Origin of the sequence: Kitasatospora sp. NPDC049258 (assembly GCF_040678895.1) — a bacterium.
Taxonomy (GTDB): domain Bacteria; phylum Actinomycetota; class Actinomycetes; order Streptomycetales; family Streptomycetaceae; genus Kitasatospora.
Genome location: NZ_JBFAQT010000034.1, coordinates 1 through 57,671, shown reverse-complemented (window position 1 = coordinate 57,671; position 57,671 = coordinate 1). Strand labels below are relative to the sequence as shown.

The window sequence follows — 57,671 nt, the reverse complement described above, 5'->3', positions numbered from 1 at the left end:
GTGCCGGAGCCCAAGTACTGGCACCTGCGGACGGTGCTGGTCCGCACCATCGACGCCGAGTTCTCCACCGGCCAGATCCTGCCCAACGAGCGCGAGCTCGCCGCCCGCTTCGGCGTGGCCCGGGCCACCCTGCGCCAGGCGCTCGACCAGCTGGAGCTGGAGGGCCGGCTGGTCCGCCGCCGCGGCATCGGCACGCTGATCGCCGCGCCGCGGGTCGGCGTGCCGGTCAACAGCAGCGAGGAGGGCTGGCCGGGCACCGCCCGCAGCCAGGCCTGGCGGGTGATCGACTGCGTCAGCGCCGCCGCGCCCACCCAGCTGGCCGCGGCGCTCGGCATCGCCGAGGGCGCCACCGTGCACACCGTCCGCCGGGTGCGGATGCTGCACGGGGTGGCGGTCGCCACCGAGTCGCTGCACGTCCCGGACTCCGCGGTGCCCCGGCTGCCCGCCCTGCCGCACCTGGTCGGCGCCTCCGGCGAGGCCGACCGCGCCCGTACGGTGCTGCGCCAGCTGGAGCGGCTCGGCGTCGACGGGGAGTCCCGCTCGGTCGAGCTGGGGGTCGCCGAGGCCGAGCAGGCCTCCCAGCTGGAGCGCCCGCCGGGCACCCCGGTGCTGGTGGTCACCACCCAGTACGCCGCGGCCGGCCGCCTGGTCGCGCTCGCCGTCTCCACCTACCGGGCCGACACCTGCAAGCTCACCTTCGGCGAGACCGGCCTGGTCGAGGTCACCCCGGTGCAGGCCGGCGCACTGGCCCGCTCCGCCTCCTGAGCACAGGGCCCGACCGAACGACGAGGTCCCCCACGCAGCCGCGTGGGGGACCTCGTCGTACGGATCCGGCCGCTCAGCGGCCGCCGCCCGCCGGCGGGTCGACCGCGAACAGCTGCTCCTCCACCTGGTCCAGCGCCACCCGCAGCGCCCCCATCGCCACCACCTCCGAGCCGAGCGCCGCCGGCGCCACCTCGGGCGCCCGCAGGGTGAACAGCGCCAGCCGCTCGCGCAGCGGCTCCAGCACCCCGTCCAGCCCGGCCGCCCACCCGCCGACCACCACCAGCTGCGGGTCCAGCGCCAGCACCAGCGCCGCCACGTCGTGCACCAGCCGCCGCAGGAAGCGGTCGGTGGCGACCTGCGCCACCTCGTCGCCCTCCCGGGCCAGCCGGAGCACCCGGGCGACCGCGGCCTCGTCCAGCGGGTCGAGCGGCTTGCCGGTGGTCGACAGCAGCCGCTCCGGGGTGGCCTCCTGCCCGAGCAGGTGCAGCGCGCCGATCTCGCCGGCCGCGCCGCCGAAGCCGCGGTGCAGCCGGCCGTTGATCAGCGAACCGGCGCCCGGGCTGAGCCCGGCCATCACGAAGACCACATCGCCCTTGCCGACCGCAGCGCCCTTCCAGTGCTCGGCGATGGCCGCCAGGTTGGCGTCGTTCTCGATCACCACCGGGCAGCGGAACGAACGGCGCAGCCGCGCGCCGATGTCCAGCCCCGTCCAGCCGGGCATCGCCGTGCCGAGCTGGACGGTGCCCTCGCGGTCCACGATGCCGGGGGTGCCGACGGCCACCGCCCACAGGCTGTCCCGGGAGATCCCGGCCTTGCGCAGCACGTCCGCGACCATCGACCGGACCAGCCCGAGCCGCTCCTCGGCCTCCAGGGTCTCGTCCACCGGCCGGGCGTGCGTGCCGACCACCTCGCCGGCCAGGTCGGCCAGCACGATCCGGATGTCGTGGACCCCGATCTCCAGCCCCAGCACGTGCCCGGCCTCGGCCCGGAACCGGAACCAGCGGGCCGGGCGGCCGCGCTGACGGCCGCTCTCCTGGGTGTGCTCGACCTCGGCGACCAGACCGGATTCGAGCAGCCCCTCGATCACGCCCTCCACCGTCGGCCGGGACAGGCCCGTGTCGCCGACCAGCTGGGTGAGCGTGACCGACTGCCCGTCACGCAACGCCCGCAGGGTGACCGCCGCGTTGATCCGACGCAGCAGCGAGGAGTCTCCTCCGATGAGCCGATCCGCCAAGTCGCTGCCCTTCCGCTTCGCGCGACAGCTCTGGCGCGCGGTGCCGAGTACGCGGCCGCCCCGGTGGCGAGCGTGTCGCTGCCGGAGGTGCCGCGGGAGTCCGCCCGCCGGTTCGCTCGGCACGGGGGCACGGCGCGCCCGGAGGCTCCCCGGAGCCTACTCGGCGAACGCCCGCTCCGGCGAGCATTTCCGCAGCTCATAACGGCTTCGGTATCGAACCGGTAGGTATCCCGTGATCGCGCTGTGAGGTCCGCCGGGCCGCCCGGCCGCGCGCACCGTGAACTCAGGTCAGCTGCCAGACCACCGAGGTTTTCACCGCGCTGTCCTCCAGGTCGGCGATCACCGGCACCTGGTACGAGGCGACCTCGGTGAACCGCTCCCTCGGCAGGTAGGCCCGCCCCGGGTCGCCGACCAGCACCAGGGCGCCCCGGTCCCGGGCCCGCTGAAGGAACGGCAGCACCCGCTGCGCCATGCCCCGTTCGTAGAACACGTCCCCGGCGAGCACCACCTCGGCGGGTGCGCCGTCGCCGTCCAGCAGGTCCGCGAGGCGGGCGTCGACGGTGACGCCGTTGGCCGCCGCGTTGAGCGCGATGGCGGCGACGGCGTAGTCGTCGATCTCGGCGGCGGTGACCGAGGCGGCGCCGGACAGCGCGGCGGCGACCGCCACCAACCCCGATCCGGCGGCCAGGTCCAGCACCCGGCGGCCGGCGACGGTGGCCGGCCGGTCGAGCAGGTGGCGCGCGACGGCCTGGCCACCTGCCCACGCGAACGCCCAGAACGGCGGCGGGAGCCCGATCTCGCCCTTCCGGGACTCGGTGCGCTCCCACAGGGCGATCGCCTCGTCGGCCAGGTGCAGCCGCACCTCGGGGACGAACGGAACGGCGGCGAGCCGGGTCTGGGCCTCGATGAACTCCGTGACCGATGCGGTGGTGGTGGACACGGTGCTCCTCCTCGGGACGTCCGGCACGGGCCGGTCGGCAGACTCTATGCGACCTGACGACCCGTCAGTGACCCGCTCGCCCCGCGGGCCCGTCCCGGCAGCCGAAATTCACGGAGCGCGGGTCGCCGCCGGTGGTAGACAGTGCGCCATGTCAGACATCGAGATCCGCACCGCCGTCCCCGACGAGATCCCCGCGCTGCTGGACTTCTGGGCCAGGGCGGCCGAGGGCACCAGTATCACCGACGACGCGGCCGGGGTGACCGCGCTGATCGCCCGCGACCCGGACGCGCTGCTGGTCGCCGAGCGCGACGGTGCGGTGGCCGGCACCGTGATAGCCGGGTTCGACGGCTGGCGCTGCCACCTGTACCGCCTCGCGGTCGATCCGCAGCAGCGCCGCCGGGGGGTGGCGGCGGCCCTGCTGGCGGCCGCCGAGGCCCGGTTCGAGGCGCTCGGCGGGCGCCGGGCCGACGCCATGGTGCTCGACCGCAACGAGCTCGGCAGGCAGTTCTGGCAGGGCGCCGGGTATCACCCCCAGGAGCAGTGGACCCGCTGGGCCAAGCCGCTCGACTGAGGCCCGGCGGGTCTGCCCGGGCCCGGCCCGCTCGTCACTGGACGATCAGGGTGCCGTGCATGTTGGGGTGGATGGTGCAGACGTACGGGTAGCTGCCCGGCTGGCTCGGCGCCGTGATGGAGTTGGACTGGCCGGGCGACAGGTCCCCGGTGTCGAAGCCGCCGCCGCCGGTGGCGGTCAGGGTGTGGGTGGTGGAGTCCTGGTTGGTCACCGTGATCCGGGCGCCGGGGCCGACGGTGAGCGGGGTGGGGCTGAAGGCGAAGTCCTTGATGGTGATGGTCGCCGAACCGACCGCCCCCGAGGCGCTCTCACTCGTACCGGCACTCGCGCTCCCACTCGCGCTCCCACTCGCACTGCCACTCGCACTGCCGCCGCCGGACGGGGTGGACGGGGTGGACGCGGCCGGGGTCGGGCTGCCGGAGCCGCTCGGCGAGCTGCTCTTGCTGCTGGAGCAGGCGGCCAGCAGCAGGGCGGCCGCCGCGCCGCCGGCCCCCAGCAGCAGCTGCCGCCGGGTGTGGGTACGGTCCTCGTTCATCGGGCCCTCGTCTCGGTCCGTGCGGCCGCCCGACCGGTACGGACAGCAGAGACCGCCAGCGTCGGGCAGTCGACGCGCACCCGGCGGCCGTACACACCCACCACCCCGGCCGACCACCCGAACGGCGCACCCTGCGCAGCCCCCCGCGAGGCCGCGACCGGCTACGGCAGCGGCGGGACGAAGCGGGCGGTGAAGTCGAGCACGTCCCACTCGCCGCCAAGGGCCGGGGCCAGCGAGGCGCGGGCCAGCCGGTGGAAGGCCTCGCCGCCCTCGGCCGCCGCGCCCTGCGGCACCGCCCCGAGCAGCGGGGCCCCGGCCACGGCGGGCAGGTCCCCGAGGTTGCAGCGCGATGCCAGGTCCGGCACGGCCGGCCAGGAGCCGACCACCACGCCGCGGACGGACAGGCCGCGGGCCCGCAGCGCCTCGGCGGTGAGCGCGGTGGTGTTGAGGGTGCCGAGCCCGGCGGCCGCGACCACCAGCACCTCGACCGCCAGGCCGAGCGCGGCGGTGGCGAGCGCCATGTCGGCGAGCGTGTGGCCGTCCTCGTCGTAGCGCACCAGCAGCCCGCCCGCGCCCTCGACCAGCACCGGGTGGTGCCCGGCGGCCAGCGCCCCGACGGCCTCGGCCACCTGGCCGGGCGCCAGCGGCGGCAGGCCGGCCCGGCGGGCCGCGATGTCGGGGGCCAACGGCTCGGGGTAGCGGGCCAGTTCACGGGTGGTCACGGCGGGGCCGGCCAGCCGGAGCACCTCGGCCGCGTCCCCCGGCTCCCCGGGGGCGACCCCGGTCTGGCCGGGCTTGAGGACGGCGACCCCGGGGCCGGCCAGGGCGGCGACGGCGGCGGTCACCACGGTCTTGCCGACCTCGGTGCCGGTGCCGGTGATGAACAGGACGCTCATCCGGCCACCGCCGCGGCCGTCACGGCGGCGGTGATCCGGGCCAGGTCGGCGTCGTCGGTGACGTACGGCGGCATGGTGTAGATCAGGTCGCGGAACGGCCGCAGCCAGACCCCCGCGCGGGCGGCGGCCGCGGTGGCGGCCGCCATGTCCACCGGGTGGTCCAGCTGGACCACGCCGATCGCGCCCAGCACCCGGACCTCGCGCACGCCCGGCAGCTCGGCGGCGCCGGCCAGGCCGTCCCGCAGGCCGGTCCCGATCCGCTTGACCTCCACCCGCCAGTCCTGGCCGAGCAGCAGCTCGATCGAGGCGTTGGCGACGGCCGCGGCCAGCGGGTTGCCCATGAAGGTCGGGCCGTGCGCCAGCACCGGCATCTCGCCCTGGCTGATCCCGTCCGCGACCCGGCCGGTGCACAGCGCGGCGGCCATGGTCAGGTAGCCGCCGGTGAGCGCCTTGCCCAGGCACAGCACGTCCGGGGAGACCTGCGCGTGGTCGGCGGCGAACAGCTCGCCGGTCCGGCCGAAGCCGGTGGCGATCTCGTCGAAGACTAGCAACACGCCGTGCCGGTCGCAGAGTTCGCGCAGCAGGCGGAGGTACCCGGGGGAGTGGAAGCGCATCCCGCCCGCGCCCTGCACCACCGGCTCGACGATCACGGCCGCGAGTTCGTCGGCGTGCCGCTCGATCAGATCGGCCAGCTCCGCGGCGTACGCCGGGTCGACGGGGGCGTCGAACCCGGCCGGCGGCTCGGCCGCGAACAGCTGGCCGGGCAGCACCCCGCCCCACAGGTGGTGCATCCCGCCCTCGGGGTCGCAGACCGACATCGGGTGGAAGGTGTCGCCGTGGTAGCCGCCGCGCCAGGTCAGCAGCCGGCGCTTGGCCGGCCGGCCGAGCGACTGCCAGTACTGCAGGCACATCTTCATGGCGACCTCGACCGCCACCGAGCCGGAGTCGGCGAGGAAGACGTGCCGCAGCGGCTCCGGGGTGATCTCCACCAGCTTGGCGGCCAGCCGCACGGCGGGCTCGTGGGTGAGCCCGCCGAACATCACGTGGCTCATCCGGCCGAGCTGGTCGCGCACCGCCTCGTCCAGCACCGGGTGCCGGTAGCCGTGGACGGCCGCCCACCAGGACGACATCCCGTCGACCAGCTCCCGGTGCCCGTGCGCCTCCTCGGCCAGCCGCAGCCGGACGCCGGAGGCCGACTCCACCAGGTACGGGGTGCTGGTGCCCGGCATCGGCCCGTACGGGTGCCAGACGTGCGCCCGGTCCAGGCCGAGCAGGTGCTGGGTGTCTGTCATGGCGCGGACCTCAGGCGTTCGGGGCCAGCTCGGTGCCGGCGCCGCGACGGCGGACCTTCACCAGGTCGCTGCGCAGCTCGTCACCCTCGCCGGCCGGCGCGGCGGCCGCCGGGACCGCCGGCTCGCCGTGCGCGTGGCCGCCGCACGGGCCGCAGCCGGCGCCGGAGCCGCAGGAGTCGGCGGCGCCCGCCGCGTCCGCGTCCGCGTCCGCGCCCGAGCCGCAGCCCCCGGCGGCCGGGCCGCAGCCGCCGGCGGCGACGGCGTGCGCGCGGTGCTGAGGCAGCGTCACCTCGTCGGAGCCCTCGACCGTGAAGCCGGCGTCCTTGATCATTTCCAGGTCGGCCTGGCCGGCCTGTCCCTCGCTGGTCAGGTAGTCGCCCAGGAAGATGGAGTTGGCGATGTGCAGGCCGAGCGGCTGCATCGAGCGCAGGTGGACCTCGCGGCCGCCGGCGATCCGCACCTCGATGTCGGGGCAGACGAACCGGACCATCGCCAGGATCCGCAGGCAGCGCTGCGGGGTGAGGTGCCACTCCTTGGCCAGCGGGGTGCCCTCGAACGGGATCAGGAAGTTGACCGGCACCGAGTCCGGGTCCAGCTCGCGCAGCGCGTAGACCACGTCGACCAGGTCCTCGTCGCTCTCGCCCATGCCCGCGATCAGGCCGGAGCAGGCGGACAGGCCCGCGCCGTGCGCCTTGGTGACGGTGTCCACCCGGTCCGCGTAGGTGTGGGTGGTGGTGATGTCGCCGTAGGTGCCCTCGGAGGTGTTCAGGTTGTGGTTGTAGGCGTCGGCGCCGGCCGCGCGCAGCCGTTCGGCCTGGTTGTCGGAGAGCAGGCCGAGGCAGGCGCAGATCTCGACGTTCTCGTGGGCGTCCTTGATGGCCGAGATGGTGTCGGCGACCCGGTCGATGTCACGGTCCGTCGGGCCGCGGCCGCTGGCCACCAGGCAGACCCGCTTGGCGCCGCCGGCCAGGCCGGCCGCCGCCGCCTCGGCGGCCTGGTCCGGCTTCAGCCAGGTGTACTTGAGGATCTCCGCCTTGGAGCCGAGCCGCTGCGAGCAGTAGGAGCAGTCCTCGGGGCACAGGCCGCTCTTGAGGTTCACCAGGTAGTTGAGCTTGACCCGGCGGCCGAACCACTGCCGGCGGACCTTCCCCGCGGCCGCGACCACGTCCAGCAGCTCGTCGTCGGTGGTGGCGAGGACGGCCAGGGCTTCCTCTCGGGTGGGGAGTTCCCGGCGCAGGCCCTTGGCGGTGAGGGTGTCGAGCAGATCCATGCGCCTGATCCTGCCTGGGGGACCTCGCGTTTCGCCAGAGGGAACCCGCCAGAAGATCCGTCCGGGGGTGTGCGAGTTGTCACAGTGCGGACGCCGCGTGTAGTGGTGGGAGTCACGGCGAACGGCGCGCGAGGTGCGCGGAGGGCGCGCGTGCGGTGCGTGCATGCGGTGCGCGCGGTAGGTCCGGACCCATGATCCGAACAGTCATACGGGTCTGCTTAGAATCTCGGCCATGACCACCCAGGGGGAGCAGTTCCCGCCACCGCCCGGCCTCCAGCCGCACGCTGCACCCGCCCACAGCCGCGGCCCGCGGGTGACCAGGCAGCGGGTGCTGCTCTGGGTCGCACTGGCCGCCCTCGCCGCGGCCGGCAGCTGGGCGGTCACCCGGCCCAATCCCGGTGACCTGCTCCCCGGCCTCGGCCCGACCAGCACCAAGCCGGCGGCCGGCACCCCGGCGCCGGGCGCCGCGCCCGCGCAGCCGCTGACGGAGGCCCAGGCCTTCGCCGCGGACTGGTACTTCCCCGCCCAGCGCGGCATCGAGCAGGACGGCTACAAGGGGCGCCGGGCCAACGCGGGCCAGGGCGCGGACTGCGCCGACGCGGTCCAGGACAAGGCCCACGACCCGCTGCGCGACACCGGCTGCCAGGGATACCTGGCGGTCTCTTTCGTCCGCCTCGACCAGCAGGTCAACAGCAGCGTGACGGTGCTGCGCTTCGCCGACGAGGCGAGCGCCCGCAAGGCCGAGGCGGCGCTGCGCGAGTCCACCGCCGCGCTGCTCCTGCTCCAGCCGGAGGGCGCCCCCGCGGCGCCGGGCCCGCAGGCCGGCAAGCAGCCGCTGACCAGCCGTCGGGTGGCGGCCGTGGGTCACTACGTCACGGTGACGGTCTCCCGCTTCGCCGACCAGCGCACCAGCGCCGCCGAGACCGACCACTCCCTGGACGAGGCCACCCGGGCCGTCGGCTACGCGGCCGGGCTGCCCTTCGCCTGGATGTGACCGGAGAGGCGGGCTCTGCGGGCGGGGCCCGGACTCCGGTCCGGGCCCCGCCACGTGCTGCCGGCCGTCAGCCGTCCAGCCGGTTCACCCCGGTGACCCGCAGCACGGCCCGGCCCTCCTCGTCCGACCCGTACAGGTCGACCTCGGCGCTGATGCCCCAGTCCATGTGCCCCTCCGGGTCGTGGAAGATCTGCCGGACCCGCCAGGAGCCCTCCTCCGGGTCCTCCTCGATCAGCAGCATCTTCGGGCCGCGCGCGTCCGGACCGGTGCCCAGGTCGTCGTACTCCTCCCAGTACCCGTCCATCGCGTCCGCCCAGCGGTCGGCGTCCCAGCCGTACTCGCCGTCCAGCTCGCCGAGCTCCCGGTAGTTCTCCAGCGCGGCCAGCTCCACCCGGCGGAACATCTCGTTGCGCACCAGCACCCGGAAGGCGCGGGCGTTGGCGGTGACCGGTGCCGGCTTGTCGTCCAGCCGGACCTCGGGGGCCAGCGGGTCGGTCGGGTTGGCCAGCTGCTCCCACTCGTCCAGCAGGCTGGAGTCGACCTGGCGGACCAGCTCGCCGAGCCAGGCGATGACGTCCTTGAGGTCGTCGGTCTTGATGTCCTCCGGGACGGTCTGCTCCAGCGCCTTGAACGCGCCGGCCAGGTAGCGCAGCACGATGCCCTCGGTGCGGGCCAGGTCGTAGTGGCCGACGTAGTCGGTGAAGGTCATCGCCCGCTCGTACAGGTCGCGCACCACCGACTTCGGCTGCAGCGGGTGGTCGCCGATCCACGGGTGCGCGCGCCGGTAGACGTCGTACGCGTGGGTGAGCAGCTCCTCCTGCGGCTTCGGGTAGGTGATCTCCTGGAGCCGCTCCATCCGCTCCTCGTACTCGACGCCGTCCCGCTTCATCTCGCCGATCGCCTCGCCGCGGGCCTTGTTCTGCTGCGAGGCGAGGATCTGCCGGGGGTCGTCCAGGGTGGCCTCGACCACCGAGACCACGTCCATCGCGTACGAGGGCGAGGTCGGGTCGAGCAGCTCGAAGGCGGCCAGCGCGAAGGTGGACAGCGCCTGGTTGAGCGCGAAGTTCTCCTGCAGGTCCATGGTGAGGCGCACGATCCGGCCCTCGGCGTCCGGCTCCGGCAGCCGCTCGACCACGCCGCCGTCGAGCAGCGAGCGGTAGATGGCGATGGCGTTGCGGATGTGCCGGCGCTGGGCGGAGCGGTCCTCGTGGTTGTCGGTGAGCAGCTTGCGCATCGCCTCGAAGGCGTTGCCCGGGCGGCCGATCACCGAGAGCAGCATCGCGTGGCTGACCTTGAAGCGGGAGACCAGCGGCTCCGGGTCGGCGGCGATCAGCTTCTCGAAGCCCTCCTCGGTCCAGCCGACGAAACCTTCCGGCGCCTTCTTGCGGACCACCTTGCGCTTCTTCTTCGGGTCGTCACCGGCCTTGGCGACGGCCTTCTCGTTCTCGATCACGTGCTCGGGCGCCTGCGCGACCACCTGGCCGACGGTGTCGAACCCGGCCCGGCCGGCCCGGCCGGCGATCTGGTGGAACTCCCGCGCCCGCAGGGTGCGCACCCGGATGCCGTCGTACTTGGAGAGCGCGGTGAACAGCACCGTGCGGATCGGCACGTTGACGCCGACGCCCAGGGTGTCCGTCCCGCAGATCACCTTCAGCAGACCGGCCTGCGCGAGGCGCTCGACCAGCCGGCGGTACTTGGGCAGCATGCCGGCGTGGTGCACGCCGATGCCGTGCCGGACGTACCGGGAGAGGTTGCGGCCGAACTTGGTGGTGAAGCGGAACCCGCCGATCAGATCCGCGATGGCGTCCTTCTCGGCCTTCGAGCACATGTTGATGCTCATCAGCGACTGGGCCCGCTCGACGGCCTCCTTCTGGGTGAAGTGCACCACGTAGACCGGTGCCTGACCGGTCTTCAGCAGCTCCTCCAGGGTGTCGTGCATGGTGGTGCGGCGGTACTCGTAGAACAGCGGCACCGGGCGGGTGGCCGAGCGGACCACCGTGGTGGGGCGGCCGGTGCGCCGGGTCAGGTCCTCCTCGAAGCGGCGGACGTCGCCGAGGGTGGCCGACATCAGCAGGAACTGCACGTGCGGCAGCTCCAGGATCGGGATCTGCCAGGCCCAGCCGCGGTCCGGTTCGGCGTAGAAGTGGAACTCGTCCATCACCACCTGGCCGACGTCGGCCCGGTCGCCGTCGCGCAGCGCGATGTTGGCCAGCACCTCGGCCGTGCAGCAGATGATCGGCGCGGTCGGGTTGACGCTGGCGTCGCCCGTCATCATGCCGACCTGGTCGGTGCCGAAGATCTTGCAGAGGTCGAAGAACTTCTCCGAGACCAGTGCCTTGATCGGCGCGGTGTAGAAGGTCCGCTTGCCCTCGGCCAGTGCGGCGAAGTGCGCGCCGGCGGCCACCAGGCTCTTCCCCGAGCCGGTCGGGGTCGCCAGGATGACGTTGTTCCCGGAGACCAGCTCGATCAGCGCCTCCTCCTGGGCCGGGTACAGCGTGATACCGCGCTCGGCCGTCCATTCGGCGAAGGTCTCGTAGAGGGCGTCGGGCGTGGCGGGCTTCGGCATCAGGTCCAGGAGGGTCACCGGCCTATCTTGCCTGCTCGGGATCACCCCGGGCAAAGGCGTACGGATCCGGCCCCGGCCCGCCGGCCCCGACGCACCGGACCCGATCACCCCCGGCCCGCCGTTCCCGCCGCCCGGGCCCCGTGCCAGCACTAGGGTGTGTGCCGCCCCCGCACGCCGTCCAGGCGCGGTGGCCCGCCCGATCGAGGAGGCCGTCCTGAACGAGCAGTGGAGCGGGCCCGCCGCGGACGGCGGCAATCCGGGCGTCCGGCGGCTGCTCGAGGGCGCGGCGGCGGTGCCCGACGGAGCGCCCTGCCCGCTGTGCGACCGCCCGGTGGACCCGTCCGGCGCGGCGGTGGTCGACGGGGCGGTGGTCGACGGGGTAAGGATCGACGGGCCGGGCAGCGACCTGCACACCGCGGTGCGGGCCCACAGCGGGTGCGGCCCGTCCCGGGTGTGGGCGCCGGCCCAGATCGCCGCGGCCCGGGTGCGCCTCGGCCTGCCGGAGGCCGCGGCCTGGCGGCCGGACGACCGGCCGCGCGGCGCGGACCGGCTGGAGCCCGGGATGTCGGGCCGGCCGGGCGAGGAGCTGCCGTCGCTGCTCTTCCACCCGGGAGCGCCCTACCCGGGCGGTCTGCTCGGGCACCTCGCGGACCGCTACACCGAGGGCCTGGCGCCGCTGGACCTGACCGGGGTGGTCCCGGCGCAGCACCTGCCCGGCTGGACGGTGCACGCGGTGGCCGGGCGGATCACCGCGATCGGCTGCCCGGCGGGGCCGTGGTGGGCCAACCCCGGCGGGCACCCGACCACGCTGCCCTGGCGGCGAGCGGGTCAGGCCGAACGCCGGATCCTGCTGGCCGTGCTCCCGCCCGAGGAACCGGTGCCCGCCCCGGGCGACCTGGCGGCGCTCGGCCGGGCGATCCGGGCGGGGCTGGTCCTGGGCGGGGTGGCGGCCCTGAGCGGGACGTTCTTCTGATCTGTCCGATCATCGGGCGGTCGGCATTTCGCCGCGCAACGAATTGACCCGCGTGGCGTTACAGCGTGGCACTGCCCTCGGCGCCCCGGAACTTCTACGCTCGACGGTCTACAGCGCCTTCGTCGAAGGAGAAGACCGATGAGTCGAGTGGTGCGGGCCGCCCTGTTCCAGACCGCGTGGACGGGCGACAAGGAGACGATGATCGCGGCCCACGAGCGGGCGGCCCGGGCGGCCGCCGCCGACGGCGCGCAGATCATCGGGTTCCAGGAGGTCTTCAACGCCCCGTACTTCTGCCAGGTGCAGGAGCCGGAGCACTACGCCTGGGCCGAGCCGGTGCCGGACGGCCCCACGGTGCAGCGGATGAAGCGCCTGGCCGAGGAACTGGGCATGGTGATCGTCGTACCGGTGTACGAGGTCGAGCAGTCCGGTTTCTACTACAACACCGCCGCCGTGATCGACGCCGACGGCACCTACCTCGGCAAGTACCGCAAGCACCACATCCCGCAGGTGAAGGGATTCTGGGAGAAGTACTACTTCAAGCCCGGCAACCTCGGCTGGCCGGTCTTCGACACCGCCGTCGGCAAGGTGGGCGTCTACATCTGCTACGACCGGCACTTCCCCGAGGGCTGGCGGGCGCTCGGCCTGGCCGGGGCCGAGATCGTCTACAACCCCTCCGCCACCAGCCGGGGCCTGTCCGCCTACCTGTGGCAGCTGGAACAGCCCGCCGCCGCCGTGGCCAACGAGTACTACATCGCCGCGATCAACCGGGTCGGCGTCGAGGAGTACGGCGACAACGACTTCTACGGCACCTCCTACTTCGTCGACCCGCGCGGGCAGTTCGTCGGCGAGCCGGCCTCCGACAAGGACGAGGAACTGGTCGTCCGCGACCTCGACCTCGACCGGATCGAGGAGGTCCGCCAGCAGTGGGCCTTCTACCGGGACCGCCGCCCCGACGCCTACCAGCCGCTCACCGAGGCCTGAGGGGACGGACGATGACCCGCACCGTGATCCAGGGCGGCCTGGTGGTCACCGCCGCCGAGGAACTGCGCGCCGACGTGCTGATCGAGAACGAGCAGGTGGTGGCCCTCGCCGCCACCGGCAGCTCGGTCGCCGACGGCTGGAGCGCCGACCGCGCCATCGACGCCACCGGGATGTACGTCATCCCGGGCGGCGTGGACGCGCACACCCACATGGAGCTGCCGTTCGGCGGCACCGCCGCCTCCGACACCTTCGAGACCGGCACCCGGGCCGCCGCCTGGGGCGGCACCACCACCATCGTGGACTTCGCCGTCCAGTCGGTCGGCGCCGGCCTGCGGGCCGGGCTGGACGCCTGGCACGCCAAGGCCGAGGCGCGGTGCTCGATCGACTACGCCTTCCACATGATCATGTCCGACGTCAACGAGTCCACCCTCAAGGAGATGGACCTGCTGGTCGAGGAGGGCATCACCTCCTTCAAGCTGTTCATGGCCTACCCGGGCGTCTTCTACAGCGACGACGGCCGGATCCTGCGCGCCATGCAGCGCAGCGCCGACAACGGCGGCCTGATCATGATGCACGCCGAGAACGGCATCGCCATCGACGTCCTGGTCGAGCAGGCGCTGGCCGCCGGCCGGACCGACCCCCGCTACCACGGCGAGGTGCGGCGCGAACTGCTGGAGGCGGAGGCCACCCACCGGGCGATCAAGCTGGCCCAGGTCGCCGGCTCACCGCTCTACGTGGTGCACGTCTCCGCCGCCTCGGCCGTCGCCGAGCTCTCCGCCGCCCGCCGCGAGGGCCTGCCGGTCTTCGGCGAGACCTGCCCGCAGTACCTCTTCCTGTCGACCGACAACCTCGCCGAGCCGGACTTCGAGGGCGCCAAGTACGTCTGCTCCACCCCGCTGCGCCCGCGCGAGCACCAGGCCGCGCTCTGGCGGGGCCTGCGCACCAACGACCTCCAGGTGGTCTCCACCGACCACTGCCCGTTCTGCTTCGTCGGGCAGAAGGAGCTCGGCCGCGGCGACTTCTCGAAGATCCCCAACGGCCTGCCCGGCGTCGAGAACCGGATGGACCTGCTGCACCAGGCGGTGGTCGACGGGCACCTCACCCGGCGCCGCTGGATCGAGATCGCCTGCGCCGCCCCCGCCCGGATGTTCGGCCTCTACCCGCGCAAGGGCACCATCGCCCCCGGCGCCGACGCCGACATCGTCGTCTACGACCCCACCGCCCGGCAGACCATCTCCGCGGCCACCCACCACATGAACGTGGACTACTCGGCCTACGAGGGCCGCGAGATCACCGGCAAGGTCCGTACCGTGCTCTCCCGGGGCACGGTCGTGCTGGACGGCGACGCCTGGCTCGGCCGGGCCGGCCACGGGCGCTTCCAGCCCCGGGCCACCTGTCAGTACCTCAGCTGATCACCTAGGAGAGCAGTGGACATCGGCCTCGTCCTCCAGACCGACCCGCCCGCACGGTTGCTGATCGACCGGATGAAGCGCGCCGAGGCGGCCGGCTTCACGCACGGCTGGACCTTCGACTCGGCGGTGCTCTGGCAGGAGCCCTTCGTCATCTACAGCCGCATCCTCGCCGAGACCGAGCGGCTCACCGTCGGCCCGATGGTGACCAACCCCTCGACCCGCACCTGGGAGGTCACCGCCTCCCTCTTCGCCACCCTCAACGACATGTACGGCAACCGCACCGTCTGCGGCATCGGGCGCGGCGACTCCGCGATGCGGGTGGCCGGCCGCAGCCCCGCCACGCTGGCCCGGCTCGGCGCGGCGATGCACGCCATCAAGGAGCTCGCCGAGGGCCGCACCGTGGAGGTCGACGGCACCGAGATGCACCTGCCCTGGGTCCGGCCCGGCGCCGAACTGCCGATCTGGATGGGCGCGTACGGGCCCAAGGCGCTCGCCCTGACCGGCCGCCAGGCGGACGGCTTCATCCTCCAGCTGGCCGACCCGTTCCTGACCGAGTGGATGGTCAAGGCGGTCCGCCAGGCCGCTGCCGACGCCGGCCGCGACCCGTCCGCCGTGACCATCTGCGTGGCCGCTCCCGCCTACGTCACCGCCGACGACTCGCCGCAGGCCCTCGCCCACGCGCGCGAGCAGTGCCGCTGGTTCGGCGGCATGGTCGGCAACCACGTGGCCGACCTGGTCTCCCGCTACGGCGAGCACTCCGGCATGGTCCCCGAGGAGCTCACCGCCTACATCAAGGAGCGCCACGGCTACGACTACAGCCACCACGGCCGGGCCGGCAACCCCGACACCACCTTCGTCCCGGACGAGGTGGTCGACCGGTTCTGCCTGATCGGGCCGCCCGAGGCGCAGCGCGCCAAGCTGGCCGAGCTGCGCGGGCTGGGCGTCGACCAGTTCGCGGTCTACGCGATGCACGACGCCGTCGAGACCACCATCGACGCGTACGGCGAGCACATCATCCCCACCCTGCCCTGACCTGACCCTGCCCCGACCTCACGTCCCGACTCCTCCTGACTCCTCCCGACCCCGACTGCTCCTGGCGGCCACCCCTCGTCCGGGTGGCCGCCACCCCCACACCCGGAGGCAGCCGCTCATGTCCACGCCCATAGCGCAGACCACCCAGCCGGACGGCCGGGTCGAACTCGCCGACGGAGCCGACCTCTCCGACACCCGCTTCGCCAACGAGGACCTCCGCCCCGTCCCCGTCGCGCGCCGGCGGTGGACCACCTACAACTTCCTCGCGCTGTGGGTCGGCATGGCCCACAACATCCCGTCCTGGACGCTGGCCTCCGGGCTGGTCGCGCTCGGCATGGACTGGAAGCAGGCGGTGCTCACCATCGCGCTGGCCAACCTGATCGTGCTCTGCCCCATGATCCTCACCGGTCACGCAGGGACCAAGTACGGCATCCCCTTCCCGGTCTTCGCCCGCGCCTCGTTCGGGCTGCGCGGGGCCAACCTCCCGGCGATGATCCGGGCGGCGGTGGCCTGCGCCTGGTTCGGTATCCAGACCTGGATCGGCGGCGAGGGCATCTTCCTGCTGGCCGGCAAGCTGCTGGGCCACGGCTGGCAGACGGCGGCCGAGATCGGCGGGCACCCGTGGACGCAGTGGCTGTCCTTCCTGATCTTCTGGGTGATCCAGATGGCGATCATCGCCCGGGGGATGGAGACCCTGCGCCGGTTCGAGAACTGGGCGGCCCCGGTGGTGATCGTCGGCGCCCTCGCGCTGCTGGCCTGGATCACCGCCAAGGCGGGCGGCCTCGGGCCGCTCCTGGACCAGCCCTCGAAGCTCGGCTGGGGGAGCGAGTTCTGGCAGGTCTTCTTCCCGGCCCTGATGGGCATGATCGGCTTCTGGTCGACGCTGGCGCTGAACATCCCGGACTTCACCCGTTTCGGTGGCAGCCAGCGCGCCCAGATCCGCGGCCAGGCGCTCGGCCTGCCCACCACGATGACGCTCTTCGCGCTGCTCTCGGTCCTGGTCACCTCCGGCTCCCAGGCCGTCTACGGGGAGGCGATCTGGGATCCGATCGCACTGGCCGCCAAGATGGACAGCACCGCCGGCATCCTGTTCGCGCTCTTCATCGTGCTGGTCGCGACCCTGTCGGTGAACATCGCCGCCAACGTGGTCAGCCCCGCCTACGACCTCGCCAACCTGCTGCCCCGCCTGGTCAACTTCCGTACCGGCGCGCTGGTCACCGGCGTGATCGGGATCCTGATCTTCCCCTGGAAGCTGATCGAGGACCCGCAGATCTACATCTTCACCTGGCTCGGCGTGGTCGGCGGCCTGCTCGGCACCGTGGCCGGCATCCTGATCGCCGACTACTGGCTGCTGCGCCGCACCACCCTCGACCTCGCCGAGCTCTACCTCCCCGGCGGCCGCTACTGGTACGTCGGCGGCTGGAACTGGCGTGCCGTCACGGCCCTGCTGGTCGGCGGCATCCTCGCGGTCGGCGGCTCCTACGGCGGCCCGTTCCCCACCGACGGCCTGATCCCCTTCCTCCAGCCCCTGGCCGACTACGGCTGGGCCGTCGGCTTCGCCTCCGCGATGCTGCTCTACGTCCTCCTCAACGCCGGCACCCGGCGCACCGCCCGCTGACGGCGTAGCGCTCGCTGCGAGGTTCGGGCGGTGCGCCACGAGTCGGCCTGTACCCGGCGTACAGGCCGGCTCCATCCGCCGTACCAGGGGCTTTGCCCCCGGAAAGGGCCTCCGACCTGCGTCGGAGGCCCTTTCCGATCTTTCACGGGTTTACCCAGTTAGGGGGCGAAAAGTCCCTCGAATGTCCCTCGGAGGGCGCTGAAAGTCCCTGAAAAGTCCCACAAGATGATCTTGATATTCGGCCGTATCAGGGCGCGCGGATCGCCAGTCGACTGCTTTGAGGGGCCAAGCTCAGGGCGAGCTGAGGCTGCCCGGAGGGGGTTCATCGGGGCTTCGCCTCCTCTTTGTGGGGGCGCGGGATGACCATCACCATCGGCTGGAGGTGGACTGAGAGTGATTCCGAGAGGTGTGCGGCCTGGTTGCTGAGTTCGAACTCCAGAGACTCAACGGTGTGTTTGTTCGCTTCGTCTCTGCGGTGATCCGGCTTTGCCCACTGGTCGGGCGGATACCAGCCCACCAGGTAGATCCCCGCGTCGGTCTGTACTTCCTTGAGGTATCTGCGCGCCAGCTGCGTCTCCTGCTGTCGAAGGAGGCCCTCGTTCCACGCGCCTTTGACTTCGATGACGAGATCCAACCGAGGGGCTGTCTGTGCCGGAGGGCTTCCTGCAGGCAGCGGGTTGGCCTGGATGAGGATGTCGGTTCGATCGCCTGCGCCGTAGGCGTCGGTGGGGTGGACCAGTACTTCTCGGTTCACCACCACGCGTTGTCCGCCGAGTCGCAGATCGAGGACGAGGGCAAGGTAGGCGCACAGGGCGGCCTCCGGTTTGGGCCGCCATTGCTCAGGTACGGCAGAAGCGCCTTGGGCTACAGCCTTCTTTCCTGGTCGGTACCCGGGAGTTCGGTCCCAGAGGAGTTCGCCGTGTTGGGAGATGCCGGCGGCCACCTCTTTGAGGAGGTCGACGACGAGCGCGAAGAGATCACCGGTCGTGCTGATCAGGCGCTTGCGCGGATCGGCGAGGACCTGGATGACATCGGCGAGCCCTGCTTGGAAGCGGCTGGCTGCACAGTGCTTGGCCCTTCCCGCGATCAGGGCCGCTGCCAGGCCGAGCCGGTCGGGGTACTCGCCCGTGAGCGACTTGAGCTGGTGCACCGACTCGGCGGTGGCGCGCTGGGCCATCTCGGCTGGAACGGAGTCGCGCCAGCGGCGGACCTGTTCAGGCGCGCTAACGAAGTGCACGCCCAACGGTTCTCCCTCCTCGCTTGCGTCGTAGAGGCTGCTGAGCCATCGGTAGACCTGCGCGAGCGCGGGCACGTCCAAATCCCGCATCTGGAGCCTGGCGTCCGTGTCGGCGCACGATTCGGCGAGCTGGCGGCCGAAGGACGCGCTTGTGCCGGTGAGGGGACGGATACGCGGCCAGTACAGGGCGATGTCGAGGTGCAGCAGCGCTTCGGCGGATCTGACAGCGATTGACGGGACAGGTGAGTCGGCTGTCACCAGGTCGAGAGCGGACTCCGACAGTTCCCGCGCTCGCTGGCTGCCGCCAGCAAGGAGAACGGCGTTCAGGCCGGACCAGCTCCGCAGGTAGGCATCGCGTCGGTCCTCCTCCAGGGGAAGTAGGAGAGGTGTGCGTACCGCCGGTGACGACTCCCGGCTCTCCCTTACCGACCCATCGGCTTTCGGGCCGGACGTGTCGGCTACGAAGAGCTGGAACAGTTCGGTGTGGAGGTCCTCGAGGGCTGTGCGCAGGATGTCCGAGCGGGTCGGGTCCAGGCTTCTGGCGCGGTAGGCCGAGAGGCCGTTGTCGAGATTGGCCCGGAAGAGCTGGTCCACGCGGCGTGCGAGAGCGTCCGGGGCGTGATCACAGGCGTGGCGCAGAAGCTGGGCTCGGGTCTCCTCGGTGGCGATACCGGATGGGAGGTCGCAGTCGAGGATGGCCGCACACCATGCCCCCCAGGCGGAAGACGGCACCTCGGCGGTTCGGTTGTGCAGGAGAAGGTGCGTGAGCATCAAGTAGCCGGCCCAGGCGCGTCGGTCTTCCTTCGGTTGCCCGAGCCAGGTGTCGCCGTGGTCGCTCTCGCTGGCCAAGTAGTGGATGCCGAGTACCGCCAGGTCCCCGAGATCCTCCGCGAGTGCCACAGCTCCTGGCCAGGACTCGATCGCGAGGTTGGATGCGGCCGGCTGCCCGGTCGCGGGGTCGAACTGGAGGTACCACAGGAATTGCCAGAAGCTCTCGCTGTCTCCGGTGCGGCTTGCCTGCAGGCGCTGCCGCTGGGAGGCGATGAGGTCGTCGGCGTGTGGCCAGGGCTGGGTCTCCTGATCGCGTTGACTCCTGCGCAGGTGCTCGGCGAGGCGGCTGTCGAGGGCGATGGGTTCGTAGTGGTGTTTAAGGTACGGCCACGCGGGATGGTCCTGGTTGTAGGCGAGTTCGAATGCCCTCGGGTCCTGGACATCGATGATCCAGTCGGCCATCTGCCCGTACGCTTCGACCGCATCCGTGTTGCCTGCCTGCGCGGCCTCGTCCGTCATGGCCAGGGCCCAGTCGAGATCTGCGCCGTCCAGGAGGTGCCGGCGCTCGAAGGTCGAAGGCACCGTTCTGCCCTGAAAGCGGAAGGTACTGCGCCGCTCCCAGTCGCGGATCACCATCCACACGGCCTGTGCGACTTCACTCCCGCTGCGGATGGCCTCCTCGACTAGGGCTGCGGCCAGTGCCCGGCGCAGGTCTCTGGTGGCTGGGGACTCGACTCCTTTCTCGTCCGGCTGCAGCGGATCGGGAAGCTCCACCCTGTGATGATCGCGAAGGCGGCTCATGATGATCACCGCCAGGGCGGAAAGGTGGTCCGTTGCTCGTTCGCTGCGTAGCGTCCGGGCAATGAGGGGGTCGACGACGGCTTCGGTGAGCTTCAGCGGTTGCGCCGCGTCAGCGTCGTACCGCGGGAGCCCAGGGGTCCTACGATCAATCGCGGTGTCCACCTGGGCGCTGATCGGTTCGGTGGCGGCGACGGTCGGGTGACCGGCTTGCGCGAGAGTCGTTCGCGCTGTCCAGTCGAGGATCTGAGGCAGCTGTTCCTCGGTGCAATCACGCATCACGGTGGTCAGGAAGTAGCCGTATCTGCCGAACGACTGAGGCAGGCGAGGCTGGCGAAGCGCCCGCAGCATCGTCTCAGTGTCCAGGTGCTCGGGCCAGAGCAAGCTCAGCAGCGTGCCTCTGAGATTGTCATCCGGGTCTATCCGCTGCGCGTACGCGGGATCGAGAAGGAGAGTGAAGACATCTATCAACACTGGCACTGCCCCGACGGGGTCGCAGGCGGATGCGGCGTCGGCAGCCAAGCGGCGTTCGGCAGTGGACCAGGCGTCGTTCTTGACGATCTCCAGGAGCGATGCCGCCAGCCGCTGATCGGGCGAGGAGACTTCGCGGGCCAGCCGCACCGCCAGGCGCACGCGCGCCTGGGTGGGCCAGCCCTCCGCAGCGGTAGCCGAGGCACCCTCCAAGACGTCAGCGAGCTGCCCGGCGATGCCGGGATGGTCCAGGGCCCAGCGCGACAGGTGCCACCGGACGTCGCTGAGCTCGACCTGTGCGGCACGCTCGAGCAGCCGCTGCACAATCAGCTCCCGAATGGCATCGGAACGCACCAGCATGCTGTGTGCTGCCAGGCTCTCCGGATCGGCGTCGGCCAACCACCGGGTCTGGGTGGGATTCAGGGCCACGAGCCACGCGGCGGTCTCGCGAAGCGGGCGCGGAATGCTGGCCGTTGCGTCGTCTGGAGCGCCGACCAGAAACAGGTCGCTGAGCTGACGGCTCCCGGTCCCACGCTCCTTCAGGTACCAGGCTGCGAGATAGGCAGCGAGGGAGGAATGCCGAAAGGCGACCCTGTCGTCAGCACGTGAGGTGAACAGGGCAGTCGCGAGCGTCTCCTTGACCGCCGCGGCTGTCACGAAGAACTCACCGGAGACGGTCGCCTCCGGCGCGTTCGCAATCCGCTCGGCGGGCAGGTCTAGGGGGCCGGCCTTCAGGCTGCCACCGCGCCACACGCTGCGCCGTCCACAGAGCAGCATCCACGCCGCGATCCTGCCGGCCACGACCATGCGCTGGTCGACGGTCGTGGACGGCGCAGTGCGGTTGATCCTGTCCGGATCCGGATCCGTCGCCAGCAGCTCCACCCCGCGGGCGAACAAGTCTTGGGGGGTCCCCCACAGGCCCCTGTCGGTCTGGTAGGTCAGTGCGAGCAGCTCCAGGGTCAGTGGGACGCACGCCAGGGCGGCGGCACCCGCCGCCTCGGCCGCGCCCACCAGGACCTCACCGGGCACACCGACGCTCGTCACCATGCTGTCCACCAGGCTCACCGCGTCGCTGCGCCGAAGCGGTGCGAGGTCCACGCGGTGGCAAACCCCGAAGGCGTCGGTCAGGACAGGTGTCAGCCGCCCGGGGTAGTCGGATGATCGGCAGGCGATGAGCATCCGAACGCCTCTCAGGTCCCGGCCTCGGACGGAGGACTCCAGGCGTCCGGGGAGCCGTTCGAGCATGCCGCTCTCGTCGGCCTGATCCAGAACGATCGTGAGGACCCCCGCAAGCGCCGGAGCGGTACCTCCGGCGGCGGGCAGTGCGGTGAGAAACTGGCCCAAACACTCCGCGTAGGTGGCTTCGGTGAGGTCCCCGCCCCTTACCCACACACACTCGTCCGACTCACCCGACCACGGCTCGACCAGGCGCGGGAGGCTGGCTGTGAGTTCAGTGAGCACAGCGGTCTTGCCCGCGCCAGGTTCACCGAGCAGGACCATCATTCCCGCCGCCGCCACCACCTGCGGGGTAGCCAGCGAATCTTCGGTGAGCGCCGCCGGATCCTCGACGACGGCAGGAGCCTCGTCACTGAACACGCTTCCACCCAGGCTGAATGGATCACCATCGAGATCGCCCGCACCGCGGATACGGCAGAACCTCGGTGCGTGCACAGCGAAAGCGCCAGTTGCCATGCCCCGATCCTTGCAGTCGACCCGCCCCTACGTGTGAACTTTTGGGAGCCCCGAGCCGCCCCCTCCTGAGAGCGCGTTCGGGGGTGGAGCTCGACGGGTTCGTCCGGGACGGTGATTTGAGGCTGATATCCAGTCCTGGGCTGGTCGGCTGGGAGTCAACTACTACAACCCAAAGCGGAGTTCGGCTCCGACGGACCCAGTCTGCCGTTCTCCGAGGCGCCGATATAGAGCGCGCCGCGGACGGCCTTCGGGTGGCCGGTGGTGCCTGACGGGCTGCGGGAGCTGTTGGTGGGGTTGCGGGAGCCGTACGGCACGACCCTGCCGCCGGTCACGATCACCGAGAACGGGTGTTCGGTGGCCGACGAGGTATTGGGCGGGCGCGGTGGACGACCAGTTCCGGATCGACTACCTGGCCGGGCATCTGGACGCGGTGGCCCGTGCGGTGGCCGAGGGCGTCGACTACGGGGGTACTACACCTGGTCGCCAATGGACAACTTCGAGTGGGCCGAGGGGTTCACTCAAAGATGTGGCCTTGTCCACGTCGACTATGAAACCCAGCGCCGCACACCCAAAGCCTCGTTCGCCGCGTACCGCGACCTGATCGCCGCCCATCGGGTCCGGCACGGGCGGTAGGGCGGGCTCTGTTCCTGGACGAGACGACGCGATTCCACAGTGGGTGAACGGGGGCGGCTTCACTTCCGGTTGTCCGTCACGGCAGGACGCCAGACGGAGATCCCGGCCACACCAAAGACCACTTACCACGTCGGCCGGGACTGCTCACCTGGACCCGCGTTCGACATAGTTCCGCGGCTGGAGGGGTGAATCCGGGGTCTGAGCTGGGCGGACGTGCGTGTGCCCACCGGCGGGCGTGTCTCCAGGCGGTGGTGTTCACTCGGAGTGCCCGTACCACAGCAACGAGCTCAGAACCCGGAAGCTACGGCTTGATGATCTTCGCGCCTTGACTTCCCGGCCTTGGGGAACTTCACCTCTGGTGCTCTCGTGCGGGTCGACAGCATGGGTGCTCCTCATGTTGTCGAAGGGTGGTCCGGGCATGGTGGACCGACTTTAGCTGCAGGAGGGGCTCCGGTGGAGTGTCTCGACGGCCTCGTACCAGATCGCGGGCGCGGCGACGGAGGACGGGCGGGGGCGCTCGGTCCGGGACGAGTTCGTGGAACGGCCCGGGGCGCCGGAGGGCGGGGGCCAAGGGCGTGATCCGGACGACATACCTCAGATCAGGTCGTCCGGGAGCTCGGTGTAGAGCTTGCGGAGTTCCTCGACGACCGGGTGGGTGTCGGGGAAAGGGAGGCCGTCGACGGCGCTGATCGATCGGACGCCGATGCCGACATTGGTGGCGAAGGCGGCGTCGAAGGCGGCGAGGTCGGGGAGGCGGACGGTGGTCGTGGTGGAGGGGCGAACCTGGCGGAGCAGCTCCATGGTGGTGCCGCAGAGGCAGTCGGCGTCCGGCCAGATCACCTGGTCGTCGCGGACGAAGCCGACGTTCCAGGTGCCGCCCTCGGAGACGACCGCGTCGGAGTCGGTGAAGAGCGCATCGTCGAAACCCGTGCGCTGCGCCTCGCGCCGGTGCCGCAACTGGCCGACCAGGCCGACGCTCTTGACGGCTGCCAGGTCTCGGGTGTGGACCACCGACCGGACGCGCAGGGGCGGCAGCGGCATCGGCCCGGCCGGCCGGGAGGTCACCAGGATCTGCGGCTGGGCGTCCCCGCCGATGTGGTTGAGGTCGAGCGCCGGGTCGAAGACGGTCACCCGCAGCACGCTCTCGCCGACCGGCGGGAGGGCCTGACGGGCGAAGGTCCGGACCCGGTCCAGGTCGAGGTCGACGCCGAAGAGCGCCTGGCAGTCGCGGGCCAGGCGGGCCAGGTGCAGCGGGAGCCCGCGGGTGCGGCCGTTCTCGACCCGCATCGAGGTGAAGTGCCCGTAGTTGGTCAGGGCCAGGGCCTGGAGCTCCGCCAGGGTGACCGGACGACCGTTCAGTTCTGCCATGCGCCCAAGCGTGGCCGACGGCCAGGCGGTATTTCCCTAGTCCCGGCCGGCGGCCCGAAGTCTCGCAAATCCCTTAGCCCGGTGTCTGCTTCGCTGGCCGTGCTGGGAACGAGTGGTGGTGGAAGGGGAACAGATGTCCAAGCGCGCGCTGATCACGGGGGTGACCGGTCAGGACGGCTCCTACCTGGCCGAGCACCTGATCTCGACGGGGTACCAGGTCTGGGGGCTCTGCCGGGGGCAGGCCAATCCGCGGAAGGACCGGGTGAGCCACCTGATCCCCGAACTCAAATTCGTGGACGGTGACTTGATGGATCAGAGCAGTCTGATCTCGGCTGTGGACGCGGTGCAGCCGGACGAGGTGTACAACCTCGGGGCGATCTCCTTCGTCCCGATGTCCTGGCAGCAACCCGAGTTGGTGACGGAGGTCAACGGTACCGGGGTGCTGCGGGTGCTGGAGGCCATCCGGCGGGTCAGCGGGCTGAACAAGCCGTCGCAGGAGGGCACGGCCGGGCAGATCCGGTTCTACCAGGCCTCCAGCTCCGAGATGTTCGGCAAGGTCGCGGAGGCGCCGCAGACCGAGAACACCCTGTTCCACCCGCGTAGCCCGTACGGCGTGGTGAAGACCTACGGGCACTACATCACCCGCAACTACCGCGAGTCGTACGGGATGTACGGCGTCTCCGGGATCCTGTTCAACCACGAGTCGCCGCGCCGAGGCGCGGAGTTCGTGACCCGGAAGATCTCGCTGGCGGTGGCCCAGATCAAGCTCGGCCTGCAGGACCGGCTCTGCCTGGGCAACCTGGACGCGGTGCGGGACTGGGGTTTCGCGGGCGACTACGTCCGGGCGATGCACCTGATGCTGCAGCAGGAGGAGCCCGGTGACTACGTGATCGGCACCGGGCAGATGCACTCCGTCCGGGACGCCGCGCGGATCGCCTTCGAGTGCGTGGGGCTGAACTGGGAGGACTACGTGGAGATCGACCCCGGGCTGGTCCGGCCGGCCGAGGTCGAGACACTGTGCGCCGACGCGAGCCATGCGCGGGAACAGCTGGGCTGGGAGCCGAAGGTGGACTTCGAGGAGCTGATCCGGATGATGGTCGAGTCCGACCTGGAGCAGGCCAAGGTGACGCGCGACTACGGCGCAGTGCTGACCGGGGCGCGCTGGTAGCCGGGAGCAGGCGGGTACGGCGATGGGCGGTGGGGCCGGGGCCCCATCGCCCATCGCCGTGTCAGCGCTCGGAGCCCTCGGCCGGCGGGCGGGAGAGCTCCAGGATGGCGTGCGCGATGCTGGCGCCCGGCCTGCCGAGCCGGGCGGCGTACCTGCGCAGCATCGCGTTCTCCTGGGCCAGGTTGGTGGCCGGCACGCCGGCGGCGCTCCGGTCCAGCTGCTCGTCGCGGGCCTGCCGGGCCCGGCGGACCAGTTGACCGATCAGCTGCTCGTCGAGTTCGGCGAGCGGCGGGTCCGTCGGGGTCGGGCCGGCGGCGGAGGGGAGCGGCCACCCCGGCAGGTCGCCGTGCAGGACGGGTTCGGGCATGGCGGAGGTCCTCGTCGAAGTCGGTGTCCGGGGCCGGCCGCGCCGGGCCCCGCCGGTGTCTCGCGCAAGCGACGATGCGGCCGGAACGCCCGGCAAAACCCTAGTGTTCGGCGCCGCCCGCACGGGCGGGCACCGGCTGACACTAGGGGTTTTCCGCGCCGAGCCGATCGAGACTGGGCGCCGGAGTGCGGGAATGCGAGCACCGCGCGTGGGCTGCCACGCGGGCTGTCCACGTCGAGTCCCCAGCCGTCCGCCGGTCTTCCAGATGGGTTGCGTTGATATGGACAAGGAACAGAAGCTCCGGGACTACCTCAAGCGGGCGAGCGCCGACCTTCAGCGCTCCCGGCAGCGGGTGGACGAGTTGGAGGCGGCCGCCCACGAGCCGATCGCGATCGTCGGCATGAGCTGCCGCTACCCCGGTGGGGTGGCCAGCCCGGAGGACCTCTGGGCGATGCTCGCGGAGGGCCGGGACGGGATCACCGGCTTCCCCGCCGACCGTGGCTGGGAGCTGGACCCGGCGGACGGCCCGACCGACATCCGGGGCGGATTCCTGCACGGCGCAGCCGAGTTCGACCCCGGCTTCTTCGGCATCTCGCCGCGCGAGGCGCTCTCGATGGACCCGCAGCAGCGGGTGCTGCTGGAGGCTGCCTGGGAGGCGTTCGAGCGTTCCGGCATCGACCCGTCGGCTGTCCGGGGCAGCCGCACCGGCATGTTCGTCGGCGCGATGCCGCAGGACTATCGCACCGGCCCGGACGACGACGTCCAGGGCTTCGTGCTGACCGGCAACGCCACAAGCGTGATCTCCGGCCGCCTGTCGTACTTCTTCGGCGCCGTCGGGCCTGCCGTCACCGTCGACACCGCCTGCTCCTCCTCGCTGGTCGCGCTGCACCTGGCCGCCCAGTCGCTGCGGGCCGGCGAATGCTCGCTGGCGCTCGCCGCCGGTGTCACGGTGATGTCCAGCCCGACCACGTTCGTCGAGTTCGCCCGGCAGGGCGGCCTGGCCGCTGACGGGCTCTGCCGCTCCTTCGCCGACTCGGCCAACGGCACCGGCTGGGCCGAGGGCGTCGGTGTGCTGGTGCTGGAGCGGCTCTCGGTGGCCCGGCGCAACGGCCACCGCGTGCTCGCCGTGGTGCGCGGCACCGCCGTCAACCAGGACGGTGCCTCCAACGGCCTGACCGCCCCCAACGGCCCCTCGCAGCAGCGGGTGATCGAGCAGGCCCTGCGCAGCGCCCGGCTCTCCGCCGACCAGGTCGACGTGGTCGAGGCGCACGGCACCGGCACCACCCTGGGCGACCCGGTCGAGGCGCAGGCCCTGCTGGCCACCTACGGGCGCGGGCGCGACCCTCAACGGCCGCTGCTGCTCGGCTCGGTGAAGTCCAACATCAGCCACACCCAGGCCGCCGCCGGCGTGGCCGGGGTGATCAAGATGGTGCTGTCGATGCGGCACGGCCTGCTGCCGCGGACCCTGCACGTCGACGCGCCCTCCTCGCACGTGGACTGGAGCTCCGGCGCCGTCAAGCTGCTCACCGAGGCCACCGAGTGGCCCGAGGGCGCCGAGCCGCGCCGGGCCGGTGTCTCCTCCTTCGGCCTGAGCGGCACCAACGCACACGCGATCATCGAGCAGGCTCCGGCCGAGTCCGCCCCGGCCGAGTCCGCCCCGGCCGTCGTCACCGACCCCGGCACCCTGCCCTGGCTGGTCTCCGGCCGCACCCCCGAGGCGCTGCGCGCCCAGGCCGGTCAGCTCGCAGCCTTCGCCGCGCAGAGCCCGGCGCCCGCGCTCGACCTCGCCCACGCACTGGCCACCACCCGGGCCGACCTTGAGCACCGCGCGGTGGTCACCGCCCCCGACCTGGCAGGGGCGGCCGTCGCCTTCGCCGCGCTCGCCGCCGGGGATGAGCCCGCCGGGGTGACCCTCGGCTCGCCGCAGGGCGGCCGGCGCAAGCTGGCCTTCCTGTTCGCCGGGCAGGGCTCGCAGCGGATCGGGGCGGGGCGTGAACTCGCCGCCCGGTTCCCGGTGTTCGCCGAGGCGCTGGAGGAGGTGCTCGGGCACTTCGACGGTGTCTTCGAGCGTTCGCTGCGTGAGGTGCTGTACGGAGCCGACCAGGAGCTGCTGAACGAGACCGGGTACGCGCAGCCCGCGCTGTTCGCCGTCGAGGTGGCGCTGCACCGGCTGGTGCGCTCCTGGGGCGTCAAGCCCGACTACCTGGCCGGCCACTCGATCGGCGAGATCGCCGCCGCGCACTGCGCCGAGGTGTTCACGCTGGCCGACGCCTGCACGCTGGTCACCGCGCGGGCACGGCTGATGCAGGCGCTGCCGCGCGGCGGTGCGATGGTCGCGCTCCAGGCCGGTGAGGCCGAGGTGGTGGCCCGGCTGGTGCCATCGGTCTCGATCGCGGCCGTCAACGGGCTCCAGGCCGTGGTGATTTCGGGTGAGGAGGCCGAAGTCCTCCGGATCGCGGAGGAGTTCACCGGCCTGGGCCGCAAGGTGCGGCAGTTGCATGTCTCGCACGCGTTCCACTCGCCGCTGATGGAGCCGATGCTCGACGAGTTCCGCGCCGTGGTCGCGGGCCTCGCGCCTCAGGCGCCGGTGCTGCCGGTGGTCTCCACGCTGACCGGCACCCTGGCCACCGTCGAGCAGCTCACCTCCGCCGACTACTGGGCCGACCAGGCCCGCCAGGCCGTCCGCTTCGCCGACGCTGTCGACTGGCTGGCCGGCCACGGCACCGGCCACTACCTGGAGCTCGGCCCCGACGGGGTGCTCACCGCACTTGTCCAGCAGTCCCTGGCCGACAGCCCGGCTGCTGAGGAGGCAGCCGCGCTCGCCACGCTGCGGCCGGGCCGGAGCGAGACCGAGAGCCTGACCGAGGCGCTGGCCGCCCTGCACGTTCGCGGGGTGCCGGTGCAGTGGGGCGGGTACTTCGCCGGTTCGGGCGCGCGGCCGGCCGAGCTGCCCACCTACGCCTTCCAGCGCCGCCGGTACTGGCCGAAGAGCGTGCTCTCCCGGGCCGGTGACGTGCGGGCCGCCGGTCTCGGCGCGGCCAACCACCCGCTGCTGGCCGCCGCCGTCTCGCTGGCCAACTCCGACGGCCTGCTGCTGACCGGCCGGCTCTCCGCCCAGACCCACCCCTGGCTGGCCGACCACGCCGTCAACGGCACCGTACTGCTGCCCGGCACGGCCTTCCTGGAGCTGGCCGTGCGGGCCGGTGACGAGGTCGGCTGCGACCGGGTCGAGGAGCTCACGCTGACGGCGCCGCTGGCGCTGCCCGAGCAGGGCGGCGTGCAGGTGCAGGTCTGGGTCGGCGCCCCGGACGAGACCGGCCGCCGCACCGTAGGCATCCACTCCCGGCCGGACGGCGCCGAGGACCAGCCGTGGACGCAGCACGCCGACGGTATCCTGACCGCCGGTGAACACCGGGCCGGTTACGAGGAGTTCGGCGCGTGGCCGCCGGCCGGTGCCGAGCCGGTCGAGACCGACGGCCTGTACGAGCGCCTCGGTGAGGCCGGGTTCGGCTACGGCCCGGCCTTCCGGGGCCTGCGGGCCGCCTGGCGGCGCGGCGAGGAGGTGTACGCCGAGATCGCGCTGCCGGAGGGCGTGGCCGGGGAGGCAGGGGCCTTCGGCATCCACCCGGCGCTGCTCGACGCGGCGCTGCACGCCTCGGCCTTCCTGGAGCTCGGCGGCCTGCCGTTCTCCTGGCAGGACGCCACGCTGCACGCGAGCGGCGCGGCCGCCGTCCGGGTGCGCCTGACCGCAGTCGGCGAGGACGCCATCGCGGTGGCGGTGGCGGACGGCGAGGGCGGGCCGGTGCTCTCGGCCGGCTCGCTGGTGCTGCGCGGCGCCGCGGCGGACGCGACGGATACGGCGGCGGCCGTGGCCCGGGAGGCGATGTTCGAGCTGCGCTGGACGGCGCTGCGGGGCGCGGCCCCGGCGGCGCCGGAGTCGGTGTCGGTGCTCGGGAGCGACCCGTTCGGGCTTGGGCTCGCCGAGGTCGTGGCCGGGGTGTCGCTGCCCTCGGTGGTGGTCGTGCCCGTGCAGGGTGATCCGGCCCGGCCGGTCGAGTCCGCGCACGAGGTGACGGCGCGGGTGCTGGGGCAGGTGCAGGAGTGGCTGGCCGACGAGCGGGCGGCCGAGGCGCGGCTGGTGTTCGTCACCCGGGGGGCCGTCGAGGCCGGGGACGCGGTCGTCGGTGACCCGGCGGCCGCGGCCGTCTGGGGCCTGGTCCGCTCGGCGCAGGCCGAGCACCCGGGCCGGTTCGGCCTGCTCGACCTGGACCCGGCGGCCGCAGCCGGGGCGGTGCTGCCGGTCGAGGCGCTGGGCGGTGAGGAACCGCAACTGGCCGTCCGTGGCGGTGAGGTGCTCGTGGCCCGGCTGGCCCGGGCGGGCGCGGCCGCTCAGTCGGAGGCGGCGCCTTGGGCGCCCGAGGGCACCGTACTGATCACCGGCGGCACCGGCGGTCTCGGCCGGGTGCTGGCCCGGCACCTGGTCACCGAGCGCGGCGTACGGCAGCTGCTGTTGGCCGGCCGCCGGGGCGCCGAGGCGCCCGGGGCAGCGGAGCTGGGCGAGGAGCTGGCCGAGCTCGGCGCCGAAGTCACCCTGGCTGCCTGCGACTTCACCCACCGCGCGGCTGTCGACCGGCTGCTCGCCGGGATCCCGGCCGAGCACCCGCTGACCGCCGTGGTGCACTCCGCCGGGGTGCTGGACGACGGCGTGGTCGAGGCGCTCACCCCCGAGCGGCTGGCCGCCGTGCTCCAGCCCAAGGCCGACGGGCTCTGGCACCTGCACCAGGCCACCCAGGGCCTCGACCTGGCCGCCTTCGTGGTCTTCTCCTCCTTCACCGGCACCGTCGGCGCGGCCGGCCAGGCCAACTACGCCGCCGCCAACGCCTTCGCCGACGCGCTGGTGCGCGTGCGCCGCGCCGCCGGACTGCCCGGCCTCTCGCTCGGCTGGGGCCCGTGGGTGCCGACCGGCGGGATGACCGACGGGCTCGCCGAGGCCGACCTGCAGCGCTTGGCCCGCCTCGGCACCCCTGCCCTGAGCGCCGCTGAGGGCGCCGCGCTGTTCGACGCCGCGCTGGCCCGCGCCGAGGCCGTGCTGCTGCCCGTCCGCCTCGACCTGCCGGTGCTGCGCGCCCACGGCGAGGTGCCGCCGGTGCTGCGCGGCCTCGTCCGCACCCCCGCCCGGCGCTCGGTGATCGCTGGCTCGGAGGCCGCCGCGAGCCTTGCCCAGCGCCTGGCCCGGCTCGCCGAGCCGGCCCGTACCGAGGCCGTGGTCGAGCTGGTCCGCGCCCAGGTGGCCGCCGTGCTGCGGCACGCCGACGCCGCCGAGGTCGACCCGCAGCGGCAGTTCCAGGACCTCGGCTTCGACTCGCTCACCGCCGTCGAGCTGCGCAACCGGCTGCGCGCCGCCACCGGCCTGCGCACCTCGGCGACCGTCATCTTCGACTACCCGACCGTGACCGCGCTGGCCCGGCACGTGCTGGAAGAGCTGACAGATCGTCAACGTCCCGAGGTCGCCGTACCGGTGCGCGTCGGGGACGGGGACGACCCGATCGTGATCGTCGGCATGAGCTGCCGCTACCCCGGCGGGGTCACCTCGCCCGAGGACCTCTGGCAGCTGCTCCGCGAGGGCACCGACGCGATCTCCGGCCTGCCGACCGACCGTGGCTGGGACCTGGAGCGGCTCTACCACCCGGACCCGGACCACCTCGGCACCTCGTACACCAGGTTCGGCGGATTCCTGCACGAGGCCGCCGAGTTCGACCCGGCGTTCTTCGGCATGAGCCCGCGCGAGGCGCTGGCCACCGACGCCCAGCAGCGGCTGCTGCTGGAGGCCTCCTGGGAGGCGTTCGAGCGGGCCGGCATCGACCCGGTCTCGCTGCGCGGCAGCCAGACCGGTGTCTTCGCCGGTGTGATGTACAACGACTACTCGGCCACCCTGGCCGACGGCCGGTTCGAGGGCCACCAGGGCAGCGGCACCTCGCCGAGCATCGCCTCCGGCCGTATCTCGTACACCCTGGGCCTGGAGGGCCCGGCGGTGACCGTGGACACCGCTTGCTCCTCCTCGCTGGTGGCCATGCACTGGGCCATGCAGGCGCTGCGCGCCGGTGAGTGCTCGCTCGCCCTGGCCGGTGGTGTCACCGTGATGTCCACCCCGACCTCGCTGATCGAGTTCTCCCGCCAGCGCGGCCTGGCGCCGGACGGCCGCTGCAAGGCGTACTCGGACGGTGCGGACGGCGTCGGCTGGTCAGAGGGCGTCGGCATGCTGGTGCTGGAGCGGCTCTCCGACGCACGGCGCAACGGGCACCGCGTGCTCGCCGTGGTGCGCGGCAGCGCCGTCAACCAGGACGGCGCCTCCAACGGCCTGACCGCCCCCAACGGCCCGTCCCAGCAGCGGGTGATCCGGCAGGCACTGGCCGGGGCCGGGTTGGGCACGGCCGACGTGGACGTGGTCGAGGGCCACGGCACCGGCACCACCCTGGGCGACCCGATCGAGGCGCAGGCGCTGCTTGCCACCTACGGGCGGGACCGCGAACTCCCGCTGCTGCTCGGCTCGGTGAAGTCCAACATCGGCCACACCCAGGCCGCCGCCGGTGTGGCGGGCGTGATCAAGATGGTGCTGGCGATGCAGCACGGCATCGTGCCGCGCACCCTGCACGCCGCCCGGCCGTCCTCGCACGTGGAGTGGGAGGACGGCGCCGTCGAGCTGCTGACGGCCGAGCAGGAGTGGCCGGTCACCGACCGGCCGCGCCGCTCCGGTGTCTCCTCCTTCGGCTTCAGCGGCACCAACGCGCACGTCATCCTGGAGCAGGCGCCCGAGGTCTCCGAGGCGCCCGCCTCGCCGACCCACACCGTGCTGGTCTGGCCGGTCTCCGGCCGCAGCCGGGCGGCGCTGCGCGAGCAGGCGGGACGGCTGGCCGCCTTCGCTCTCGGAGGGGAAGGCTCTGACGTCGACCTCGGTCTGTCGCTGGCCACCACCCGCTCGGCCTTCGAGCAGCGGGCCGTGGCGGTCGGCGCCGACCGGGCCGAGCTGCTGGCCGCGCTGACGGCGCTGGCCGCCGGGGCCCCGGCGGCCGGACTGGTCGAGGGCGAGACCGGTGGGGCGTGCAAGCTAGCCCTGCTGTTCGCCGGGCAGGGCTCGCAGCGGATCGGGGTCGGGCGTGAACTGGCCGCCCGGTTCCCGGTGTTCGCACAGGCGCTGGAGGAGGTGCTCGGGCACTTCGACGGTGCTTTCGAGCGTTCGCTGCGTGAGGTGCTGTACGGAGCCGACCAGGAGCTGCTGAACGGGACCGGGTACGCGCAGCCCGCGCTGTTCGCCGTCGAGGTCGCGCTGTACCGCCTGGTGCGCTCGCTCGGCGTGCGCGCCGACGTACTGCTCGGCCACTCGGTCGGCGAGATCGCGGCCGCGCACGTCGCCGGGGTGTTCAGCCTGGCCGACGCGTGCACGCTGGTCGCCGCCCGGGCCCGGCTGATGGCCGCGCTGCCGAGCGGCGGTGCGATGGTCTCCGTGCAGGCCGGCGAGGCCGAGGTCACGGCCCGGCTGGTGCCGGGGGTCTCGATCGCCGCGATCAACGGGCCCGAGGCCGTGGTGATTTCAGGCGACGAGTCCGAAGTCCTGCGGATCGCAGAGGAGTTCGCCGCCGAGGGGGTCAAGACCAAGCGGCTGCGGGTGAGCCATGCCTTCCACTCGCCGCTGATGGACCCGATGCTGGACGAGTTCCGTGCCGCGCTGGCCGGGGTCACCTTCGCCGAGCCGACCATCCCGGTGGTCTCGAATCTGACCGGCGCCCTCGCCGGAGCCGAGCTCGCCACTCCCGAGTACTGGGTCGAGCACGTCCGGGGAGCCGTCCGCTTCGCCGACGGGGTCGCGGCCGCCCGGGCCGCCGGCGCCGCCACCTTCCTCGAACTCGGCCCGGACGGCGTGCTCAGCGCGCTCGCCCAGGACGCGCTCGCGGAGGACACCGCCGTCGAGGCGCTCCCGATGCTGCGGGCCGGCCGCTCCGAGGAGCGGGCCCTCGCCACCGCCCTGGCCGGGCTGCACGTGCGAGGCCTGCCGGTCGACTGGGCCGCGTACTACGCCGGCACCGGCGCCCGCCGCGCCGAACTGCCCACCTACGCCTTCCAGCGCGAGCGCTACTGGCCCGAACTCCCGGCCCCCGCGGGTCCGTCGTCCGACCCGGCCGATGCCGAGCTGTGGGGCGCCGTCGAGCGCGGCGACCAGGAGGGCCTGGCCGCACTGCTCGGCCTGCGCGACGAACAGCACGCCGGGCTCTACGCCCTGTTGCCCGCCCTCTCGAACTGGCGGCGTGGCCGACACGAGAAGGCCCAACTCGACGCCGCCCGCTACCGGGTGGAGTGGCAGCCGGTCCGCTCGGCCGCCGCGCCCGTGCTGGCGGGCACCTGGCTGATGGCCACCGCCGAGGGCATCGACGACGAGGAGCTGCTGGGTGCCCTGCGCGGCCACGGCGCCCGCTTCGAGCGCCTGGTACTCGACCAGGACTGCCTGGACCACGACGAACTCGCCGCTCGGATTGCCGAGTTCGGCGAGCACCAGGGCGTGCTGTCGCTGCTCCCGCTGGCCGACCGGCCGACGCTCACCGGCACCGGTCTGCCCACCGGCCTCGCGCTCGGCGTCGCCCTGGCCAAGGCGCTGCTCACCCTTGAGCAGCCCGCGCCGCTCTGGACCGTCACCCGGGGCGCGGTCTCCACCGGCCCCTCCGACCCGCTCACCAACCCCGTCCAGGCCACCGCCTGGGGCCTCGGCCGGGTCACCGCGCTGGAGCGGCCGCAGTCGTGGAGCGGACTGCTCGACCTCCCGCCGGTGCTCGACCCGCCGACCGTGCAGGCCCTGGTCAGCGCCCTCGCGAGCGAGGGCGGCCGGGGCGCCGAGGACCAGCTCGCCCTGCGCGGTGCGACCGTGCTCGGCCGCCGCCTTGCCCGGCACACCGTCGAGGAGCTGCCCGGGGCGGGGGAGTTCACCGCCTCCGGCACCGTCCTGGTCACCGGCGGCACCGGCGCGCTCGGCGCCGAGGTGGCCCGCTGGCTGGCCGCCAACGGCGCCGAGCACCTGCTGCTCACCGGCCGCCGCGGCCCCGACGCCCCCGGCGCCGCCGAACTCGTTGCAGAGCTGGCCGAGTTGGGTGCCCAGGCAACCGTGGTCGCCTGCGACGTCGCCGACCGCGGGGCGCTGGCCGCCGTACTGGCCGGCATCCCCGCCGAGCTGCCGCTCACCGGCGTGGTGCACGCGGCCGGCCTCGGCCAAGCCGGCCCGCTGGCCGCCACCACGCTCGCCGAGTTCACCGAGCTGACCGAGGCCAAGCTGCGCGGCGCGGCCCACCTCGACGCCCTGCTGGCCGACGAGTACCTGGACTTCTTCGTCCTCTTCTCCTCCGTGGCCGGTGTCTGGGGCAGCGCGGGCCAGAGTGCCTACGCCGCCGCCAACGCCTACCTGGACGCCCTCGCCGAGAACCGCCACGCCCGCGGCCTGACCGCCACCTCGATCGCCTGGGGCCCGTGGGCCGGCGCCGGGATGGCCGCCCACGAGGCCGTCACCGAGAGCCTGCGCCGCCAGGGCCTGCGCTTTCTCGACCCGCAGACCGCGCTCACCGAGCTGCGCCGGGCGATCGTGCACGAGGACGTCACCGTCACCGTCGCGGACGTGGACTGGGCGCAGTGCGCCCCGGTCTTCACCGCCGGCCGGCCGAGCGTGCTCTTCGACCGGCTGCCCGAGGTCCGGGCGCTGGCCCGGGCCGGGGCGGCCGACGAGGCCGCCGTCTCCGACCTGGCCCGCCGCCTGGCCGGCCTGAACGAGGCCGAGCAGGACCGCCTGCTGGTCGACCTGGTGCGCCGCGAGGCCGCCGTGGTGCTCGGCCACGCCTCCACCGAGGGCGTCACCGCCACCCGGGCCTTCCGCGACGCCGGCTTCGACTCGCTCACCGCCGTCGAGCTGCGCAAGCGCCTCGCCACCCTGACCGGCCTGCCGCTGCCCAGCACGATGGCCTTCGACTACCCGACTCCGACCGCCCTCGCCGCCTTCCTGCGCGGCGAACTCCTCGGCGCCGCAGCCGAGTCCACCGCCCCGACCGCCGTGCTGGCCGGCCGCTTCGACGAGCCGATCGCGATCGTCGGCATGGGCTGCCGTTTCCCCGGCGGCGCGGGCACGCCCGAGCAGTTCTGGCAGCTGATCGCCCAAGGCGCCGACGCCGTCAGCGAGTTCCCGGTCAACCGCGGCTGGGACACCGACCTCTACGACGCAGACCCGGACGCGGCCGGGCGCACCTACTCCACCCGGGGCGGATTCCTGCACGAGGCGGGCGAGTTCGACTCCGGCTTCTTCGGCATCTCGCCGCGCGAGGCACTCGCGATGGACCCGCAGCAGCGGCTGCTGCTCGAAACCACCTGGGAGGCCTTCGAGTCGGCGGGCATCGACCCGACCTCGGTGCACGGCAGCGCCACCGGCACGTTCATCGGCTCCACGTACCAGGAGTACGGGCTCGGCATGGGCGACAGCTCGGCCGGGCACGCCGTCACCGGCACCAGCCCGAGCGTGCTCTCCGGCCGGCTGGCCTACCTGCTCGGCCTGGAGGGCCCGGCCGTCACCGTCGACACCGCCTGCTCCTCCTCGCTGGTCGCGCTGCACCTGGCCTGCCAGTCGCTGCGCAGCGGCGAGAGCGCGCTGGCGCTGGCCGGCGGCGCGACCGTGATGACCAACCCCAACGCGTTCATCGCCTTCAGCCGCCAGCGCGCGCTGGCCGCCGACGGCCGCTGCAAGGCCTTCTCGGAGGCGGCCGACGGCATGACGCTGGCCGAGGGCGTCGGCGTGATCGTGCTGGAGCGGCTCTCCGACGCTGAGCGGAACGGGCACCAGGTGCTGGCCGTGGTGCGAGGCTCCGCGATCAACCAGGACGGTGCCTCCAACGGGCTCACCGCCCCCAACGGCCCGTCGCAGCAGCGCGTGATCCGGCAGGCCCTCAGCAACGCGGGCCTGACCACCGCCGAGGTCGACGTGGTCGAGGCGCACGGCACCGGCACCGCCCTCGGCGACCCGATCGAGGCCCAGGCGCTGCAGGCCACCTACGGGCGCGACCGCGACCCGGAGCGGCCGCTGCTGCTCGGCTCGGTCAAGTCCAACATCGGCCACACCCAGTCGGCGGCCGGTGTCGCCGGGGTGATCAAGATGGTGCAGGCGCTGCGGCACGGCCTGCTGCCGCAGACCCTGCACGCCGCCGAACCCTCCTCCCACATCGACTGGAACGAGGGCACCGTCACCCTGCTCGGCGAGGCTCGGGCCTGGCCGGCCGGCGAGCGGACCCGGCGCTGCGCGGTCTCGTCCTTCGGGATCAGCGGGACCAACGCGCACGTGCTGCTGGAGGAGGCCCCGGCCGCGGCAGTGGCCGCTCCCGAGGCCGAGCCCGGTGACCGGGTGCTGCCCTGGGTGCTGTCGGCGCGGACGGCCGGGGCGCTGCGCGAGCAGGCGGCCCGGCTGGGCGAGCGGCTGGCGGCCGAGCCCGGGGTGCGCCCGGTGGACGTGGCGCACTCGCTGCTGACCGGGCGGACGCTGTTCGAGCACCGGGCCGTGCTGCTCGGCAGCGAGGCCGACGGCGGGGCCGAACTGCGGGCGGCACTAGCGGCGTTCACCGCCGGGGAGTCCTCGGCACAGGTGGTGAACGGCGTCGCCGAGCGGGACGGCAAGGTGGTGTTCGTCTTCCCCGGCCAGGGGGCCCAGTGGGTCGGCATGGGGGCACAACTCTTCGACGAGTCGCCGGTGTTCGCCGAGCGGCTGGCGGAGTGCGCGGCCGCGCTGGCGGCGTTCACCGACTGGTCGCTGCTCGACGTGCTGCGGCAGGCCGAAGGCGCGCCCTCGCTGGAGCGGGTGGACGTGGTGCAGCCCGCCTCGTTCGCCATGATGGTCGCGCTGGCCGCGCTCTGGCAGTCGTACGGAGTCCGGCCCGACGCCGTGGTGGGCCACTCGCAGGGCGAGATCGCGGCCGCCGTGGTGGCCGGGGCGCTCTCGCTGGAGGACGGCGCGCGGGTGGTCGCGCTGCGCAGCCAGGCGATCGGCCGGGTGCTGGCCGGCTCCGGCGGGATGGTCTCGGTGCCGCTGTCGGCCGAGGAGGCCGAGGAGCGGTTGCGGGCGCGCGGCGACGGGATCGGCATCGCGGCCGTGAACGGGCCGCGGACCGTGGTGTTGGCCGGCCCGGCCGAGCAGCTCGACACGCTGATGGCCGAATTCGAGGCCGATGGCCTGCGGGCCCGGCGGATCGCGGTCGACTACGCCTCGCACTCCGCGCAGGTCGAACTGCTGGAGCGCGAGCTGCTCACGGCACTCGCCCCGGTGCGGCCGCGGGCCGCCGAGGTGCCCATCCTCTCCACCGTCACCGGTGCGTGGCTGGACACCACCGGTATGGACGCGGGCTACTGGTACCGCAACCTGCGGCAGCGGGTGAACTTCGACCCAGCGATCCGGCAACTCCTGGCCGAGGGACACGAGTTCTTCGTCGAGGCCAGCCCGCACCCGGTGCTGAGCATGACCGTCCAGGCCACCGCCGAGGATGCGGGGGCCCGCGCCGCGGCCGTCGGCACGCTGCGCCGGGACAAGGGCGGCACCGACCGCTTCCTGGTCTCGCTCGCCGAAGTCTTCGTCCAGGGCGCCCGGGCCGGCCTGACCGGCATGGTCGCCGACGGCCGCCGGATCGCGCTGCCGACCTACGCCTTCCAGCGCGAGCACCTGTGGGCCGTCGCACCGCGCCCCGGCGCGCAGGCCGAGGACGCCGAGTTCTGGTCGGCCGTCGAGCAGGCGGACGTGGACGCGCTCGCCGCGAGCCTGCGGATCGACGGCGGCTCGCTCGCCCCCGTGCTGCCCGCGCTCTCCGCTTGGCACCGCCGCCGCCGCGATCGCTCCACGATCGACTCCTGGCGCTACCAGGCCAGTTGGAAGCCGCTCGGCGCCCTGCCGGGCGCCCGGCTGACCGGCCGCTGGCTGTTGGTCACGGCGGCCGGGTCACTTTCGTCGGCCGACGTCACGGCGGCGCTCGCCGCGCACGGCGCCGAGGTCGAGCACCTGGCGCTGGATGACTCCTGCACCGACCGGCAGCACCTGGCCGCCCGGCTCGCCGGGCTGGAGCTCGGCCTCGCCGGGGTGGTCTCGCTGCTGGGCGAGGCCGAGCAGCCGAGCGAGCGCCACCCGGCGCTCGCGGCGGGCCTCGCGCTCAGCCTGGCTTTGGTGCAGGCGCTCGGCGACACCGGGATCGAGGCGCCGCTCTGGTTCCTCACCCGGGGCGCCGTCGCCGCCGGGCGGACCGAGAAGCTCGCCCACCCCGTGCAGGCGCAGATCCACGGCCTGGGCTGGACCGCCGCCCTGGAGCACCCGCAGCGCATCGGCGGCGTGGTCGACCTGCCCGAGGAGCTGGGCGCGCGCGGCGGCGAGCGCCTGGCCGCCGTGCTGGCCGGCTGCGGCGAGGACCAGGTGGCGATCCGCCCCTCCGGCGCCTTCGCCCGCCGGATCGTCCGGGCCGGCGCGCCCGGCAAGCCGACCGGCTGGACGCCGAGCGGCACCACTCTGATCACCGGCGGCACCGGCACCCTCGCCCCGCACCTGGCCCGCCGCCTGGCGGCCTACGGCGCCGAGCGGCTGGTGCTGCTCGGCCGCCGGGGCGTCGAGGCGCCCGGCGCCGCCGCCCTCCTCGCCGAGCTGGCCGAACTCGGCTGCGAGGCGAGCATGGTGGCCTGCGACCTGACCGACCGCGCGGCCGTCGCCCGGATGCTGGCCGAGCTGGAGGAGGCCGGGCACCCGGTGCGGCACGTGGTGCACACCGCCGCCGTGATCGAGCTGCTCACCATCGAGGAGACCGGCCCGGAGGCCTTCGCGAAGGTCGTGCACGCCAAGGTGGCCGGCGCCCGGCACCTGGACGAACTGCTCCCGGACGACCAGCTCGACTCCTTCGTGCTGTACTCCTCCACCGCCGGCATGTGGGGCAGTGGCCGGCACGCCGCGTACGTGGCCGGCAACGCCTACTTGAACGCGCTCGCCGAGCACCGCCGGGCCCGGGGCGGCAAGGCCACCTCAGTCTCCTGGGGCATCTGGTCCGACGACCTGGAGCTCGGCCGGGTCGACCCCGGCCAGATCCGGCGCAGCGGCCTGGAGTTCATGGCTCCGGAGCTCGCGCTGGACGCGCTGCGCCAGGCGCTGGAGAACGACGAGCAGGTGCTCTGCATCGCCGAGATCGACTGGGAGCGTTACCACCAGGTCTTCACCTCGGGCCGGCCGACCACGCTCTTCGAGGAGCTACCCGAGGTGCGGCAGCTCGCCGAGGCGGCCGAACGGGCGTCGGGCGACAGTGAGTTCGTCTCCCGGATGAACGCCCTGCCGGCCGCGGAGCAGGACCGGCGCCTGCTTGAGCTGGTCCGCGCCGAGGCGGCCACCGCGCTCGGGCACGCCTCGCCCGAGGTGCTGTCCGAACAACGTGCCTTCCGCGAGGTCGGGTTCGACTCACTCACCGCCGTCGACCTGCGCAACCGCCTGGCCGCCGTGACCGGGCTGACCCTGCCCAGCACGATGGTCTTCGACTACCCCAACCCGCTGGCCCTGGTGCGCTTCCTGCGCGAGCAGATCGGCGGCACCGACCGGGCCGACGCCGCGACCGCCGGCAGCCAGGCGGCACTCGACGAGCCGATCGCCATCATCGGGATGAGCTGCCGTTACCCCGGCGGGGTCGGCTCGCCCGAGCAGCTCTGGGAGCTGGTCGCGAACGGCCGGGACGCCATCACCGAGTTCCCGGCCGACCGCGGCTGGGACACCGAGGGCCTCTACGACCCGGACCCGGACCGCCCCGGCCGCACCTACTCGGTGCGCGGCGGATTCCTGCACGGCGCCGCCGAGTTCGACGCCGCCTTCTTCGGCATCTCGCCGCGCGAGGCGCTCTCGATGGACCCGCAGCAGCGCCTGCTGCTCGAAACCGCCTGGGAGGCGATGGAGCGGGCCGGGCTCGACCCGGCGGCGCTGCGCGGCAGCCAGACCGGCACCTTCATCGGTGCCAGCTACCAGGACTACACCGCCGGCGGCTCGGCCCAGGACGGCGCCGAGGGCCACCTCGTCACCGGCACCATCTCCAGCGTGCTGTCCGGCCGGCTCTCCTACACCTTCGGCTTCGAGGGCCCGGCCGTCACCCTGGACACCGCCTGCTCCTCCTCGCTGGTCGCCCTGCACCTGGCCTGCCAGTCGGTGCTGCGCGGCGAGAGCACTCTCGCCCTCGCGGGCGGCGTCAGCGTGATGGCCACGCCCAACGCCTTCGTCGGCTTCAGCCGCCAGCGCGCGATGGCCTTGGACGGCCGCTGCAAGCCGTACGCCGAGGCCGCCGACGGCATGAGCCTCGCCGAGGGCGTCGGCCTGGTGCTGGTCGAGCGGCTCTCCGACGCGCTGCGCAACGGCCACCGCGTGCTCGCGGTGGTGCGCGGCAGCGCCGTCAACCAGGACGGCGCCTCCAACGGGCTGACCGCCCCCAACGGCCCGTCCCAGCAGCGGGTGATCCGGCAGGCGCTGGCCAATGCGCAGCTCGCCCCGGGGGACGTGGACGCCGTCGAGGGCCACGGCACCGGGACCAGGCTCGGTGACCCGATCGAGGCGCAGGCGCTGCTGGCCACCTACGGGCAGGACCGTGAACTCCCGCTGCTGCTCGGCTCGGTGAAGTCCAACATCGGCCACACCCAGATGGCCTCCGGCATCGCCGGGGTGATCAAGATGGTGCTGGCGATGCGGGACGGCACGCTGCCGGCCAGCCTGCACATCGACCGGCCGTCCAGTCACGTCGACTGGTCGGCGGGCGCGATCGACCTGCTCGCCGAGCCCCGCGAGTGGCCGGAGACCGGGCGCCCGCGCCGGGCCGCCGTCTCCTCCTTCGGGCTCAGCGGCACCAACGCGCACACCATCCTGGAGCAGGCCCCCGCCGAGGCCGCCCCGGCCGCCCCCGCGACCCGCAGCGGCGCCCCGGCGCTGCCCGTGCCGCTCTCCGCCCACACCGAGGCCGCCCTGCGCGGCCAGGCCGAGCGGCTGCTCACCCTGCTCGACGAGCAGCCCGAACTCCCGCTCGCCGACCTGGCGTTCTCGCTCGCCACCACCCGCGCCGCGCTGCCCCACCGGGCAGCCGTGGCCACCGACGACCAGGCCGAGCTGCGCCGCGCGCTCACCGCGCTGCGCGACGGCCTGCCTGACCCCGCCCTGCACACCGGCCGCGCGGCCGGCGGCGGACTGGCCTTCCTCTTCACCGGCCAGGGCAGCCAGCACCCCGCGATGGGCCGCGAGCTGTACGACCGGTACCCGGTCTACGCCGAGGCGCTGGACGCCGTACTGGCCCGCTTCGAGCTCGGCTACGACCGCCCGGTCCGCGAGGTGCTGTTCGCCGAGCCCGGCACGCCCGAGGCCGAGCTGCTGGAGGACACCGGCTACGCCCAGCCCGCGATCTTCGCGCTGGAGGTGGCGCTGTACCGCCTGGTCGAATCCTTCGGCCTGCGGCCGGAGTTCGTGGCCGGGCACTCGGTCGGCGAGCTGGCCGCCGCGCACGTCGCCGGGGTCTTCGACCTGGCCGACGCGTGCACGCTGGTCGCCGCCCGGGCCCGGCTGATGGCCGCGCTGCCGAGCGGCGGTGCGATGGTCTCCGTGCAGGCCGGCGAGGCCGAGGTCACGGCCCGGCTGGTGCCGTCGGTCTCGATCGCCGCGATCAACGGGCCCGAGGCCGTGGTGATTTCGGGCGCGGAGTCCGAAGTCCTGCGGATCGCCCAGGAGTTCGCCGCCGAGGGGGTCAGGACCAAGCGGCTGCGGGTGAGCCATGCCTTCCACTCGCCGCTGATGGAGCCGATGCTCGCCGAGTACGCCCGGGTGGCCGCCACGCTGACGTGCCGGGCGCCGGAGACCCCGCTGGTCTCCACCGTGACCGGCGCCCCGGCCACCGCCGAGCAGCTCGCCGACCCCGAGTACTGGGCCGGGCAGGTGCGGGGCACCGTACGGTTCGCCGACGCCGTCGCCACCCTGGCCGGTCTCGGCGCCACCACCTTCCTGGAGGTCGGACCGGACGCCGTGCTCACCGCCGCCGCCCGGGAGACCCTCGGCGACGACGCCCGGCTCGACGGCACCCCGGCGCTGCGCCGGGGCCGCCCCGAACTCGCCACCCTCGCAGCGGCGTTGGCCTGGCTGTACGCCCACGGGCGCCGCCCGGACTGGGCCGGAATGACCGAGGGCTCGGGCGTGCTCCGGATCGACCTGCCGACCTACCCGTTCCAGCGGCAGCGTTTCTGGCCCGAGGCCGTGCCGGCCGTGCAGGCCGCCGACCCGGTCGACGCCGAGTTCTGGTCCGCGATCGAGCGCGCCGACCTGGGCACGTTCGGAACCGCACTCGACCAGGTCACCCTCTCCGCCCTCTCCGCCTGGCGCCGCCGGCGCCGTGAGCAGTCGACCGTGGACGGCTGGCGCTACCGCGCTGCCTGGCAGCCGCAGACCGCCGCAACCGGCGGTCTGCCCACCGGCCGCTGGCTGCTGCTCGTCCCGGCGGGGGCGGCCGACACCAAGTGGACCGGCGGCCTGTTCGACGGCGAGACGGTGACTGTCGAGGTGGCGGGCGTCGAGAGCCGCTCCGCGATCGCGGCGCGGCTGCGGGAGCTGCCGGAAGGCGGGTTCACGGGTGTGCTGTCGCTGCTCGCACTGGGCGGCGATCAGGGCACCCAGGCCGGTGCACTGCTGGTCACGGCCGCTGCCGTGCAGGCGCTCGGGGACGCCGGTATCGAGGCGCCGCTGTGGTGCCTCACCCGGGGCGCCGTCTCCGTCGGCCGGTCGGACCGGCTCGCTGCGCCGGAGCAGGCTGCCCTGTGGGGCTTCGGCCGGTCCATGGCACTCGAACTGCCGCAGCGCTGGGGCGGGTTGATCGACCTGCCGGAGCAGCTCGACGACGCTGCCGTCCGCCGCCTGGCCGCCGCGCTGGGCGCGGCCGACGGCGAGGACCAGCTCGCCGTCCGCGCCTTTGGTACGTACCTGCGCCGGCTGGTGCGCCAGCCGGTCGGCGAGCGCCAGGCCACCCGGGAGTACGCCGCCACCGGCACCGTGCTGGTGACCGGCGGGACCGGCGGTCTTGGCGGGCAGGTCGCCCGCTGGCTGGCCGGCCGAGGGGCCGAGCACCTGCTGCTGGTCAGCCGCCGGGGCGCCGAGGCGCCCGGGGCGGAGGAGCTGCACACGGAGCTGGAGGCGCTCGGCGCCCAGGTGACCCTGGTCGCCTGTGACACCGGCGACCGGGACGCCCTGGCCGCTCTGCTCGCGGCCGTGCCCGCCGAGCAGCCGCTCAGCGCCGTCTTCCACACCGCCGGTGTGGTCGAGGACGGCGTGCTGGAGACCCTGACGCCCGAGCGGTTCACGGCAGTGCTGCGCCCGAAGCTGGCCGCGGCCCGCCATCTGCACGAGCTGACGGAGGGCCAGGAGCTCGATGCCTTCGTGCTGTTCTCCTCCACGGCCGGCACCCTCGGTGCCGCCGGGCAGTCCAACTACGCGGCGGCCAACGCCTTCCTCGACGGCCTCGCCGAGTACCGGCGCGGCGCCGGGCTGCCCGCGACCGCGCTCGCCTGGGGCCCCTGGGCGGGCGCCGGGATGGCGGTCGACGGCAGCGGGGTCGAGCAGCGGGTGCGGCGCGGCGGGTACGCGCCGATGGCACCCGAGCGCGCACTCGCCGCGCTCGGCCAGGCCCTCGACCACGAGGACACCGCGCTGACGGTGGCCGACATCGAGTGGGAGCGGTTCGCGGCGGTCCTCACTGCGCTGCGGCCCAACCCGGCCATCGCCGCGCTGCCCGAGCCCACCCGCACGGTGGCCGGGGCCGCGCCCGAGACCGGCCTTCGCGCCCAGCTCGCCGAGCTGGCCGAGCCCGCCCGGGCCCGGTACGTGCTCGACTTCCTGCGGGCCCAGGTCGCGGCCGTGCTCGGCCACGCCGGCACCGAGGGCGTCGGCGCCGACCAGGCCTTCACCGACCTCGGCTTCGACTCGCTGACCATCGTCGAACTGCGCAACACGCTCGCCGCCACCACCGGCCTGCGGCTGCCCGCGACCCTGGTCTACGACTACCCGACCCCGACCGCCCTCGCCGAGCACCTGCTCGCCGAACTCCTCGGCACCCTCCCGGCCGGGGCCGCCCCGGCCCCCGCCGTCCGGGCCGCCGACGAGGACCCGATCGCGATCGTCGGCATCGGCTGCCGCTTCCCCGGCGGGGTGGAGACCCCGGACGACCTCTGGCAGCTGCTGCTGCGCGGCGAGGACGCCGTCTCCACCTTCCCCGCCGACCGCGGCTGGGACCTGGAGGCCCTCGGCCGGGGCGGCTCCGCCACCCTGCAGGGCGGCTTCCTGGCCGGAGTCGGCCGGTTCGACGCCCTGTTCTTCGGCATCTCGCCACGCGAGGCGCTGGCCATGGACCCGCAGCAGCGCCTGCTGCTGGAAACGGCCTGGGAGGCCCTGGAACGGGCCGGCATCGCGCCGGACGCGCTGCGCGGCTCCGACACCGGCGTCTTCGTCGGCACCAACGGCCAGGACTACCTGAACGTGCTGCGCCAGGGCACCGCCGACGTGCGAGGCCACGCCGCCACCGGCAACACGGCCAGTGTGATGTCCGGCCGCCTCTCCTACACGCTCGGCCTGGAGGGCCCGGCCGTCACCGTCGACACCGCCTGCTCCTCCGCACTGGTCGCCCTGCACCTGGCCGCCCGCGCGCTGCGGGCCGGCGAGTGCTCGCTGGTGCTGGCCGGTGGTGTCTCGGTGATGTCCAGCCCGGACGCCTTCGTCGAGTTCACCGCCCAGGGCGGCCTGGCTGCCGACGGCCGCTGCAAGGCCTTCGCCGACGCCGCCGACGGCACCGCTTGGTCGGAGGGCGCGGGCATGCTGGTGCTGGAGCGCCTCTCCGAGGCGCGCCGCCAGGGCCATCCGGTGCTCGCCGTGCTGCGCGGCGCCGGGGTCAACCAGGACGGCGCCTCCAACGGCCTGACCGCCCCCAGCGGCCGCGCCCAGCAGCGGGTGATCCGCCAGGCGCTGGCCGACGCCGGTCTTACGCCGGACCAGGTGGACGTGGTCGAGGCGCACGGCACGGGCACCACGCTCGGTGACCCGATCGAGGCCAACGCCCTGATGGCCGCGTACGGGCAGGGCCGGGAGACCCCGCTGCTGCTCGGCACGGTCAAGTCCAACCTCGGCCACACCCAGGCCGCCGCCGGCGCCGCCGGTGTGATCAAGATGGTGCTCGCGCTGCGCCACGGTGTGCTGCCGCGCACCCTGCACGTGGACGCGCCCTCCTCGCACGTGGACTGGTCCGCCGGTGCGGTCGAGCTGCTCACCGAGGCGCGGGAGTGGCCGGAGACCGGACGGGCCCGCCGGGCGGGCGTGTCGGCCTTCGGGGTGAGCGGCACCAACGCGCACGTCCTGCTGGAGCAGGCTCCGGCCGAGGAGCCGGCCGCCCCGGCGGAGACGGTGGCCGGGATGCTGCCCTGGGTGGTCTCGGCCAAGTCCGAGGCCGCGCTCGACGCCCAGCTGGCCGGCCTCGCCGCGCTCGCCTCGGCGCCCACGCTGGACGTCGCCCACTCGCTGGCCGTCGGCCGCTCGGGCTTCGCCCACCGGGCCGTGCTGCTGGACGGGGCGGAGCTCGCCCGGGGGGTGGCCGCCGAGCGGCGGACCGCCTTCCTGTTCTCCGGCCAGGGATCGCAACGGCTCGGTATGGGAAGGGAGTTGTACGAGCGCTTCGCGGTCTTCGCCGAGGCCTTCGACGCCGTCTGCGCGGTGCTGGACCAGCACCTGGACCAGCCGCTGCGCTCGGTCGTCTGGGGTGCCGATGAGGAGCTGCTGAACCGGACGGAGTACGCCCAGGCGGGTCTGTTCGCGGTCGAGGCGGCGCTGTTCAAGCTGGTCGAATCGCTGGGTGCGCGGCCGGAGTTCGTGGCCGGTCACTCGATCGGCGAGGTGGCGGCGGCGTACGTCGCCGGGGTGTTCTCGCTGGCGGACGCGGGCGCGCTGGTGGCGGCCCGGGGCCGGCTGATGCAGGCACTGCCGAGTGGTGGCGCGATGGTCGCGATCGAGGCGACGGAGGAGGAAGTCCGGTCGCTGCTGGGTGAGTCGGTGGCGGTCGCGGCCGTCAACGGGCCTCGCTCGGTGGTGGTCTCGGGCGCCGAGGAGGCCGTCGAGGCGGTCCGAGCCCAGTTCGCGGACCGGCGGACGACGCGACTGAAGGTCTCGCACGCCTTCCACTCGCCGCTGATGGACCCGATGCTGAACGAGTTCCGGGCTGTCCTGGGTGAGTTGTCGTACGCCGCGCCGAGCCTGCCGCTGGTGTCGAACCTGACCGGCTCGGTGGCCGGTGCCGAGTTGTGCACGCCCGAGTACTGGGTGCGGCACGTCCGCGAGACGGTGCGCTTCGCCGACGGCGTGCGCACGCTGGCCGCCCAGGGCGTCAACGCCCTGCTCGAACTGGGCCCGGACGGCGCGCTCGCCGCCCTCGCCCCGCACAGCACCGGCGAGGACGCCGACAGCGTCGTCGCCCCGGCCTGCCGCAAGGGCCGGCCGGAGGAGCGCAGCCTGGTCGAGGCACTGGCGCGCCTGCACGTCGCGGGTGTGACCGTCGACTGGACGGCGCTGTTCGCGGGCACCGGCGCCCGGCGGACCGACCTGCCCACGTACGCCTTCCAACGCGAGCTGTACTGGCCCGAGCGGGCGCCCGCCGCGCAGGCGGGGGCCGACCCCGCCGACGCCGCGTTCTGGTCGGCGGTCGAGCAGGCCGACCTGGCCGCGCTCAGCACCACGCTGGACCTGGCGGACGACTCCTCGCTCGCGGCCCTGATGCCCGCGCTCTCCGCCTGGCGCCGCCGCCGCACCGAGCGCACGGCGGTCGACGCCTGGCGCTACCGGGTCAGCTGGCAGCCGTACGCGGCCGCACCGGCCGACACCCTGCCGGGCCGCTGGCTGGCGATCCTCCCGGCCGACGCCGCCGAGCAGCCGTGGCCGGCCGCCGTCCTCGCCGCTCTCGGCACCGAGGCACAGCAGGTGGAGGCCGACCCGGCCGACCGGGCGGGTCTGCTCGCCCGCCTTGCGGAGTTCGAGGGCCCGTTCGACGGGGTGGTCTCGCTGCTCGCGGCGCGGGACGGCGCCGCCGAGCTGCCCGTCGGTCTTGAGTGGCCGGACCAGTTGCTCGCCGTCTTGGCGGAGGCCGGGGTCGAGGCGCCGCTGTGGTGCCTGACCCGGGGGGCTGTGGCCGTCGGGCGGGCCGAGGCGGTCGATGCCGGGCAGGCCGCGGTCTGGGGGCTCGGCCGGGTGGCCGGGCTGGAACACCCCAACCGTTGGGGCGGGTTGGTCGACCTCGCGCAGCTGCCCGACGAGCGGGCCGCCGCCCGGCTGCGGGCGGTGCTGGCGGGCCGGGACGGTGAGGACCAGCTGGCGCTGCGCCCGAGCGGCGCCCACGCGCGCCGCCTGGTGCGCGCCGTGGCCGATCCGGCCGAGACCGGCTGGGCACCGTCCGGCACCGTCCTGGTGGTCGGCGACGCCGACGGCCTCGGCGGGCCCACCGCCCGCTGGCTGGCCGCTGCCGGAGCCGCACAGGTGCTGCTGCTCTCTGCTGCGCCGGAGGACCCGGCTGCCGAGCAGCTTGGCGCCGAACTGGCTGAGCACGGGTGTGAGTTCAGGGTGGCGGTGGCCGCACCTGGCGACCGGGCCGCGTTCGCGGCGGCCCTCGCGGGCGTCGAGCCGACCGCTGTCCTGTACACCGGCCGGACGGTCGAGGTCACCGACCCGCAGGAGTACCTGACCGCGCTCAAGGCGGACCTCGCCGCGCTCGACGAAGCGCTGGGTGACCGGGAGATGCCGGCCTACGTGCTGTACGCCTCGATCGCCGGCGTCTGGGGCGTGCGGGGTCAGGAGGCAGGTGCGGCGGCGAGTGCCTACCTCGACGCCGTCGCCCAGCGCCGCCGGGCTGCCGGCCGCACTGCCCTGGCCATCTCCTGGGGCGCTTGGGCCGGTACGACCTCGGCCGCGCTGGAGCAGCACCTGCGGGCCAACGGCCTGCCCGCCGTCGACCCCGCCCGCGCCCTCGCGGCGCTGCGCGGGGCGGGCGGCGAGGGCCCGGCCGGCGTGACGGTGGCCGACATCGCGTGGGAGCGGTTCGCCCCCGCGTTCGGTCAGGGCCGGCCGAGCCGGCTGTTCACCGAACTGCCCGAGGCCAAGGCCGCGTTGGCCGAGCCGGAGGGCGGCGCCGAGGCCGGAACGACGGCCAGGGCAGCCGCGCTGCGGGCCGAGCTGCTCGGCCGCACCGAGGCCGAGCAGGCGGAGGCGCTGCTCGGTACCGTCCGCACCGAGGCCGCCACCGTGCTCGGCTACCCCGACGCGGAGTCGGTGCCGGCCACCCACCCGTTCAAGGACCTGGGCTTCGACTCGCTGACCGCCGTCGACCTGCGCAACCAGCTGGCCGCGGCGACCGGTCTGCGGCTGCCCGCGACGCTGGTCTTCGACTACCCGACCCCGCTGGCGCTCGCCGCGCACCTGCGCGCCGAACTCCTCGGCGAGGAGCAGGCGGTGGGCCAGGCCACGGCCGCCGTCGGCACCGATGACCCGATCGTGATCGTCGGCATGAGCTGCCGCTACCCCGGCGGGGTCCGCTCACCCGAGGACCTGTGGGAACTGCTGCGGGCCGGCACCGACGCGATCGGCGGCTTCCCGACCGACCGTGGCTGGGACCTGGAACGGCTGGTCCGGGGCGACCGGGACGGCCGTGGCCGCAGCGTCACCCAGCACGGCGGATTCCTGTACGACGTCGCCGAGTTCGATGCCGCCTTCTTCGGCGTCTCGCCGCGCGAGGCGATGGTGGTCGACCCGCAGCAGCGGATCGTGCTGGAGGCGGCCTGGGAGGCGCTGGAGCGGGCCGGGATCGACCCGGTCGGCCTGCGCGGCGGCGACACCGGCGTGTTCATCGGCGGCGGCAGCGGCGACTACCGGCCCTCGATCGGCCAGCTCGGCCACGTCGAGACCGCGCAGTCGGCCAGCCTGCTCTCCGGCCGGCTCTCCTACACCTTCGGCCTTGAGGGCCCCTCGGTCAGCGTCGACACCGCCTGCTCCTCGTCCCTGGTCGCGCTGCACCTCGCCGCCCAGGCGCTGCGCAGCGGCGAGTGCTCGCTCGCGCTGGCCGGTGGTGTCACCGTGATGTCCAGCCCGGTGGGCTTCGTCGAGTTCGGCGAGATGGGCGCGCTCTCGCCCGACGGCCGCTGCCGCCCGTTCGCCGACTCGGCGAACGGCACCGGCTGGTCCGAGGGTGTTGGCGTGCTGGTGGTCGAGCGGCTCTCCGACGCCGAGCGGCGGGGCCACCGGGTGCTCGCCGTGCTGCGCGGCTCCGCGATCAACCAGGATGGCGCCTCCAACGGCATCACCGCCCCCAACGGCCCGTCCCAGCAGCGCGTCATCCGGCGCGCGCTGGCCAACGCCGGGCTGACGCCGGCAGAGGTCGACGCCGTCGAGGCGCACGGCACCGGCACCACGCTCGGTGACCCGATCGAGGCGCAGGCACTGCTCGCCACCTACGGGCAGGACCGCGAACGCCCGCTGCTGCTGGGCGCGTTGAAGTCCAACCTGGGCCACACCCAGGCCGCCTCGGGCGTGGCCGGCGTGATCAAGATGATCAAGGCGATGCAGCACGGCCTGCTGCCGCGCACCCTGCACCTGGACGCCCCCTCCTCGCACGTCGACTGGACGGCCGGCGCCGTCGAGTTGCTGGCGGAGGAGCGGGAGTGGCCGCAGGCTGACCGCCCGCGCCGGGCCGGCGTCTCCTCCTTCGGCGCCAGCGGCACCAACGCGCACGTGATCATCGAGCAGCCGCCGGTCGCTCCGGGCGGCGAGCCCGCCCCGGACGACCGCCTGCTGCCCGTCCCGCTCTCCGCCGCGACCCCGGCCGCCCTGCGCGGCCAGGCGGCGCGGCTGCTGGACCACCTCGCGGCGGACCAGAGCCTGACGGTCCGTGACCTCGCCTGGTCGCTGGCCGACACCCGCTCCGTGCACGAGTGCCGGGCCACCGTGCTCGCCGCCGGGCGCGCCGAGCTGGTGCAGGGCCTGACCGCGCTCGCGAACGACGGCGGCGCGGGCCACCTGGTGCAGGGCACGGCGGCGGCCGGCCGGACGGCCTTCCTGTTCTCCGGCCAGGGCTCGCAGCGGCCCGGCGCCGGGCGCGAGCTGTACCGCCGGTTCCCGGTCTACGCCGAGGCACTGGACGCCGTGCTCGCCCACTTCGAAGGCGAACTGCCCACCCCGCTCGCCCAGGTGCTGTTCGCCGAGCCCGGCACGCCCGAGGCCGAGCTGCTGGAGGACACCGGCTACGCCCAGCCCGCGATCTTCGCGCTGGAGGTGGCGCTCTACCGCCTGGTCGAATCCTTCGGCCTGCGGCCGGAGTTCGTTGCCGGTCACTCGATCGGCGAGCTGGCCGCCGCGCACGTCGCCGGGGTCTTCGACCTGGCCGACGCGTGCACCCTGGTCGCCGCCCGGGCCCGGCTGATGGCCGCGCTGCCGAGCGGCGGTGCGATGGTCTCCGTGCAGGCCGACGAGGCCGAGGTCACGGACCGGCTGGTGCCGGGGGTCTCGATCGCCGCGATCAACGGCCCGCAGGCCGTGGTGGTCTCCGGCGACGAGGACGCTGTCCTGCGGATCGCCGAGCAGTTCGGCGCCGAGGGCCGCAAGACTAGGCGTTTGCGGGTGAGCCATGCATTTCACTCCGTACACATGGACGCCATGCTCGACGAGTTCGAACGGGTCGCCCGGGGTCTGAGCTACGGCGCCCCGAGCGTGCCCGTGGTGTCCACCCTGACCGGAGCGCTCGCGGGTGACGAGCTGCGCACGCCCGGGTACTGGGCGCGGCACGTCCGGGAGACCGTCCGGTTCGCCGACGGCCTCACCGCACTCGCCGGGCTCGGCGCCCGCCGGTTCCTGGAGCTCGGCCCGGACGGCGTGCTCTCCCCGCTCGTCCCCGACGTTTTCGGCACCGAGACCGGGGCCGGCCGCCCGATCGTCACCGCCGCCGCCCTGCGCAAGGGCCGGGACGAGGACGCCACCTTGTACGGCGCCCTCGCCCGGCTGCACACCGACGGGCTCGGCCTGCGCTGGCCCGCGTTGTTCGAGGGCACCGGCGCCCGCCGGGTCGACCTGCCCACCTACGCCTTCCAGCACCAGCGGTACTGGCCCGAGCAGGCGGCACCTGCCCAGGCCCCGGCCGAGGACGGCGAGTTCTGGACGGCGGTGCGCACCGAGTCCTTCGACAGCCTGGCCGGCGCGCTCGACGTGGACACCGAGGCGCTCGCCAAGGTGCTGCCCGCGCTGCGCGACTGGCGCGAGCGCCGGGCCGAACAGGCCCTGGTGGACGGCTGGCGCCAGCGGATCGTCTGGAAGCCGCTCGACCACACCGGCCGCACGGCCCGCCCGGGCCGGTGGCTCGCCGTCGTCCCGGCCGGCCACGCCGCCGGCTGGGTGGCCGAACTGCTCGGCCTGCTCGGCCCGGACACCGTGCGGCTGGAGCTCGACGCGGTCGCCGACCGGGCCGCCGTCACCAAGCAGCTGGCCGAACTGGCCAAGGATGGCACGGAGTTCACCGGTGTCCTGTCGCTGCTCGGCCTCGACGAGAGCGCCGACGGCGGCGCCCCCGCAGGGGTGCACCGCACCGCCACGCTGATCCAGGCCCTCGGCGACGCCGGACTCGGCGCACCGCTCTGGTGCCTGACCAGGGGCGCCGTCGCGGCCATCCCCGGCGAGCCCGTCCCCGGGCTGCGGCAGGCCGGCGTCTGGGGCCTCGGCCGAGTGGCAGCGCTGGAGCACCCGCAGGGCTGGGGCGGCCTGATCGACCTGCCCGGGACGCTCGACCGCCGCACCGGCGAACTGCTGACCGGCGTCCTCGGCGACCCGGACGGCGAGGACCAGATCGCCGTCCGCCCGACCGGCGCCTTCGGCCGCCGACTGCACCGGATCACGGGTGGCCAGACGTCCGAGCGGCTCTGGCAGCCCGAGGGCAGCGTCCTGATCACCGGCGGCACCGGAGCGCTCGGCGCCGGGACCGCCCGCCGACTGGCCGAGGCCGGCGCCCGCCACCTCGTGCTGCTCAGCCGGCGCGGCCCCGACGCCCCCGGCGCGGCGGAACTGCGCGCCGAGCTGCTCGCGGCCGGCGCCACCGTCACCATCACGGCCGGCGACGCCGCCGACCGCGAGACGCTCACCGCCGTGCTCGCCGCCCTGCCCGAGGACGCACCGCTCACCGCGGTCATCCACACGGCAGGGACACTCGACGACGCCACGGTCGACGGACTCACCCCTGAGCACTTCCGGGAGGTGTACCGCGCCAAGGTCGAATCAGCGTTTCTGCTCGACGAGTTGACGCAGAGCCAGGAGCTCGCGGTGTTCGCGCTCTACTCCTCGGCCTCGGCCGCCGTCGGAAACCCCGGCCAGGGCAACTACGCGGCGGCCAACGCCGCGCTCGACGCCCTCGCCGAACGCCGCCGCGCTGCCGGACTTCCCGCCACCTCGATCGCCTGGGGAGCCTGGGGCGGCGCCGGCATGGCCGCCGGCGACCGCGCGGCCGAGGCCGCCCGCCGCACCGGAGTCCGGCCGCTCGACCCCGCCTCGGCGGTGCTCGCGCTGCGCCGGGCCGTGCTCGACCCGGAGCCGACCACCTTGGTCGCCGACGTCGAACCCGACCGGTTCGTCCGGGCCTTCACGGCCGCCCGCCCCAGCCGCCTGCTGGCCGACCTCGTGAGCGAGGACGGCGCCCGGCAGACCGGCCCGGAGGAGACCGCGAGCCGCTCGCTCCACGTCGAACTGGCAGGCCTCACCGAGGCCCGGCGCGGCGCCGTGGTGCTGAAGCTGGTGCGCAGCACCGCCGCCGAGGTGCTCGGCCACCCGAGCATCGACGTGGTCGGCGCGGAGAAGGCCTTCCGCGACCTCGGCTTCGACTCGCTCGGCGCCGTCGAACTGCGCAACCGGCTGGGCGCCGCCACCGGGCTGAACCTCTCGGCGACGCTGGTCTTCGACCACCCGACGCCGGCCGAGCTCGCCGAGCACATCCTGGCGCAGCTCGCCCCGGCCGGTCCGGCCGCCGCAGCGGTGGCCGGACCGGTGGACAGCGACCCCGAGCGGGCCCGGCTGCTCGCGCTGCTGGCGTCAGTCCCGCTCGACCGGCTGCGCCGGATCGGCGTGCTGGACCCGCTGCTCGAACTGGCCGACTCCGGCCCGGACACCCCGTCCATCGAGGACGGCAACGGCGGGACGGCCGACCAGGCCGAGGACTTCATCGACGCGATGGACCTCGACGACCTGGTGCAGGCCGCTCTGAAGAACGACCCCGACCGCACGCAGGACTGACGGAGCCCGGAGCCCTCACCATGACCACGCCCAACGAGAAGGTTGTCGAAGCTCTCCGGTCCTCCCTCAAGGAGACCGAACGGCTCCGGCGGCAGAACCGGCAGCTCCTTGCCGCCGCCGCCGAGCCCGTCGCGATCGTCGCGATGAGCTGCCGCTACCCGGGCGGGGTCGACTCGCCCGAGCGGCTCTGGGAGCTGGTGGCCTCCGGCACCGACGCGATGTCGGAGTACCCGACCGACCGGGGGTGGGACCTCGACGCCCTCCGGGCGGCCGGGACCGACGAGCGGGGCACCCAGGTGAGCCGGCGCGGCGGCTTCCTGGACTCGGTCGTGGGCTTCGACGCCGGGTTCTTCGGGATCTCCCCGCGCGAGGCGGTCACGATGGACCCGCAGCAGCGGCTGCTGCTCGAAACGTCCTGGGAGGCCTTCGAGCGGGCCGGCATCGACCCGGTCTCGCTGCGCGGCAGCCGTACCGGCGTCTTCGTCGGCACCAACGGGCAGGACTACGCTTACCTGCTGGTGCGCTCGCTCGCCGACGCCACCGGCGACATCGGCACCGGCATCGCGGCGAGCGCCACCTCCGGCCGGCTCTCCTACGCCTTCGGCCTGGAGGGCCCGGCGGTAACCGTCGACACCGCCTGCTCCTCCTCCCTGGTCGCCCTGCACTGGGCCGCCCAGGCACTCCGGTCCGGCGAGTGCTCGCTCGCCGTGGCCGGCGGGGTCAACGTGATGTCTACCCCTGGCTCCCTGATGGAGTTCTCCCGTCAGGGCGGTCTGGCCGCGGACGGCCGGTGCAAGGCCTTCGCCGATGCGGCGGACGGCACCGGCTGGGCTGAGGGCGTCGGCCTGCTGGTCCTGGAGCGGCTCTCCGACGCCCGCCGCAACGGGCGCCGCGTACTCGCGGTGCTGCGGGGCTCCGCCGTCAACCAGGATGGAGCTTCGAACGGCTTCACCGCTCCGAACGGCCCGTCGCAGCAGCGGGTGATCCGGCAGGCCCTCAGCAACGCGGGCCTGTCGACGGGTGATGTCGACGCGGTCGAGGGCCACGGGACCGGGACGCCGCTGGGTGATCCGATCGAGGCGCAGGCGCTGCTGGCCACGTACGGCCAGGGGCGCGAACTGCCGCTGCTGCTGGGCTCGGTGAAGTCGAACATCGGGCACACGCAGGCAGCTGCGGGTGTCGCGGGTGTGATCAAGACGGTGGAGGCGATGCGGCGCGGCGTGCTGCCGCGGACCCTGCACGTGGACGCGCCGTCCTCGCATGTGGACTGGTCGGCGGGTGCGGTCGAGCTGCTGCGGGAGGCTCGGGACTGGCCGGAGACCGGCCGTCCGCGCCGGGCCGGTGTCTCCTCCTTCGGGATCAGCGGGACCAACGCCCATGTGATCGTGGAGCAGGCGCCGGAGGAGGAGGCCGAGGCTCCCGCTGCTTCGGTTGCTCCTGCCGTGGTGCCGTGGGTGGTGTCGGGGAAGTCGGAGGCGGCGCTCGAGGCGCAGATCGCCGGTCTGGCGGTGGTGGAGGGCCTCGCCTCGCTGGATGTGGGTCTGTCGCTGGCGGGTCGGTCGCGGTTCGGGCACCGGGCGGTGCTGGTCGACGGTGTGGAGGTCGCGCGGGGTGAGGCGGCCGAGCGGTCGGTGGCCTTCCTGTTCTCGGGTCAGGGGTCGCAGCGGTTGGGGATGGGCCGGGAGTTGTACGGCCGGTTCCCGGTGTTCGCCGAGGCCTTCGACGAGGTGTGCGAGGTCCTGGACGGTCTGCTGGAGCGGCCGTTGCGCTCAGTCGTCTGGGGTTCCTCGGACGAGCTGCTGAACCGGACGGACTTCGCGCAGGCGGGTCTGTTCGCGGTGGAGGTGGCGATGTTCCGGTTGCTCGAGTCGTTGGGTGTGCGGGCGGAGTTCGTGGCCGGGCACTCGATCGGCGAGGTCGCGGCCGCGCATGTGGCGGGTGTGTTCTCGTTGGCGGACGTGTGTGCGCTGGTGGCGGCGCGTGGTCGGCTGATGGAGGCGCTGCCGGCCGGTGGTGCGATGCTCGCCGTGCAGGCTTCCGAGGACGAAGTGTTGCCGCTGCTGGGTGAGTCGGTGTCGACAGCGGCGGTGAACGGGCCTTCGTCGGTGGTGGTTTCGGGTTCCGCCGAGGGCGTCGCGGCGATCGATGCGCACTTCGCGGACCGCAAGACTTCGTGGCTGCGGGTCTCGCACGCGTTCCATTCGCCGCTGATGGACCCGATGCTGGACGAGTTCCGGACGATAGTGAAGGGGCTGGCGTTCGAGGAGCCCTCGATCCCGGTAGTGTCCAACCTCAGCGGTTCGGTGGCCGGGGGTGAGCTCTGTACGCCGGAGTACTGGGTGCGGCACGTCCGGGAGGCGGTCCGGTTCGCCGACGGTGTGCGGGCTCTGCGGGCGCAAGGTGTGTCGGCGTTCGTGGAGTTGGGGCCGGACGGGGTGCTCGCGGCGCTGGCGCAGCAGTGCCTCGCCGATGGGGACGAGAGTGTGGCGGTGCCGGTCTGCCGGAAGGACCGACCGGAGGAACACGCTCTGGTGGAGGGTCTGGCCCGTGCCCATGTGGCGGGCGTGGCGGTGGACTGGGCGCGGCTGTTCGACGGTACGGGTGCGCGGCGGGTGGACCTGCCTACGTATGCGTTCCAACGCGAGCGCTACTGGCCCGCGCTCAGTCGGTCGGCCGGGGACGTCGCGGCGGCCGGGCTGATTCCGGCGGACCACCCGCTGCTCGGCGCGGTGATCCCGCTCGCCGGTTCGGAGAGCGTGCTGTTCACCAGTCGGCTGTCGCTCGAGCACTGCGGCTGGGCCGAGGGTGTCTTCCCGAGCTCCTGCTTCCTGGAGCTGGCTGTCCGGATCGGCGATCAGGTCGGCTGCGACCGGGTCGAGGACCTCACCGTGACCAGCCCGCTCACCCTCGCGGGCCGGCCCGGCGTGATGGTCCAGGCCCGGGTCGGTGCGCCGGACGGGACGGGCAGCCGGTCGGTGCGATTCTTCTCGCGCAGTGACGGCGACGGTGTGCTGGGCGAGTCCTGGACGGAGCACGCGTCCGGGACGCTCGGAACGGGCGAGCGGGTGGCGGACTTCGCCGCCAAGGTGTGGCCGCCGGAGGGCGCGGCCGTGGCCGAGCCCGAGGGGGAGACGGCCGGAGCTGCCGTCGCCCTCTGGCGTCGGGGCGCGGAGACCTTCGTCGAGGCCTCGCTGACAAGCGAGTTGGCCGGGGAGGCGACCGGCTTCGGCCTTCACCCCGCCCTGCTGGCGGCGGTGGTGGCGGCCGACGGGCGCGGCCTGGTGCCGGTGTCCTGGGCCGGGGTCTCCCTGCACGCCTCGGGTGCCTCGGTGGTCCGGGCCCGGCTGACCCGGGTCGGGGAGGAGGCGCTTGCGCTCGCGGTGGCTGACGTGGCGGGCGATCCTGTGTTGTCGGTGGACTCCGTGACGCTTGCCGAGCCCCTGGTCGCTGACCCGAATGGTGGCGAGCTTGCGGGTTCGCTGCTGCGATTGGAGTGGGTGCCGGCGGTGCTGTCCGGGGTGTCCGGGGCGGTGTCGCGGGTTGAGGTGGCTTCGCTGGGTGAACTTGGCGAGGTTGTGCCGGAGTTGGTTGTGGTTGCGGTGCCGGGTGTCTCGGCCGGTGGCGATGTGCCGGGTGGTGTGCACGAGGTCTCGGCGTGGGTGCTGGGGTTGGTGCAGGAGTGGCTGGCGGGGGAGCGGTTCGTTCGTTCGCGGCTGGT

General features: G+C 73.8%; 23 protein-coding genes (1 of these 23 running past the window's edge). 13 read left to right on the top strand and 10 right to left on the bottom strand.

Going from position 1 to position 57,671, the window contains the following annotated elements; genetic code table 11:
- A protein-coding gene (locus tag AB0K43_RS24305; RefSeq protein ID WP_363643135.1) for a GntR family transcriptional regulator crosses the window boundary here: on the top strand, positions 1 to 765 show its 3' portion. The gene continues 24 nt to the left of window position 1, outside the view; 765 of the gene's 789 nt are visible here — the last part of the coding sequence; its start codon lies beyond the left edge, outside the window; the stop codon is at positions 763 to 765.
- 73 nt (positions 766 to 838) lie between these two features.
- On the opposite strand, the gene AB0K43_RS24300 is transcribed toward AB0K43_RS24305, so the two are convergent.
- Positions 839 to 1,999 (bottom strand): ROK family protein, encoded by a 1,161-nt coding sequence (locus tag AB0K43_RS24300; protein ID WP_363643133.1) that lies wholly within the window; start codon positions 1,997 to 1,999, stop codon positions 839 to 841.
- A 283-nt stretch (positions 2,000 to 2,282) separates the two neighbouring features.
- Positions 2,283 to 2,939: a 50S ribosomal protein L11 methyltransferase gene (locus tag AB0K43_RS24295; RefSeq protein ID WP_363643131.1), complete on the bottom strand. Its 657-nt coding sequence runs from the start codon at positions 2,937 to 2,939 to the stop codon at positions 2,283 to 2,285.
- A 148-nt stretch (positions 2,940 to 3,087) separates the two neighbouring features.
- On the opposite strand from AB0K43_RS24295, the gene AB0K43_RS24290 reads away from it, so the two are divergent.
- On the top strand, positions 3,088 to 3,510 hold the full coding sequence (locus tag AB0K43_RS24290; RefSeq protein ID WP_363643129.1) for a GNAT family N-acetyltransferase: 423 nt from the start codon (positions 3,088 to 3,090) through the stop codon (positions 3,508 to 3,510).
- Positions 3,511 to 3,544: 34 nt separating this feature from the next.
- Here AB0K43_RS24290 and AB0K43_RS24285 read toward each other — a convergent pair whose 3' ends face one another.
- The 4 genes from AB0K43_RS24285 to bioB form a co-directional block, all read right to left on the bottom strand.
- Positions 3,545 to 4,045, bottom strand: a complete 501-nt coding sequence (locus tag AB0K43_RS24285; RefSeq protein ID WP_363643127.1) for a cupredoxin domain-containing protein — start codon at positions 4,043 to 4,045, stop codon at positions 3,545 to 3,547.
- Positions 4,046 to 4,206: 161 nt separating this feature from the next.
- Entirely contained in the window at positions 4,207 to 4,941 is a 735-nt protein-coding gene (gene bioD / locus AB0K43_RS24280; protein WP_363643125.1) for a dethiobiotin synthase, read from the bottom strand.
- On the bottom strand, positions 4,938 to 6,233 hold the full coding sequence (locus tag AB0K43_RS24275) for an adenosylmethionine--8-amino-7-oxononanoate transaminase (protein ID WP_363643123.1): 1,296 nt from the start codon (positions 6,231 to 6,233) through the stop codon (positions 4,938 to 4,940). The genes bioD and AB0K43_RS24275 overlap by 4 nt, the downstream gene beginning before the upstream one ends.
- Positions 6,234 to 6,243: 10 nt before the next feature.
- Complete coding sequence (gene bioB, locus AB0K43_RS24270; protein WP_363643121.1) at positions 6,244 to 7,503, bottom strand: biotin synthase BioB; 1,260 nt, start codon at positions 7,501 to 7,503, stop codon at positions 6,244 to 6,246.
- 232 nt (positions 7,504 to 7,735) lie between these two features.
- Here bioB and AB0K43_RS24265 point away from each other — a divergent pair, with 232 nt between their 5' ends.
- The gene (locus AB0K43_RS24265) at positions 7,736 to 8,497 is read left to right on the top strand and encodes a hypothetical protein (protein WP_363643119.1); all 762 of its coding nucleotides are present in this window, start codon (positions 7,736 to 7,738) and stop codon (positions 8,495 to 8,497) included.
- A 67-nt stretch (positions 8,498 to 8,564) separates the two neighbouring features.
- On the opposite strand, the gene AB0K43_RS24260 is transcribed toward AB0K43_RS24265, so the two are convergent.
- A complete protein-coding gene (locus AB0K43_RS24260; protein WP_363643116.1) occupies positions 8,565 to 11,081 on the bottom strand; it encodes a DUF3516 domain-containing protein in 2,517 nt (838 codons plus the stop codon).
- Positions 11,082 to 11,250: 169 nt separating this feature from the next.
- Here AB0K43_RS24260 and AB0K43_RS24255 point away from each other — a divergent pair, with 169 nt between their 5' ends.
- The 5 genes from AB0K43_RS24255 (at position 11,251) to AB0K43_RS24235 (ending at position 17,079) form a co-directional block, all read left to right on the top strand.
- Positions 11,251 to 12,036 carry a hypothetical protein gene (locus AB0K43_RS24255; protein ID WP_363643114.1) on the top strand — a complete coding sequence of 262 codons (786 nt, stop codon included), beginning with the start codon at positions 11,251 to 11,253 and terminating at the stop codon, positions 12,034 to 12,036.
- 138 nt (positions 12,037 to 12,174) lie between these two features.
- Positions 12,175 to 13,017, top strand: a complete 843-nt coding sequence (locus tag AB0K43_RS24250; RefSeq protein ID WP_363643112.1) for a nitrilase-related carbon-nitrogen hydrolase — start codon at positions 12,175 to 12,177, stop codon at positions 13,015 to 13,017.
- 11 nt (positions 13,018 to 13,028) lie between these two features.
- A complete protein-coding gene (gene hydA / locus AB0K43_RS24245) occupies positions 13,029 to 14,429 on the top strand; it encodes a dihydropyrimidinase (protein WP_363643109.1) in 1,401 nt (466 codons plus the stop codon).
- Positions 14,430 to 14,444: 15 nt separating this feature from the next.
- Positions 14,445 to 15,461 (top strand): TIGR03842 family LLM class F420-dependent oxidoreductase, encoded by a 1,017-nt coding sequence (locus tag AB0K43_RS24240; protein ID WP_363643106.1) that lies wholly within the window; start codon positions 14,445 to 14,447, stop codon positions 15,459 to 15,461.
- Between the two features lie 118 nt (positions 15,462 to 15,579).
- Positions 15,580 to 17,079, top strand: a complete 1,500-nt coding sequence (locus AB0K43_RS24235; protein WP_363643104.1) for an NCS1 family nucleobase:cation symporter-1 — start codon at positions 15,580 to 15,582, stop codon at positions 17,077 to 17,079.
- A gap of 322 nt (positions 17,080 to 17,401) precedes the next feature.
- Here AB0K43_RS24235 and AB0K43_RS24230 read toward each other — a convergent pair whose 3' ends face one another.
- A complete protein-coding gene (locus AB0K43_RS24230) occupies positions 17,402 to 22,048 on the bottom strand; it encodes a hypothetical protein (protein ID WP_363643102.1) in 4,647 nt (1,548 codons plus the stop codon).
- Positions 22,049 to 22,306: 258 nt separating this feature from the next.
- On the opposite strand from AB0K43_RS24230, the gene AB0K43_RS24225 reads away from it, so the two are divergent.
- Both AB0K43_RS24225 and AB0K43_RS24220 read left to right on the top strand, forming a co-directional pair.
- Positions 22,307 to 22,681 carry a family 1 glycosylhydrolase gene (locus tag AB0K43_RS24225; RefSeq protein WP_363643100.1) on the top strand — a complete coding sequence of 125 codons (375 nt, stop codon included), beginning with the start codon at positions 22,307 to 22,309 and terminating at the stop codon, positions 22,679 to 22,681.
- A gap of 436 nt (positions 22,682 to 23,117) precedes the next feature.
- Entirely contained in the window at positions 23,118 to 23,306 is a 189-nt protein-coding gene (locus AB0K43_RS24220; protein ID WP_363643148.1) for a family 1 glycosylhydrolase, read from the top strand.
- Here the strand turns inward: AB0K43_RS24220 and AB0K43_RS24215 are convergent.
- On the bottom strand, positions 23,276 to 24,049 hold the full coding sequence (locus AB0K43_RS24215) for an aminotransferase class IV family protein (RefSeq protein ID WP_363643098.1): 774 nt from the start codon (positions 24,047 to 24,049) through the stop codon (positions 23,276 to 23,278). The two genes, AB0K43_RS24220 and AB0K43_RS24215, sit on opposite strands and share 31 nt — an antisense overlap.
- Positions 24,050 to 24,182: 133 nt before the next feature.
- Here AB0K43_RS24215 and AB0K43_RS24210 point away from each other — a divergent pair, with 133 nt between their 5' ends.
- The gene (locus tag AB0K43_RS24210; protein WP_363643096.1) at positions 24,183 to 25,217 is read left to right on the top strand and encodes a GDP-mannose 4,6-dehydratase; all 1,035 of its coding nucleotides are present in this window, start codon (positions 24,183 to 24,185) and stop codon (positions 25,215 to 25,217) included.
- Positions 25,218 to 25,278: 61 nt separating this feature from the next.
- On the opposite strand, the gene AB0K43_RS24205 is transcribed toward AB0K43_RS24210, so the two are convergent.
- The gene (locus AB0K43_RS24205) at positions 25,279 to 25,584 is read right to left on the bottom strand and encodes a hypothetical protein (RefSeq protein WP_363643094.1); all 306 of its coding nucleotides are present in this window, start codon (positions 25,582 to 25,584) and stop codon (positions 25,279 to 25,281) included.
- Between the two features lie 280 nt (positions 25,585 to 25,864).
- Between AB0K43_RS24205 and AB0K43_RS24200 the strand changes: the two genes are divergently transcribed.
- The gene (locus tag AB0K43_RS24200) at positions 25,865 to 53,953 is read left to right on the top strand and encodes a type I polyketide synthase (RefSeq protein ID WP_363643092.1); all 28,089 of its coding nucleotides are present in this window, start codon (positions 25,865 to 25,867) and stop codon (positions 53,951 to 53,953) included.
- Positions 53,954 to 53,973: 20 nt separating this feature from the next.
- On the top strand, positions 53,974 to 57,671 hold a 3,698-nt coding region (locus AB0K43_RS24195), incomplete at its 3' end, for a beta-ketoacyl synthase N-terminal-like domain-containing protein (protein ID WP_363643090.1).

What these genes read in the sequence shown, in the direction of transcription:
- AB0K43_RS24290 (WP_363643129.1), top strand. Translation starts at nt 3,088, where the DNA reads ATGTCAGACATCGAGATCCGCACCGCCGTCCCCGACGAGATCCCCGCG.
- AB0K43_RS24285 (WP_363643127.1), bottom strand. Translation starts at nt 4,045, where the DNA reads ATGAACGAGGACCGTACCCACACCCGGCGGCAGCTGCTGCTGGGGGCC.
- bioD (WP_363643125.1), bottom strand. Translation starts at nt 4,941, where the DNA reads ATGAGCGTCCTGTTCATCACCGGCACCGGCACCGAGGTCGGCAAGACC.
- AB0K43_RS24275 (WP_363643123.1), bottom strand. Translation starts at nt 6,233, where the DNA reads ATGACAGACACCCAGCACCTGCTCGGCCTGGACCGGGCGCACGTCTGG.
- bioB (WP_363643121.1), bottom strand. Translation starts at nt 7,503, where the DNA reads ATGGATCTGCTCGACACCCTCACCGCCAAGGGCCTGCGCCGGGAACTC.
- AB0K43_RS24265 (WP_363643119.1), top strand. Translation starts at nt 7,736, where the DNA reads ATGACCACCCAGGGGGAGCAGTTCCCGCCACCGCCCGGCCTCCAGCCG.
- AB0K43_RS24250 (WP_363643112.1), top strand. Translation starts at nt 12,175, where the DNA reads ATGAGTCGAGTGGTGCGGGCCGCCCTGTTCCAGACCGCGTGGACGGGC.
- hydA (WP_363643109.1), top strand. Translation starts at nt 13,029, where the DNA reads ATGACCCGCACCGTGATCCAGGGCGGCCTGGTGGTCACCGCCGCCGAG.
- AB0K43_RS24235 (WP_363643104.1), top strand. Translation starts at nt 15,580, where the DNA reads ATGTCCACGCCCATAGCGCAGACCACCCAGCCGGACGGCCGGGTCGAA.
- AB0K43_RS24230 (WP_363643102.1), bottom strand. Translation starts at nt 22,048, where the DNA reads ATGGCAACTGGCGCTTTCGCTGTGCACGCACCGAGGTTCTGCCGTATC.
- AB0K43_RS24215 (WP_363643098.1), bottom strand. Translation starts at nt 24,049, where the DNA reads ATGGCAGAACTGAACGGTCGTCCGGTCACCCTGGCGGAGCTCCAGGCC.
- AB0K43_RS24210 (WP_363643096.1), top strand. Translation starts at nt 24,183, where the DNA reads ATGTCCAAGCGCGCGCTGATCACGGGGGTGACCGGTCAGGACGGCTCC.
- AB0K43_RS24205 (WP_363643094.1), bottom strand. Translation starts at nt 25,584, where the DNA reads ATGCCCGAACCCGTCCTGCACGGCGACCTGCCGGGGTGGCCGCTCCCC.
- AB0K43_RS24200 (WP_363643092.1), top strand. Translation starts at nt 25,865, where the DNA reads ATGGACAAGGAACAGAAGCTCCGGGACTACCTCAAGCGGGCGAGCGCC.